The sequence below is a fragment of the Nodularia harveyana UHCC-0300 genome, assembly GCF_034931085.1.
GTDB lineage: Bacteria > Cyanobacteriota > Cyanobacteriia > Cyanobacteriales > Nostocaceae > Nodularia > Nodularia harveyana.
This window is the reverse complement of sequence record NZ_JAYGHG010000018.1, coordinates 1-57,671: the sequence shown is the minus strand read 5'-3', so window position 1 is coordinate 57,671 and position 57,671 is coordinate 1. Positions and strand designations below refer to the sequence as shown.

The window sequence follows — 57,671 nt, the reverse complement described above, 5'->3', positions numbered from 1 at the left end:
TACTGCTAGCGAAGTGGGTAAAGCCTATGGTAAACGTACCTTTTTGATTACTACACTCCAACCTGTATCTCGTGGTACAGAGGGCGCGGTAAGTTTAGAGGGAACTTTAGCTGGTGTGGTGGCTTCGATGGCGATCGCCTGTTTAGGTTGGGCGGTAGGTCTGATAGACTTACTAGGGATAGTTTGGTGCATATTGGCTGCATTTATCGCTACTAATTTAGAAAGTGTAATTGGTGCAACTTTGCAATCTGAATATGATTGGCTCACCAATGAAGTAGTGAATATTTTCAATACATTAATCGGCGCGATCGCATCTATACTTCTCGCCTTGATCTGGACAATTTCTATTACTTCATTACCTGGCTAATTCTTGAAAAAACACAAGTATTTTACAGAACACTTTGCTGGTGTAATTTTCGTTTATCCATACAAAGATCAAGAGTATTGTCTGAAGTTGCAAATTATAGTTTGTAATATATCAATCCTTAACAGTTGTTTATTAATTTAATTCATGGAATCTTCATCATTTTTGACTATCAATGACCAACCAATTTTTATCAATCAAGCTGTAAAATATCTGCAAGCCTCTGGAAAATTATCAACTTTCATTGGCGATATTCTCCGACACTATGTTATTGAGCAAGAAATTCAAGGGCGAGATGATATCGATATTACTCCCGCTTTCACTGAACAAACAATCATCGATTTCCGCCTCAAAAATCAACTTAATGACCCGGAAACTTTTCAACAATGGTTACAGAATAATGCTACAGATTACGCTAGCTTTTCCGAAGCTATTACTTTTAACTTTAAGTTAGAAAAACTCAAGCTTTTAATTACAGAACCAAAACTCTCAGAATACTTTATTGAACGCAAAATTTTTCTAGACCGGGTGATAGTTTCCCGGATTATTGTTGATAACCGAGAAATAGCTGAAGAACTACAAACCCAAATTGAAGAAGGAGGTAGTTTTGAGCAACTGGCTAGAGAATATTCATTATCAGAAGACCGCATGGTTAATGGAATGATGGGGCCAGTTAGCCGAGGCACAATTCCAGATCAATTAAGAGCAGCTGTTGATATAGCCACTCCTGGAGAAATTATTGGCCCTATAGAAATCGAGGGACGTTATGGCTTATTTAGATTAGAACAATTTTTGCCAGCGTCTTTAGAAGATATGCAACTCCAACAAGCACTACAAAATGAATTATTTGAAAAATGGCTAGTCGAGAAAATTCAAAAGCTGACGGTCAAATTACAAATGAGCTAAAATCTCTGGATAATCAATCTCTACACATCAACGCCCTCGCTTCCATCCGTTGGAATCAACCGCCTTTATCTGGGTTGAGTTCTGAACAAAAATCCCATCTGCAAAACCAAGCAGAAATCCGTCAGTATCGTCTGGGAGAAAAAATTTGGTCAAGCGCCGCAGATAGCTATCAGTTTTTCATTGTTACTGGTAAAGTCCGCTTGCGGGAAGAAGGAGAAGGTCAACCATTAGCAGCTCTACAACCAGGAGATTGGTTTGGTAATTTAGATCATCTAACTGTAGATTGCAAAGCCATAGCTGCTAGCAAAGAAGTAGTTGTTGTGTGTTGGCGTACAGCTTTATGGCAAGAATTTTCCACTCCCGAAATTGCTGAGTTTTGGGGAACTGCGGAGGAAGAAAAGGCAGAGAAAATCCAGAAACTGATTCCACACTCCACTTTTGTCGCATCCGGTTATCCTTTCGTTTCTAGTGTGAATACGGCTGCGGCTTGTTTAACAATGGTGGCGCAACAATTAGAACATCCGGTGAAGTTGGAATGGGTGCAACGCCAACTCCGGGGACAAAGCCCGAAAAATCTCGTAGAAGCAGGGGAAAAGTTGGGTTTAGTGTTGCGGAAGTTGCAAGTTAACTGGAATGACTTGCGACAGTTATCATTTCCTGCAATTTTACAATGGCAGCCTGATTCATCTCCGCCGGCTTCTTGGGTGGTAGCCTATGGGATGAAAGGATCTAATTTGATGATTGGGAATCCTTTGAATGAGGATTATGCTTGTGAGAGTTTACCTCAGTCCGTGGTGGAGTCTGCGTGGGATGGTAGACTCTGGCAAGTGGAACTGGTATCAGAACAAGAAAATTTTAACTTGAGTTGGTTCACCCCAGCCGTTTGGAAGTACCGCAAACTTCTAGGGGAAGTATTACTTGCGTCTTTCACTTTGCAGATTTTGGGTTTGGGGACACCACTGATTACCCAAGTTGTGATTGATAAAGTGATGGTGCAGCAGAGTTTACCGACTCTGGATGTGATGGCGATCGCACTTTTATTAATTGCTTCATTTGAATCTATACTAGGTATTCTGCGGTTATTTATCTTCACTCATACCGCCAGACGTTTAGATCTAAGTTTATCAGCGCAACTATTCCGCCATCTCATGCGTTTGCCTTTAGCTTATTTCGAGTCGCGGCGCGTCGGCGACACCATAGCCAGAGTGCAAGAACTAGAACAAATCCGCCAGTTTCTCACCGGCACAGCATTAACTGTAATTTTAGACAGTATCTTTGCAGTGGTGTATTTGGTGTTGATGTTTTACTATAATGTCCAACTCACCTTTGTCGCCTTAGCGGTATTACCATTATTCGCCGCCTTGACAATTATTGCTACCCCAATTCTGCGTAAATGGCTGAATGAAACCTTTAATCGTAGTGCCGACAGTCAATCGTTTCTAGTGGAGACAGTGAGCGGGATTCACTCAGTTAAAGCTCATGCAGCCGAACCAGTAGCACGCGATCGCTGGGAAGGATTATTTGCTCGTTTTGTGCGTACAGGATTTAAAGCATCCACAACCTCTAATATTAGCAGTAATATTGGTAACTTTCTCACCAACTTTTCCTCCTTACTCATACTTTGGTTTGGAGCCAAATTAGTCATTGAGCAAAACTTAACCATTGGGCAACTTGTCGCCTTTCAAATGTTATCTGGAAGAGTTACCGGACCCCTATTGCGTCTAGTGCAACTATGGCAAAATCTGCAACAAGTCCTCCTTTCTGTAGACCGCATTGGTGATATCTTAAACATTGCCCCAGAAGCAGAATTAGGCACAGGTTTAGTTTTACCACCCCTCAAAGGTCAAGTCACCTTCGAGCAAATATTTTTCCGCTACCAACCACACATTGAACCAGTCCTCAAAGGCATCTCCTTCAAGGTAGAACCAGGGCAATTTGTGGGAATCGTCGGCCGCAGTGGTTCGGGGAAAAGTACCCTTTCCAAACTCCTACAACGCCTATATCAAATTGAATCAGGACGGATTTTGATAGATGGATTTGATATTAAGAGTGCTGATTTAGCCTCACTACGGCAACAAATTAGCGTAGTTCTCCAAGAAGACTTCTTATTTAACGGTACTGTCTTAGAGAATATCACCCTGGGAAATCCCGATATTAGTGCCGAGGAAGTAGTAGAAGCAGCCAGACTAGCTGTAGCCCATGACTTCATTAGTCAACTACCCTACGGTTATGAAAGTAATGTCGGAGAAAGAGGAACAGCGCTATCTGGGGGACAAAGACAACGCATCGCCTTAGCCAGACTCTTTCTTTCCCAAGCGCCGATTTTAGTCTTAGATGAAGCTACCAGCGCCTTAGATAGTGAAACCGAACAGCAAGTTTTGCAAAACTTACAAAAGGTTTCTGCTAACCGAACTGTGTTTCTGATAGCTCACCGCTTCGCGCCCCTTAAACGGGCTGACTTAATTCTAGTCTTAGAAAAAGGTGTGATTGCTGAACGCGGTACTCACCCAGATTTATTACAACAAAAAGGTTTGTACTGGTCTTTATATCAACGTCAGCAAGCAAATGTTTAACAGGATGTTTGCTAAATTAGTTACGATTAAGCGGTTAGCCCGCTTTTTTTATGGGTAAATTTTCCATCAGAGTAGACACAACAAAAAAGTTGTGTCATCATTAAACTATTATCATCTCATCTTCAAAAAAAGGACTGCCTATGTACACTGTAATTAAAAAAACAAGGATAACTAAAAATGATCCCAAAGTTCGGGCAAAATGGAAATTTACCTGCTGGTATTCATCTTTCCACCTGGGAGGAAATAAAAGATGTTCTAGCTTTTAATGAACGTCGTCAACAGCTTTTGGAAGGTATGACAAGAGTTAGTGAAATATTAAAACAAGCAGGATGTAGTCGAATTTATATTGGTGGTAGTTTTGTTAGTAGAAAAACCTATCCAAAAGACTTTGATATGTGTTGGGATGAAGAACAAGTAGATTTTGAGCTTCTAAGTAATTTAGATATAAACTTATTAGATGCTGGTAGGAAGAAAAGGTGGAAGCAAAAGGAAATTTATGGAGGTGAAATTTTTCCTGCATCAGCTTATGCTAACGATTATGATACTTTTTTAGAATCTTTTCAAAAAGATAAAAACCTAAATAATAGGGGAATAGTTGCCATAGATTTGTAGAACATTAAACAAAGAATATTACTCTAATTTGGGTAATATTCTTACTAGAATGAAGAGTAAATAAGGAGATTAACCATGATTTTAAATGAACGTCAATATATGATTACTAAAGCTCAGATTAAAAAATTTCAATCAGCAATAGAAAATCTGGAAAAAAAAGTACCCCCACAAGATAATAAAAATGAACAGTTACGGCATCAATCATATCTAGCTTCATTCAATGGTGAAATAGAAGAACTATTAGAACAAATAGAGGAATATGAAAACCTCAAAGCAAGGAAAATAGATAGGTTAGAATGTAAGTCTTTAGAAGAATTACCAGAAGCACTTATTAAAGCTCGAATTTATCGCGGTTTAACTCAGGGACAATTAGCAGAACTTTTAAATGTGAAGGAACAACAGGTGCAACGTGATGAGGCTAATGAATATGCCAATTCTAGTTTCACTAAAATTTTGAAAGTGCAACGTGCTTTAGATATTGAGATTAGAGAAGAAGTAATTTTTAAATAACTTTCTCAACGTCTGATTACAGTTTTGTATAAATAAATTTTGTAAATAAAAATTATTTATCTATAGTCTGATGTACTTGTAAAATACAGGACTTACGCAAAATATCTCTCAAACCCTGATTTCTCTGTGTACTCTGTGTCTCTGTGGTTCGTTATTCCGTCACTTGTGCGTAAGTCCTAACTAATTAAAAATTACCCATATTCTTTAGGAAGATTACACTTTTAACTAAATTTTTAGTCAAAAAAGTCTCATTTTCATATTTAATTTCATAGTATTTTTTGTCCAGGGGGTAAAGTCACCCTTTAAAACCTTACAGACAGGTTTTAACAGTTAATGTTGCCAAAAAATACTGGGTTTGAGGAGAAAATATAGATGAACAGTGACAATCTCAGTGAGAATTTGTTTCCTCATTACCGGCTAAATAAATATATCTCTTCAGTAGATACTTTTTCTACCCAGCATGACTATAGCTTTACTAGTCGCAGTAGCTGGAATTCAGCCAGTAATGTGAGTGCAACATCTGTCCGCACTGCTAATTTTAATTCTACCTCTGGCTATGGTTTAATTAATGCGGCTGCCGCCGTTGCTAGAGCTGCGGGTTTGAATAGTTTTGGTGATGTTCCTTCTCTTGGTGGTAATAACTGGGGAGCAGATTTAGTTAAAGCCCCAGCAGCTTGGGCGCAGGGATATACTGGCAAAGGTGTGGTAGTTGCTGTGTTAGATACTGGGGTTGACTACAACCACGCAGATTTAAAGAATAATATTTGGACTAATCCCGGAGAAATTGCGGGTAATGGCATAGATAATGATGGTAATGGTTACATTGATGATGCCCAAGGCTGGAATTTTGCTGACAATAGTAACAATGTCATTGATGTTAATGGTCACGGTAGTCACGTAGCTGGAACTATAGCTGGGACAAATAATGGCTTTGGGGTCACGGGTATCGCCTATGATGCCAAAATTATGCCAGTGAAAGTGCTGGGTGATGGGGGTTCAGGTAATAGTAATTCTCTCGCCGATGGTATTTACTATGCTGTGAATAATGGCGCTAATGTGATTAATCTCAGTTTGGGTGGTAATTTTCCCAACAGCACTATAGAAAATGCTATTGAGTATGCTAGCAGTAAAGGCGCTGTGGTGGTGATGGCGGCGGGTAATAATGGCTACCCATTTACTGGCTATCCTGCTAGCTATGCTGAGAACTGGGGATTGGCGGTGGGGGCTGTGGATAAGAAGAATAATATGGCTAGTTTCTCTAATAGGGCGGGGATGAATGCGTTTCCTTATGTTACCGCCCCTGGTGAGGGAGTTTATTCCACAGTTCCGGGTAATGATTATGCTACATATAGTGGCACTTCTATGGCGACTCCCCATGTGGCTGGTGTGGTGGCTTTGATGCTGAGTGCTAATCCTAATTTGACTGATGCGGCGGTGCGGCAAATTATTATCGAAACTGCGGGAAATAGTACGTCAGTAGCAGGTTCTTATGATTTCAATTTTAGCTCTGTAGTTGATCAGGCGATCGCACAGATAGGAAATAATACTATATCGGTGACGACGATTGACTGGGAACTCAATATCACGAATGTAACTGAGGGTGATACAACTACTTCTCCGGAAACTTCTACTTCTTTATTCAATCTGGGAAAATGGATTCGGTACGACGATCGCACGATGAAAAATATCGGCAGTTTCACTATGATGAATATCTTCAATAATGATGATGTTGAGGAAGGTAATGGGGATTTTACAGATATCGAAAAAATTATCAGTCAATTGCAGCAGCAGTTAGCAGAGTTTAGCAGATTTTTCCCTGGTTTCTAATCTCTCATATATTCTTGGATTTGAGGGCGGATAGGACCCACCCGATAATATTTATGGAGTAACGAACCACAAAGGACGCAAAGGACACGTTCGCGTAGCGTCTCCCCTTGGGAGAAAGGAGGAGGAAGAAGGAAGGGCGGTTTAAATATCTGGAAATTTATTCCCTATTCCCTGATAATTTATCTGACTGAAAAGGCTTCACTAAATCTGCGGGTGACAGGCTCGATGATGAAGGTTAATATCGATTTTTGACGGGTGACGATTTCACCGTTAGCAACCATTCCGGGAGTAAATGCTACTTCTTCTCCCCGGACGTTCATTGAGTGTTGAGTTAACTGGATTCTGGTGGGGAAAACTAAACCTAGTTCTTGATCGACGACGGCGTTAGGACTGACTTGGACTACTTTACCTTCGATTGTGCCAAATTCTTGAAAGGGAAAGGTGGCCATTTTGACTTTTGCTGTCATTCCGGAATGAATAAAACCAATGTCGCGGTTACGGACTTTGACTTCTAATAATATTTCTTCTCCCGCAGGTAAAATTGAGAGCAATTCTTCACCGGGTTGTACTGGTCCTTGGGTGGCTTCAATTTTGTAAATTGTCCCTGCTACTGGGGCTGTGATGGTTTCACCGGCTTGCTGTTTTCTGGCTTGTTCTAGTTGACCTTGAATGTTGGTCAGTTCTTCTTGGCGCTGTTTTATTTGGGTTAAGATCTCGCTTTGGCGCTCGGATGCTAAACGCTGGATCTGTTGCTGGATTCCTTCATAGGTTTGCTCTCCTTGAAGAATTTCTTGGTCTTGGGCGGCAATTTCTCTGGTTAAGGATGCTATTTTGTCTTTAATTTCGGTTAATCTATTCTGGGCGTTAATCACTTCATCTTTTGCCCTGGTCATGTCTGTGTTGGCGCGATTTACTCTTTCCTGGGCTTCTAGATAATCGAGTCTGGGTAATGCACCAGGAGCAATTAGAGTGCTGAGGTTCTTTTCTCTTTCTTGGGCGATCGCCACATTTTTTTCTACTTCAACTACGACTTTTTCAGCGTTGACTATATTAGCTTGGGCATTTTTCAAGCTGGTTTGAGCATTTACCAGGTTTTCTTGCAATCTTTTTTGGCGTTCTTTTACCTGTGAAATAATTGCTTGTTGGCGATTGGCTTCGGTTTCGGTTTCAGCTTGACGAGCTTGGTAATCTGCAAGACGTGATTCTAATAATTCATCTTGTAGTTTTGTTCCAGCTATTTTTGTCCCGATGCGTTCTGCTTCTAAACGTTGTAAGTCTTCGGCGATTAATTTGGCTGCTTGGGCGAGGCGGTTAACTTCTGTTTGTTTGAGGTTTGGATCACGTTGAATTAAGACTTGACCTTCAGTGACATGATCGCCTTCTTCGACTTTGACCTTTAAAATAGAACCACCATCTAAGGATGTCACAGGTCGCACGTTTGTAGAAGCGATTAATTCTCCTGGTGCGATCGCCACTTCATCAATTTGAGAAAAATTTGCCCACGCGATCGCCCCAAAAACTACTAAGCTCAGTGTTCCCGCTAAAACTCTGGTATATAACGGCGGTAATTCCTGTACAGCCTTACCGACTTCATAAGATAGTTGGTCTTCTGGTTTCGCAAATTGTTCTTTTGTTTGACGTGCTTGAGCTGCATTTGCAAGTAAGGAATTTTTCATAAAAATTGAGATTATTAGGTATTGGGTATTGGGGATTGGTGACTGGGGATTGGTGACTGGGGATTGGGAAGTTACCGTCTTCTCTCCCCTGCTCCCTGCTCCCTGCTCCCCTTCCTCTTCTCCCCACTCCCCATCATTCAAACAGCGAGATAGCGGCGCAGAAAACTTTCTAAGGTTTCCAAATTAAAATTGAAAATCCTCTCTAAATTCTCTATTTCCTCTTTTCTACAGAAAAACTCATTAACCAGTAATGTGCGATAGGTTCCCAAAGCTATTTGGGCTGGGGGGTTAAATAAACCCAATGCACTTCTTAACCCATCCACAACGAACAAAGGAGAATTAATAACTATTGGTTCTTTGTTGAAGATGCGGCTAAAAACTTGGGGGATATCCTCACGCAATAAAATCTCCGGTCCTCCCACTGTTAATATTTGGTTGCGTGCGCCTACAACGGTGACGGAATCTACTACTATTTTGGCTAAATCATCGGTGCTGACTACCGAAGTCCGGTTTTTAGGATCACCAATCAACAAATACAAACCTGTTTCCCGAAACCGTTCTGCTAATGGTAGTAGGTTTGATGCTAATCCGGATGGGCGTAAAATTGTGTAATTCAAGCCACTAGCTTCTAGATATTTTTCTACGGCTCGTTTAGCTTTAAACGTGGGAGCATCTTCATAACCCCTGTCGGCTCCCAGTACGGAAATAAACACAAAATGCTTGACTCGATTAGCTTTTGCTTGATCAATGAGTTCAATATTAGCGCGATAATCTAAAGATAAGGAGTCAGTATCAGAACCGTGGGCGCTGATTATATACTCGACACCCCGACAAGCTTTTTCAATATCTTTATCTCGTCGCAAATCACCGATAAAGATTTCAGATCCTCGGTGTTCTAACTCGTTATAACGCGAAGTGAGGCGGACAAATGACCTCACAGACTGTTCTTGTAGGCGTAGAAGTCGCACGACTCGGCGACCAATTGCTCCCGTTGCTCCAGTAACCAGAAACATAAGGATTTTTGGGTGATGAATTCCATCTACACACTAATCTAAAATTCCACGATTACTGGAGTATGGTCGCTGGGTTGGGGTAATTTTCTGGGGGTAATATCAATAATGCAGCTTTTAGCCCGTTCATACAGTGTGGGGGTGAGGTAATGATGGTCAATTCGCCAACCCCGATTGCGTCTAAAGCCGGCGGCGCGATAGTCCCACCAGCTGTAGTGTCCGCCTTCTGTGGTAAATTTGCGGAAGCTATCAGCGAACCCTAGTTCTAGGATATCTTTCAACGCTTGGCGCTCTGGTTCCGATGCCATTATATGATTTTCTATTTTGGCGTTTTCGTGGATGTCTGCGGCTGTTAGGGCGATGTTGAAGTCACCACACATACAAATTGCAGGTTGTGTAAGTAAAAGGGTTTGTAAATACTCTCGTAGCACTGTCAGCCAACCCAGCTTAAATTCATATTTCTCGCTACCCACGGCGGAACCATTGGGGACGTATAAATTTACTATGCGAATGCCGTTAATTACCCCGGTAATCACGCGCTTTTGTTCATCCCATGCGGGGTCGATTTTGGGTAAAATGGGCGTGAAGCCAGCGCTAACATCGGTGAGGGGTTGGCGACTAATCAGGGCTACGCCGTTATAAGCTTTTTGACCGGAAAAATAAACGTGATAGCCTTGTTCTTCTAGGGGCGATCGCGGAAAGTCTTTGTCTACAACTTTTGTTTCCTGCAAGCAGAGGACATCAATGGGATTTTCACTTAACCAAAAGATTACCTGTTCTAGGCGAGTGCGAATTGAGTTGACATTCCAAGTGGCAATTTTCATTTTTGAGTTTTTATTATTGAAAATAAATATTAATTTTTAATGCGTTATTTTTTTACAAAAATTTATCATTGACCTAATATAACGATTTTGGTTAACTTAACGCGAAGAAAAAGTGATTCTATCTCTTAATTTTAGTATTCTCAGCTACAAAATCATAAAATTTGTCAATTTAGCTACAAAACATCCTCATAATTGGATGATCCCCAAGGTAGATGAAACTACTGGAATCTAAGTTATATTTTAAGAGTATAAGTGCTGAGGAACATTTTAAACTTAAATTTAGATGCAAAGATAGATCAGGTTGGGGTATGCACTTCAAGTTTATCTAAGTAGGTTATAGCTCAATAATCAAGACTGTTAAAAATATATAGAAAACAAATTTAGTGTTAATCATCTGGTTAACTGATATGAAGATTTTAGTAACAAATCATCAAGGCGCACATTAATTTCAAGGCTTATTTAGATCACGCTCAAGTCGGGTTTTAATTAATAAATTGGTTTAAGGAGGCTATTGGTATGAATATGAGAGCCAACACCTGTCCGTGTTGTGGTGGTTCCCTCCTGCGTCATGTCCGTTATAGTGAACTGTATTGGTTTTGCCAGTCTTGTCGGCAAGAAGTACCTCTTTTAACTATGATTTCTGTGCGTAATTCCCGTGGGGAAACTCAGAATACAGGAGTCCCTCAGACAACATTCAGAGAGTAGGACAATTTCTATTTACGTAATCTGATAAAATCGAGGGTAGCTATTTAATTAGGTCAAAGTCTGTGTTAGCAGCGTTACTCTACGGTCAAGAAGATTTACGCTTAGAGCAAGTAGCTGAACCCACTCCGGAAGTTGGTGAAGTGGTGATCCAAGTGGGTGCAGCAACAACTTGTGGTACAGATTTGAAGGTGTGGCGGCGTGGTGGTCATGCCAAAATGCTCAAACTACCGACGCTGTTTGGTCATGAGGCGGCGGGAACAATTGTCGCTGTGGGTGATGGGGTGAAAAATTGGCAGGTGGGCGATCGCATTGTTGCTAATAATTCTGCACCCTGCATGAAATGCTTTTTTTGTCAACGCCAAGAATATTCTTTGTGTCCTCATATTACCTGGAATAACGGCACGTTTGCGGAATATCTGAAAATTCCGGCGGCAATAGTCCAGCATAATATGTTGAGAGTTCCCGATGATTTACCGTTGCAATTGGCAGCAATGACGGAACCTTTAGCCTGTGTTCTGCACGGTGTGGCTCGTTCTGACATTAAACCCCAAGATCGGGTGGTGGTGTTGGGAGATGGGGCGATTGGGTTGATGTTTGTCGCTGTTTTGAGTGAAACCACGGAAGTTTTGCTGTGGGGAGGTAATGACGACAGGTTAAAAATTGGTCAAAAACTCGGTGCGGCACAGATTTTTAATTATCATCAAATCCCAGATATTCCTGGTGTAGTGAAAGAATTAACTCAGGGTTGGGGTGCAGATGTGGTAATTGAGGCGACTGGTGTACCTAGTGTTTGGGAAACTGCGATCGCTTGCGCTCGTCCTGGTGCAACTGTTAATTTATTTGGTGGTTGTCCACGGGATACGACGATTACAGTTAATACAGAGCAGTTACATTACAGTGAACTGACATTAAAAGGAGTATTTCACAATACACCCGAATATGTGCGGGCGGCGCTGGCATTGATAGCTAGTGGTAAGATACCTTTTGAATTACTGATTAGTGAAGTGCGATCGCTCCAGGATTTAGAGCAGGTATTCTGTGATATGAAGGCGCGTCAGGTGATTAAGGTGGCGATGATTCCTCACGCAGAGGCGCAGAGGCGCGGAGAATAAGAGTTTTTGAGGTCAGAATATATATACATTAGTTTTAATATTTTTCACAGAGTTAAATATGTATGTCTCAAGCAAACACACCTCTTAATAGTCACATTGAAGATTACTTAAATTATTATTGTGACTTGTCTCAGTCTCCTAAATTTGCCATTTTACTCAAAGGAAAATGGGGTTCCGGCAAGACATGGTTTATTAATCAGTATCGTGAAAGGCTAAAACCTAAGAAATCTTTATATGTCAGCTTATACGGAATTTCCAACTATTCAGAAATAGAAGACTCTCTATTTCAGCAATTGCATCCTTTCCGCTCATCCAAAGGGATGGTATTAGCAGAGAAAGTATTTAAAGGGTTTTTAAAAAGTTCATTAAGAATTGATTTAGTTGATTTTAATAATGACGGTAAAAATGATGGGGCGTTGACTATTTCTATTCCAGATATAAATATTCCTGAAAACTTCAAGGATTCTAATTATAGTCTTTTAATATTTGATGACTTAGAACGTTGCAGCATGAATATTGAAAATATTCTGGGATATATTAATAATTTTGTAGAATCGCAATGTTTAAAGGTAGTCATAATTGCCAACGAAGATGAAATAGATACTAAAGAAGAAAAATACAAAAGGATAAAGGAAAAATTAATTGGTAAAACTTTTGAAATATATCCTGACTTTACAGGCGCATTAAATGATTTTTTAAACCAAGTAACTAATCAAGATGCCAAAACAATTTTATCAAATAGTATTAATTATACTCAGGAACTTTTCATAAAAGCAAAATGTAAAAATCTAAGAATACTGAACCAAATTATTTTAGATTTTGAAAGGATTTTTGAGAAATTACCAGACGAAGCATATAATAAGTCAGGCTTGGTAGAAGAAATTTTAAAGTTCTTGATAATTTTTTCAATTGAAATTTCCAGTGGAAGACTCAAACCGCAAGATATCAATCAAATAGAGAAAAAGTTACTTGCCGAATTCGTGTCTGTACGAAGAAAACAACGTCAGAATGATATTAATGAAAATAGTAGCGAAGATCAGATTTCATTCAAAGAAATGTTTGAGAAGTATGAAAATATTTATTCTATTAATTTTAATTACTTGAATTCCGATAAATTTCTACCTGGTTTATTATGGTGGGAACTTTTTTTTGATAAAGGCATTGTGGATAAAACTATTTTAGAAAAATCAATATCAAGCAGCAAATATTTCCAAGTTGAAAATACTCCTAATTGGTTGAAACTGCTGCACTATAATAGACATACGGATGAAGAATTTGAAAAACTTCTTCATGAAGTTGAGTTAGAATACACAAATAGAAAATTTGAAGATATTGGAATAATTAAACATATTACTGGACTATTTCTACTACTTTCGGATGCTGAGGTATACAGTAAAAGCAAGCCAGATATTATTACAGAAGCGAAAAAATATATTGATGAAGTAAAGAAAAATGGTGAACTAGATATAAAATATATTGATGAAACCTTCGGTGATTATATGGGGCTTTCTTTTTCAAACAAAGATTCTCCAGAATTTAAAGATTTTGAAAATTATATTAAGCAATGTCAAGAACAAGTAAGGCTTCAAAATATGCCTAATGAAGCAAATAAACTACTGGATATTATACAAAATAATATTACTAAATTTCCCTCTATACTCTGTATAACTGCCTCAAGCAATTTAGATATAGCAGAGGAAAAATACCATGATTATCCCATTTTAAAATACTTATCACCAAAAGAGTTTTTGAAGACAGTTTTAATGCTCTCAAATGAGAATAAATCTTATATTTTTTCTTGTATAAAACAAAGATATAGTGTTAAATATATTGCTGAAAAGTTAATAGATGAATTATATTTCCTTAAAGAAGTTCAAAAGTTATTGTTAGCAGAAATTATTCAAAGGAAAGGGAAAATCAGTAGATTAATGTTAAATCAACTACACGAATATTACTTAAAAGAAACTATTAATGATCTTGAGCAAATAAAAAATACTCTTCAGCAAAATAACACATAACTTAATTAAGTGCAGAAAGAACGGCTGATTTTCAGATGACTCGTGGAATTCGCAGCATCTTGGAAACTGAGCAATAAACCTGTGGTTTTTGATGATACTGTCTACTTTCTGAGTTTTGATAATCAGGAAACTGCACATAAGACTTTTGAACTTTTGACTTCTCAGTCAGCTATAAATTATTATTCATCTCTAATCTTTTGGGATGAAAAGCGCCCGATTAAACCTCACAGCCTTGATGGAGGGGGAGGTTTGCTTTGATGGTCACGGTTGATGCAAGATACCGAAAAATGGGAAAACTATGATTATCCCCTGTTGGGGGAATTTTCCCTGCAAGTCTTCAATAGAAAAATGCTGCAAAAATCTCTGCTGAACTTCTTGATTTTACCTTTTTCTCTAGTTCCCTGGCTGGGTATGGGAATGTTATTTGATTCCCCAGCTGACGCATTACCGGGGGAAACTACAGAAGAAGTAACTACCTGGATCAAAGCACATCCGACACTTCGCCCTAGACCGGGTGAGCGTTTATTTATCCAAAAGAGTGATACAGCAGCCCAGCGATTCACTTTTCAAGCATCGGTTTTACCTCCTGGTAGGGTGAAATTACCCCAGGATAGAGGCCGGATTCGTAGTGAACGCCTAACTATGTATGATGGTGTTAATGGAATGAGTTTTCAGCGTCTCCAGGAATCTCTGCGGGTAATTTATGGGTTAGATATCTATCAAGATTTTAACCGCGCTCAAGTAGTATATAAGTATCCTAATCAGAGTGCTATTAACTCGGCACGGATGGCTAAAACTCCCATCAGGGAAGCTTTACAGGGAGAATTACGTGTAGGCGATCGCTATGCCTATTGGCTAGAAATTGCTAAACCACCAGGAGGTAAAGCTTTCACAGGTCAAATGACGGTTTTTCTGAAAGCTGACCTCGATAAGTTGGAATCTGAATTGCGAAATCGCTAACAGTTGGCGTTTGCTGTGGGTTCGGTTGAACCCAACCTGCTGCAATTCGCCTTTATAACCCCCCTAATCCTACAGGAGATGGGGTTTGCCAAATACCAGAAAATATGCTTTCAGTGGCGAGGGAAATTCTCAGCAAATCTTCTTTCAGCAGAGGCGGCCAATCAACCCCAGCTTTACGTCCCGCTACAAATATTTGTTGCGCCTTTACACCCAGCTGATAAAGTGCAAAAGCTAATTCTCGGTCGAGGTTAGGTGCGTCTTTCATAGCTTCAAATATCACTTTCAACGCTAATAAAATCGACGTTATCTGACCGGGTACTGGTGGTTTTCCCTGTTTCATTCGCATTAATAATGCATCTGGGTATTCATCAGTTGTTACTGTCTGGGCTATGAGGAGTTTGCGAGCTGTTTCGTAATTCATTTGTCCAGCTTATCTTAGAGGATGGCACAGCAAGAGTACCTACATACAAATTACTATGAGGATATGATTTTACTAGATATCTTGCTATAGTAACCATTCTTGATTTTTAAGCACAGATGCATACAGATATTTTATGAGTCTTTATGTTTGGTGGCTTTTTTTGCCGATTTACGCCAGAGGGTTAGGATTTCGCCTCAATTTGTCTGACAACAGTTAGGGCTGAGTAACTTACGCCAGCTGTACCTTCTCCGGGATGAGTTGAGTCGCCGACTAACCATAAATGGTTGATGGGTGTGCGATTGGCAAATCCAAAGGGACCAAAGGTGGGTATTCTTTGACCAATACCGCCGACTATACCGCGATCGCGCCCTGTATAATGAGCAAAACTCCGGGGAGTGGCGGCTTCTTGATAAATGATGGTTTCGGGTTTGAGATAGAAGTATTCAGCAAGACGGGCGATCGCATCTTCTGTATACTTTTGTTTCAGTCCTTGATAATTATCAGTTTCCCACCACGGTGCAGGATCGACAAAAGATGAAGCGATAATTGTTACTTTCCCCTCTGGGGCGCGTCCATCTCCGGGATGACTGACGGAAACAAACAGAGAATTATTTTCCCCAATCGGTCCATCGACATCATAGAGAAATTGTAAGTGGGGCGGACAATCTGGGGGAATGGCGCTGACATCTACCCCTAAATACACCACAAACGCACCCGACGCTTGGGGTAAATTTTCTACCCGATTTTTATACCCAGAGGGTGTTTTTTCTCCCAATAGTTGCACTAAGTTCTGCACAGTGACGTTAGCAACTACATGGTCTACAACTTCTGTGCAGATTTCCCCTGTTTTCTGATTTCTGATGACCACAGCCGTAGCTTGGTTATTTTCCACCGTGATTTTTTCTACAGTGTGGCGCATTAATAACTTACCACCATCTTTTTCTAAGGATTCAACTAGGCGATCGCTTAGTACCTGCATACTACCTTGGAGGTGAAACAATCCTTGGGGTAATTGAGAGACACTCAACGCCGTAGCTGCATAAAGTAAAGCTGTTTCCTCTGTATCAACCTGAGAATATAGCTTTAATTGCAAATCCAAAAACGTTCTCAAACGATGGTCTTTAGCCAGTCCGTAAAAGCGTAAAGCATCCCCCACAGTAAATAAAGTATAGGGGACGGTAATTAATGTACTAGGGCGTACCGCTTGAGTTAATTGCCATAAATCCCACAAACTCCGGGGAGGTAATACCGGGTCGCGTCCTTGAAATTGCCAACTAGCCTCAAATAACACCGCCATCATCTGCCAAAACGGTTCACTCCCAGGAAATTGTTTTTGGCGTTCCTCTCGCCATTTTTTTTGGTCACGCCAAACATTAATCGGTGTACTTTCCCCAGGTAAATACACAGCACAAGCCGGGTCACAAGGTGTCGCTGCTGGTAAATCTATCCCTAATTCTGAGAAAATCCGGTGATGGATTCCCCCAGGTTCTAATCCAGCTACCTGAGTCGCCCCCACATCAAAGGTAAATCCGCGCCGTTGAAATGTGGAAGCACACCCCCCCGGAACCAGGGCTTGGTCTAAGACTAAAACGCTGTAACCCCGATGGGCTAATAAAGCCGCCGCCGTCAGTCCACCTATCCCCGCACCGATGACAGCAACGCGAGATTTAGTTTTTTGAGTAGAATTATGGGACATTAATAATAAACTTTAAAATTCTTAATATTACTAATCATAATTTTACCAAAAAAATGCTGAGTCAGATATGAGTAAACTTACCTCTACTCAGGACTCAGAACTACTGAACTTAGATTCTGGGACTGAGTTAAAAAGTCCCGCAAATCATAGCCGATTATCTTTAACGATAATCTAACCCTCGAAAGCGATTTAATTTACCCAGTTCAGACCGCCGGTACTAGGGTAGTAACCAGTGCCATTGAATTGTTCAATGGTAGAAGTTTCCTAAAACCTCATCAATCTCAATAACACCAGTATGATTCAGCAAGCTCTACGTAGCTTCTAAACTACTTAATACCAAGTTAATTAAAAACTTTCATTTGCAGAAGATAAACGAATTATACTACCGACTTCTCGCAGACATAACCTTGTATAATAAGTCAGCCAAATACTAATACCTGCTATTTTAAAGATATCTTCAAATTTACCAATAAAATAAGATCCAAAGAGTGCATCAGACATCAGTGATAAACCCAAAAAGACTAATGCAGCCAAGAAAACAACAAACTCAGTTTTTTTGATGAACTTACTGCTTTTTACCAGAAACAATAATGTTACTAATATATAAGATACATAAATCAACTTTTCTGAAATACCCAATAGAGGTAAACCAAAACCTTCTTCATGAAGCAGAAAAAAATCGTCGATCATCAGAAAAAATGTGAACAATCCTGAGAATAATAAAAATTTAGATGATTCCCTATAATGCTTATTGTCTCTGAGTATTGCACAGGTAAACAGACAAATTGCTACACAAGCACACCATAATAAGATACTAATATTTGAAAATAATCCTATGTAGAAAGGTGAATTAGTCAGGAATGCTGGATCTCTCGTTAAAAAACTTGGCTTAGTATTGTTTAATAGTTTAAAGCCTAAAAGAACTAAACTAGTTGGTATGACTGTTACTAAGAATGTTATAGCAACGATTTTAAACTGGTTGCTGAGTTTTGTTTTCTCACTGCTAATTATATTTTTATCAATTAAATTTTTGACCATTTTTATCTCGAATTTTATTATGCAATTAGTTTAAATTATTGATAGAAAAGTATTTATTTTAATTCACATAAGTTTAGGTTTTTTTTACATCAACTAAACATTAGCAAACAGGATGAATTAGTGCTGAAAAACCTAGATTCTTCAACAAATAATGAACAAATCAAAAATAACTTTTTGATTGTAAAAGACTATTTTTTACCAACTTAAATTTTGCTTTATTATCAAGTGTTATGCTAGACCATTACTGAGCAAAGGTTGAATACTAATGCAAAGTTAATAAGAAGTTAAGTGATGACTATATTTACACATATAGAAAAAATAATCAAGATTTTAGTATCTGGTTTTTAGGAATTTTTTCATGAATTCTGCCTTCTATATCAGAATTAGGTAAAAAAATAGCTCAATCGAATTTACTGAGGATATTTTATACAATTTATTTTTACTGCTAGTGAAAATCCTCAAAAAACTCTTAATTCTTGTAGTTCATCAGACCAATATACTGATTTGAATTGTTGACACTCTCCGCCCTATAAGTGCGAAGATTCTTGCTTCACGGGGATTCCAATGAATTTACCCTCTGCAAGCATCTTGACCGTATGCCCTACGGCTGCAAGTCCTCTAACTAGAACTACTTGAGCGGCCGCCACATCCCTATCAGTCGTATAGCCGCAATTTGAACAAACATGAGTACGTTGAGAAAGTTCTTTCTTTCCTGTCTCAATTCCACAGTTGGGACAGATTTGGCTTGTTTTCCGTGCATCTACTTTTTGAAAATAGGCATCACGTTTAAAACAAGTTTGTTCGAGAATGTTAAAGAATTGCCCGAAACCCGCATCTAGGCAATGTTTACCCAACATTCCACGGGACAAACCAACTAAATTTAAATCCTCAACAAACACCATCCCTGCATCATTACAGATTTGGTGAGACAACTTTCTATGCCAGTCTTTACGACAATTAGCAACGTACTCATGCAATGAAGCAACTTTCTTCTGTGCTTTTTTCCAATTATTCGAGCCTAAACGTTTTCTAGAGACGCGTTGTTGCAGCAATTTCAGCTTGCGTTCTGCATCCACAAAAAACCTCGGACGTTTGACTAAAAGCCCGTTAGAAGTTGCAATAAAACTGGTTAGCCCAACATCAATTCCTACTGCTTCCCCGTGTGGCATGGGTGATGGTAAAGTTACATCCCATTGAACGGTTAGCATGACATACCACCCAGAAACACGTTTAACTACACAGGCTTGCTTGATTACTCCCCCATCTGGAATTGAGCGTGATTGACGGACTTTGACCGCACCAATAACAGGCAATCTCACGCACCCATTATTTAATGGATTTGTCCCTAATTGCGGGAAAGAAAAAGACCGCATTCGCCCAGATTTTTTGAATCTTGGGAACCCGTGATTTCGCTCCCACATTGAAACAAAGGCTTTTTCTAGTCGCCTCAACGTTTGCTGCAAAGATTGAGCATTAACCCGTTTTAAGTAATCACTCTCTTTACGTGCAGAGGTCAAAGACTTGCACTGATTAGCAAAAGTTGGTCGTGGTGCATCAGCAGGAATGATGTACTCAGACTTGAGTGAGCAAGCGTTGACTTGACAACTACGAGATTTATACCAATCTTTGCGTTCTGCCAAAGCATAGTTATACACCCGTCTATGGGTTTCCAACCATTCTTCAAACATTGCGATTTGTTGCTGGGTTGGTTTTAATTTAAATTCGTAAGTCAGGTTAAACACTTAATCACCTCCTGTCTTATCTTACCATAACTAATAATTGTTGTGACGGTTTTTAGAACAAAGTTGCCCTAAAAGGGCAAGGCTCTAACCCCAGTTTTTTGGTAGATAAGATAAAAGAGTAACAAAGCTATCTACTCCAATACTACCCATGACTTTAACCCCAATAAAATTTCCTCGGATTAATGCCCCTACGCTGCATAAATTGCCCAATGGCTTGACTATAGTTGCAGAACAAATGCCAGTGGAAGCTGTAAATCTCAGCTTGTGGGTTAATATTGGCTCGGCTGTAGAATCTGATGCTATTAATGGCATGGCTCATTTTTTAGAACACATGATTTTTAAAGGAACCGAGCGTTTGGCTAGCGGCGAATTTGAACGTCAAATTGAAGAACGGGGTGCTGTGACTAATGCTGCTACGAGCCAAGACTATACCCAATACTATATAAATACTGCTCCCAAGGATTTTGCCGCCCTCGCCCCACTGCAAATAGATGTAGTATGTAACGCTCTCATCCCTGATGATGCCTTTGAACGGGAACGTTTGGTGGTTTTGGAAGAAATTCGGCGTTCTGAAGATAATCCCCGGCGCAGGACGTTTAGAAGGTCTATGGAGACGGCGTTTGAAAAGTTGCCTTATCGCCGTCCAGTGTTGGGACCAGAAGCGGTAATTTCTCAACTCCAAGCCCAGCAGATGCGCGATTTTCATCGTACTTGGTATCAACCCCAGTCAATTACGGCTGTGGCTGTGGGTAATTTACCTGTGGAAGAGTTAATTGCAACTGTGGCTGAGGGATTTGGTGACAGTGAACAGTTAACAGTTAACAGTCCACAGTTAGGGGTTAATCCTGAACCTGCGTTTACGGAAGTTGTGCGACGGGAGTTTATTGATGACAGTCTTCAGGAAGCGCGTTTAGTGATGGTTTGGCGGGTTCCAGGGTTGAAACAGTTAAATGATATTTATGGGTTGGATGTTTTGGCGGGAGTTTTGGGACATGGACTCACTTCCAGACTGGTGCGAGATTTGCGGGAAGAACGAGAACTGGTGACTTCTATTGGTGTGAGTAATATGACCAATCAGTTACAAGGGACGTTTTATATTTCTGCGAAATGTGCGGTGGAAAATTTACAGGCTGTGGAGGAGGCGATCGCCCAACATATCCGTATACTACATACAGAGTTGGTTTCAGAAACAGAAATTGCTCGTGTGCGGCGACGGGTAGCGAACAGATATATATTTGCTAATGAAACTCCCAGCGATCGCGCCGGCTTATACGGTTACTATCAATCTATGGTGGGAGATTTAGAACCTGCTTTTAACTACCCAGATCATATTCAAAGCCAAGAAGCAAGTGATTTAATGCAAGCCGCACAACAGTATCTTTCTCCAGATGCTTATGGTGTAGTTGTGTCGAAACCACATCAGTAAACAGTTATCAGTTATCAGTTATCAGTGCTTAAATAACGTTAAGGGACTTCCAAATAAAAAATACGAAATCTCTCATAACTCTGTGTCCTCTGTGTCTCTGTGGTTAGTTTATTGGTATAATTTATTTCGAGTACGTCCCTAACTGTTAACTGTTAACTGGTAACTGAAATCATGTGGACTGAAATTGATACTCATATCAGCCAAGTAACTGGCGAAAAATTTCAAACCCAGCACAAGAGCAGTGTGAGTGGTGGCTGTATTAATCAAGGTTATGCAGTTGCTGATGGTAATCTCACTTACTTTGTCAAGCTGAACCAAGCCTCTCAAGTGGCGATGTTTGAGGCTGAGGCGCTGGGTTTAACACAAATGCTGGCGACAAATACCATTCTTGTACCCAAACCGATTTGCTGGGGTACTGCTGGTAATTCTAGCTATATTGTCTTGGAATGGCTGGAAATGGGAGGTAACAGCAAATCTTCCCCAGAGATGGGACGTAAACTAGCCCAGATGCACAAAGCTACTAGCAGCGCAGGTTTTGGATGGAAAATTAACAATACTATTGGTTCCACACCCCAAATTAATACCTGGACAGCAGACTGGGCAGAATTTTATACACAACATCGGCTAGGTTATCAGTTTCAATTAGCCCGGCGACGGGGTGGGAGTTTTCCCAAACAAGATGAGTTACTAGCAGCTATTCCGGAGTTATTGGCAAATCATCAAGTGCAACCATCCCTAGTACATGGTGATTTATGGGGTGGGAATGCTGGGTTTACTGTGTCCGGTGAACCTGTAATATTTGACCCAGCCACTTATTTTGGTGATAGAGAAGTTGATATTGCGATGACGGAATTATTTGGTGGTTTCCCGGCTGGATTTTACCAAGGTTATAACGAGGTGTTTGCTTTAGATGCAGGTTATGAGCAGAGAAAAACCCTGTATAACCTGTATCACATTCTCAATCACTTTAATTTATTTGGTGGTGGTTATGCTTCCCAGGCGAATAGGATGATTGAGCAGATTTTGCGCTAAGATACTGAGCAAAAATTTAACTCCTATTGTTGTGAAACAGCACTTAGCTGATATTGTGGAATCGGCTGTTTTGTAATCAAGCCATAAAGAACATCTGGGTCTAAATCGGCTCCCGATTCCCATTGAATTGTCCCGGATTCGGGGTTAACTTGAACTGTGGCAAAGTATTCTTGATCTTGTAAAGGTGCAAATACGCCAGTAAATTCAACAATTTTACTAATATCAATTACTCCTGCTATACCATCTTCAAAGCTGATGTGAAGTTGATAGTTTTCTCTTGGTTCAACTGCAATGATATCTTTGAGCATGATTTATTCTAATGGGGAGATTTTCTGTAAAGTTTGATTTTCTCTCGCAAGTTCCCAGTCTTCCATCAGTTCGGCTTGATGCAAAGTTGCCCATTCTGTGACTAGTTTAAAGAGTCTTGTTGTCAGTTCTCCTTCTAAAATTTCTAGAGTTTGAATGCTGACTATGGCTTTTTGCTTATTGTACCGAACATGAAAGTGTGGTGGTGGGTGGTCGTTGTAGTACATGGTGATGATGATTCCAAAAAAACGGCTAATTTCTGGCATTAATTAACTCCTGGTTTCGATGTCGTATAAATCGCAGAGAGTGAGAAGTTTCTGTTTCAGGCGATCGCGCAGACTCTCAGGTGATACAATCACGCAATCTTCCCAATACCGTGATACTTCTCGAATCAGCCAAAACTCATTGACCACTCGCCGCACCACTTGGCGCACGTCTCCAATGATTTCATCCTTGATGTCATCCTCTTTAGGCTGATAGGCTTTAACTAAACCTCGATAAAAATGTAAGTACACTTCTAGATAGTCTAATTCTCCTCGCCAATTTCCACTGGCTGGTATAGTTGCCATTGATTCGATGCGGTCTAAGCCTAAGCAGCGATTATGCCACAGTTGGGGTAAATCTGGGATTTTCTGTTCTACGTCTTCGGTTTCTTCACACCAAATCATTAAGTAAAAGCGTTTTTCAAAGAAACGGACTTCAGCATAACGAACTGTATATGCTAGTTCATTACCTTGAGAATTTTGATAGACAAGGTAAAAAGGTTGTTCTCTTTTGATCAAGTCTTCAATCTGAACTCGCCACGCTGGAGCAGGTTGACTCAGCTGTTTCATTAGTGATTGACGCAAGGGAGCTTCCAGATTACCGCGCTCCAATAAAAGTGTAAGTACAGTTTGAGCTTCTCCTGTTTGACCTGCATCACTCAAGGCTTTAATTGCCTGTTGCAAGGCATTAACTAGCTTAGAGTCAAGGGTAAAAGGCTTTCCGACTTCTACAGACTTTTGAGCGATCGCCACTATTAAGCCCGAAATACTGGGTTCTTTGCCCCAAGTAATATTGAGACTGCGGGCGATCGCTTCTAGTTGTTCCTTGGTTCCTGGCGGAATTGACAGTGTAATCGTGTCTTTTTTTCTAGGCATTTAGTCAATGTACTTGCACTTTAGAATTATTTGTGTAATATTCATAAATGTAATTATAAATAGCTGTTGCCAAAAAAGTGCAGTGACATAACCTGAAAAACTCAGGTCATCTCAGTATAAACACACTTATCAAAGTTAGGATTACCAACCTAAACTCGATTTTGGATGAAAATACATATATGATTAAGCGCGGTCGCATTTTAAATCGTCCTCCTAAGTCTTTAGAGGAACATTATTTCAGTGAAGTTCGCCCCCAACTTTACGAAAATCATGGACATCATGATCAATACGGAGTGAGAACAGGTACAACTCTTGCAGAACATTTAGACTCTGCTTGTCAGTTCATTCTAACAGTCAGTCGCATAGCACAAGTAACAGAAGATAAACGACCTTTATTATTAGCTGCGACGGCTGTTCATGACCTGAATAAATTAGAAGGTTCTCAAGGACGTAACGTCAAAACCTTAGCTAGAGATAGAGACTTTTTAAAAGAACAACTGGAAAAGGCTTGTGTTCTTAACTTTGTATTCACAGATGAGGATTTAGAATTAGTTAGAAAGCTGATTGAACGCCATTCAGGTCACAGCGTCAGCGATGGCGCTAGATTTTTACCAGAAGACCCAAACATTGAACGTTGGGCAGCGATGCTGGTTGCTGCTGATTTGTTTGATTTAGGTATTCCAGATGCCCAAAGATTTCGGAAAATAGAAACAGAATTAACCGTTGCTTTTGGAAAGAAATGTCACCTTTTTAGAGTGCGTTTATCTGAAGACAAAGGTTATATTACAGCCTTATTACTGTGTGCTTGCGAAGAAGTTTTACAAAAGTATGGGTTACATCCTTTAGCAATTTTTCCTGATGGTGAACTTTTTGTAGGGGAAGCCTTACCAAGTGTAGATTTAGCACAAGAAATAGCTGTTATTTGGCAAGATAAAATTGATCAAGTTTTTGGTAATAATATTGAAAAACTAGTAGACCCTAGTACACATGGAATTGAGATTAGTCATCAAGCTATTGGAAAAAATACTGAAGAAGTATTAGTAACTGTTTTATATATTTTGGAAAAGAAAAAAGCCAGTTATAAATCAGATAAGATAGCTAATGATGTAGCCAAATGGGGAAATAAAGCAGGTGAAGTTGCGCTACAAAAAGCTACTGAACAGGGATTATTAGCTGTAAGTAATGCGGAAGAGTTTGCTATATCTGAAGGTTTAAAGGCAGCTTATAATAGTTATAAAAAAGCAAGATTAAGTCCTAAAGATGCTTGGGATAAAATCGCTTATCACACAGGTATTTCTGAACAACAACGTATTACGCTTGAAGCATTTGAAGGTCTATATGGAAGACCTTTATTTGCAGCTAAAGCGGCTGTTAAAGGAATTGAAGGTATTAAAGAAGCTCTCAAAGAATCTTTCCAACTCCGAAAAGAAAGCACAAAAGACTCTGAAGAGACAGAGGTATCTCAGGAAATGATTGCAGCCGTTAATAGAATGGTAAATTTACCTGTTGCTACTCAGCTAATAGGAATTAATGATTTAAGTTCTTATGTAGAAGCTAATCCTCGACAAAGATGTTCTTTAGGTTCTACATCTAGTGAAATAGATGAATTAATTTCAGCTAATATGCCTCCTGGTACAAAAGTACAAGCTTTTTCTAATCGTTTACCAGGTGGTATTAGTGCAGAACCAAAAAGACAAGCAGATATAATTGCTGCTTTAGCTTATCAATTGATAACAGTTGGGGCAAATTTCCCTAAAATTAGCAAGCAAGATCCATTATATTTGCACTTTGTATTACCTAAAGGTTCTTCTCCTGAATTATTAAGAACCTGGCGCGAACTTTTAAAGCAATTATCAGCAATAAATACTGAAGGAGGTACTGTTACTCTTGATCAAATCAAATTATATCGAGATTATCAGCTTGAGTTTAAAGCTAACAAAGTAGTCGGCGCTGCATTACCTAAACGTCCAGAATTTGTCCATACAAATGTGATTATTCTTTTGGTTTGGGGAGATGCTAATACTTCTTTAGCTTTATTAAAATCCCTGCGATTAGGGTTAGAAATATCTTTATCTTTAGATATTGGTTTTCCTTTAACTTTGAGTAGCAATATGGAGGTTGAGTTATTTGATGATGTTTATGGAAGAGTAGAAGGTATTCCGGCTGCACTACAACCTTTACTGGGAAATGGACAATATCAGCAGCGTCAAGATGCAGAAAAAATTCTGGAAAGACTGCGTTGCATTGGCAAACTAGCAATATCTGTTGCAAGTATTCAGAAAGCTGATGATTGTTTATATGATTTGGCTCGTGCTTGTGTCAGACCAATTGAACTTTATTATGTTTTGCTCCGTTGGACTTTACGAGAACAAGATGAACCAAACTTTCGACTAGTTTGGAATCGCATTTCTACACCATTAAATACTTTACTGAATGACCTTATGTCTAGTAATGAAAACACGCCATTAACTAAATATCTAAAAGAATCTGCTGCAATTGCATCTGAAGCAAAACTATGGGGAAGTTCTCGTGATAAACGTACATCATTAGTAGAACCTTTTGCTAAGTTTACAGCAGCTGTGCGCTCACATAAATCTTACATGGATTTAGATTTAATGTTTGCTGCCTTAGTACAGCAATACCATACTCGGTTAGACCGAATTCGTGAACATGGAGTTAAGAAAACTAAGTATGAACACATCAAACGCTACTATGCAGTTTTACGAAAGCTGTATGAAGAGGTTTACCAAGCTCGTCCAGAAAAACTTTTAGCTGATCAAAAAACTTTAGAAGCAGCTTATCTATTCTTCTTTGAAGAAGCAGATGCTCTACTAAAAAGCAAGTCTAATAACGAAACTGTAGAAGCTATCACATCTATATAATAAGGCAGGAGTTTATCATGTCAATTCAAAAACTTTCTTCAGTTCTAGCAACTACTTATGAGAATTTCCCCAAAGGACGTTTTATCACTTTAGTAGTTTTAAGAACAACTCATTCTGAAACCATCTTTCGCACAGAAGGTTCCGGTGAACCGATGTGTAGCGAATTTATTCAAGCTGGTGTTACCAATGACAATATTATTCAACGCTTGGTAATGACGAAGCGTAAACAAGTAGCACCAGAAAGACGCTATGGACGTGAACATTTAAGAGCGCATGAGCTTTTATATACTAATTCTAAAGATGGCTCTTTTTGTTCCTTAAATACTAATTCACCCTGTGAAATGTGCGTAGATTGTTTTCTCTACGGTTTCGCTGCTGGTGGTGGTGGCGCACAAAAAAGCCGCATTTGGACTGAAGACGCTTTTAGTATTTTACCTGCTAGTGATGTTGTAGGCGATCGCACCATAAACGCCATTTACGAAAATGGAACAATGCGTGATGAAAAAGGTAATGCTTCCACAGCTTTGAATACTAGCGAATACATCAAACCAGGGGTGCATTTTCTCGATGTAGTCACCCTCAAAGATGTCACAGCTGATGAACTGCGCTATATCATCGGTAACATTCTCTTCACCAGTCGTTATGGTGCAGTTTCCAGCCGAGTAGGACGTATGGAAAATCAAATATTAGGTATTTTTGGTAGTATTACCGAACTTCCTAGTTCCTTAGAACTTGTACAAGCTACTTATGATGTTTTAGCTAAACCTTTAGAACATCCTTTGAACATTAATCAATTAATTACAGCCAGTCAGCAAATAATAGCAAGTTGGCAAAATAAGAGAGGCGTATCTGTGCATTTATCTGAAGCAGAATTAGCTAATTTAATTACTGATGTCGAAACTCATTGGTCAGAAGCAGAACGTGATACTTTTCTCAAACGCTTAAGTCAATCTTATGAATCTTTCCGTCAAGTTGCACCTGAAAAAACGAAAGGTAAAGGTAAAACTAAAGGCAAAAGTACACCACTTGAAGTAGAGAGTTAGATGATGTCAACAATTCCTTTTCAACAGGCAAAACTTGTTGAGTTAAACTGTCTTGAACCAGTCTTTTTTGCCTCTAGGGAGTTGTCTGATACCTATTACACTGAAGGCGTATTAGGGAATTATGCTTTAACCTATGCTTTAGGTGAAGTAAATTCCCCCTATCGTCTCCAAGGTCAGGCTACAGGACGACCAACCTACAAAGAAGATTTACAACCAATAGCACAGGATTTTTATATCTTACCAGCTTCACCCATAGGCAGAGTTACATTCAGATTTGAACGTTTTAATGCTCTTTCTGATGCTTATTGGTATGCGATGACTAATAACCGGGTTGCGACAGCGCGAGAAGATTTACCATTACAACGCCAAGGTAAAAAACCCAATTCATTTAGACCAAGTAATTTCCCCCAAACAGGAAGATTACGCATGATTGAACGTGGTAATAAATTTCAAACTTTGATATTTGGCAATCATCAATTACCAAATTATATTCGGGTTGGTAAGTTCATGAGTAAAGTTAAAGTGAATATCTTGAAGGAATTACCAGTAACTTTATTACCAGAAGGTGAATATCAAAGTCAACATTATCTCAATGCTGCTGATTTACCACAGCAAATAGAGGCTTTAGCTTTTGATTTAATTTCTATCCCTCCAGCACCCATCATTAAAAATCTGCGTTTTCGAGGTTCGGCTTGGCAGGTTGGGGAAATGATTGTACCAGCAGGTTTACAGTTTTGTGGTAGAGAAATTAGCAATGAATAAACAAAAATTAGTTATCAGGTTAGAACCAAGTAGTATTTCAGCTTGTGCATCTCCAGATAAAATATCTTTCATTAATAATGCACTTCAACATCAATGTGATGTATTTGAAAAATCAAAAGATGCCGATATTATCCTTGATTTAGCACCAACTGGGACAGGTAAAACCAAAGCAGGATTAGCCGTTTTATTACATCAGCCAAATAAAAGTGCTGTTTATATTGCTCCTACTAATGCTTTAATTGAACAACAGACAGAAGCAGCAAAACAGTTTATTCGTGATGCTAACTTACCGCATATTGTTAAATCAGCTTCGGCTAAAGATATTAAAAGCTGGTCTAACGAAAAAGTCGGCCGTCGTTCAGGAGAAAAACTATATAATGTTTTGCGGAATCCCGCTACTGTTTTTGATGATGTTGGGGCGAATACACCTATTTTACTGGTAACAAATCCTGATATTTTCTATTATGCAACTTTCTTTGCATATAACAAACTGGATAAAGGTAATATTGCAACTGGTTTTTACACCAAATTTTCTACGGTCATCTTTGATGAATTTCACCTCTATGATGCTAAACAGCTAGTAGGAATGTTATTTTATCTCGCCTATTCCCATGCTTTTCGTTTCTTTGAATATGGAAGAAAGGTAGTATTGCTGACAGCAACGCCTGAACAAGCTTGTGAATTAGCATTAAAAAATTTGAACCAGGCTGGTGTAAAGATAGCGAGAATTGATGGAGACGCAGATAATACAAATCTTTTACCATCACAAACAGCAGTTAATCTGGAATTACGACCAAAACCAGAAAGTAAGGAAGAATGGTTAATAGAATTAGCAGCAGAAGTTGTCCAACGTTTTCGAGAAAGACCAAATGATAATGGTGCTGTAATTCTTGACTCCCTGGATAATATTAATCGTCTATCAGATTTATTGCGACAGCAAGGAATTGGTAATTATATCGGACGTATTACAGGACCTGCGCCCAAAGTAGATAGACAAAGGGCGATGCAGTGTCAGATAATTTTGGCTACTAGTACTGTAGATGTGGGATTTAACTTTGAAAGAAATCCCCAACCAACAAGACAAAATTTAGACTGGTTAATTTTTTCCGCACGCGATCGCGCCACATTTTGGCAGAGAATAGGTAGAGTGGGGCGTGTTTTAGGTAAACCTGAAACTAATATTGATTCAGAAGCCATTGCTTACTTACCTGCTGACTCTTGGGAAGAAGGTTTAACTTCTCTTGACACTTCTAACGGACGTACAGCGCTAAAAGAGATACTGAATACACTTCCCTCTCTGGATAAGCCTTTTTTAACAGCTTACTGGCGTTCAGAAGCCTTTCTCGAAATTGCGCGTCCCTTGTTGGAATTAGAAGAAGTTTTGGAAAATTTAGCAGGTGCTGAATTAATTCCTCAACTGTTTGAAACTTTAAAATCAGTTTTGGGAGGTAAACGCACTTGGGAAGACTGTCGCTACAGAATCAAAGTTTTGCGAGGGGCTGAAAATATTGCTAAAGAGTCTCTAACAAAATTAAAAAAACAGTGGAAATATATTAAAGGTGGTCAAGCTTTTATCAGAACTTTTATTAAGGTGAAATCTCCTGAAGAGTGGGATGATTTACAAGCTGGGCGCACAAGTCTAGATGAATACGAAGATATGTTTCAAGAAGATGATGATTTACTCGCTGAACTAAAAGAATTTGCTGAGGTGTTTAGTACAAGTTATGCACCATTATTTAATTTTCGTTCTAGTTTGTTTGAAAGTCTTCCTATTCGAGATCCTCATGGTTTTCTTTTAGATGAATCAGAAGAAACACGACTAGATCCTTTTCATCTATTACGCTATTACGAATTTATCCAAAATGGTGATTATATTGAAGTAACTAGCCGTGCTAGTGAAACTTATCAATTGAGTTTTAGACTACGTTACCATGATAATTGGCAAGATTTTATCAGCACACAACTGAATAAGTTAACAGCTTTCAAGAATTGTCAAATTATCCGTAGCGCTGGAGGAGCAATACGCCCAACTCCCCTAATACAAGCTTTGAATAAATATCTTTTACCAGGGGTAATTATATGCCCAAGAACAAACGCTTCTGTGATTTTCCAGTTAAATAAGCAAGGGATTACTTCTTACCCAATAATCATTGTTTGTGATGATGCTGAGAAAGAATATAGATTCTTTGCGGGTTTGTCAGGAATATTAATAATGGCAATGAAGTTTAAACAGCTACGTCTTCCTGATGATGAAGTTTTTATTGTTTGATCAACAGAGTATAGCAACCCAAAAAAAACTGCAATGAATAGGTGTAGAAATTTAAGTTAATAACATTATTGGCTAAAATGTGCATCTGATGATATTAATTATCTCATGCAAAACTTGGTAAATTCTTATACTGATTGTGAAACACTTTCAACAACAACCCAACGCTTTCCCTAGCGAATATCTGAATAACTTATGGGGAGAAATTCAAGCTTGTCGCTATTTTGCTATTAATAATCTCAACCGCGATTTTGTCGGGACGAAGGGATTTTCTGTAGTGTTTAGGCGATCGCACATTCCCATAGTAGAACAAAAGTTTCCCTACTTCAAACCATATCTAGATTTGGCTCTCCAACAGGGTTGTAATGCTTTTTACCTCAATCCGTTACAACTGAAAGAAGGTTCCCGTGTAGACCCTCACATCGACCGCTCGTTACGTTCTTACTGCAAAACCGTGGAACCGCCAGCAGTTGTTAGCGTTCTCTATGTCCGCTTACCTGGAGACATGGAAGGGGGAGAATTGGTACTCAAGTCACAGAAACGCCAACTGGGACAAATTAAACCCCAAGCAAATACTTTAGTTTACTTTCAAGGTGATTTAACTCACTCCGTTAACGCCGTAAAAACACCAGGAAATCGCTTGAGTTTAGTTTGTGAACAGTATAGTTTGAGTGAAGCCGAACTCGCAGAGATACCAGAGTTTACTGTGGAGTCTAGAAGTTCTCAGCCTACAACAAAAAAACGCAAGTAAATTTTTGACCTTTAAATCCAAACACAATTACGAATTACAAATTACGAATTACGAATTATTAAAAATATGCCTCATAGCTTAGTTCTCAACCTACTTCCGCAATCGTCGATTCCTGCTAAGTTTCTCACAGGGAGACATCTGCACGCACTATTTTTGACACTTGTTAGTTCCGTAGATCGCACATTAGGCGATCGCCTACACGATTCTACCGCAGATAAAGCCTTCACCCTCTCACCCCTACAAACTAATTTCCCGTCTCAGGGAACCAGGAAAATATCTAAACTCCAACACTCACATCAACAACCCATTCCCGCCGGAACCCCTTGTTGGTGGCGCGTTTCTCTCTTAGATGACACCCTATTTAGTCAACTTACGCAACTGTGGCTGAATCTTAACCCCAATCATCCTTGGCATCTTGGCCCGGCTGACTTATATATTACCAGTATTCAAGGCACACCCCAATCTACCCAACCCTGGGCAAATGCCAGCACCTACACTCAATTATACGAGCAAGCCAGCGAAAGCGATCGCATTCTTGACTTTACTTTCTCCACACCCACCGCCTTCCGCCAAGGAAAATTTGACACCACCCTCCCCACCAGAGAATGTGTTTTTAATTCCCTACTTTCCCGGTGGAATAAATATAGTGAAATCAAATTATCTCAAATTGCCATTGAGTCAATATTTCCCTCCTTTGTCAACATTCGTACAGAAATATTAGCAGACTCCCGCAGCAAATTTATTGGCATTGTTGGAGAAGTTAATTATCGCATATTAGGGGAAATTGAACCCATACAAATCAAACAAATCAACGCCTTAGCCGACTTTGCTTTATATGCGGGAGTAGGTAGAAAAACCACAATGGGTATGGGAATGAGCCGACGTTTATATCATTGAAAATTACGAATTAATCATCATGAATTACGAATATATCCAAATAGCAGCCTTGAATCAATACGCCTATTGTCCTCATCGGTGCTGGCGGATGTTTTGTGCTGGCGAATTTACCGATAATCAATACACAATTGAAGGTACAGCTTTACATGACAGAGTTCATACCGTAGGGGATATTGAACGAGAAGATACTTGGGAAATTCGGGCTATTAATCTCAAGTCAGAAAAATATCAACTCATTGGCAAATCTGATTTAATTGAAGTCGTATCAGATAAATATTATCCCATCGAATATAAACGCGGACGTAAAGGCGAATGGGATAACGATGAATTACAAGTTTGCGCCCAAGCATTGTGTTTAGAAGAAATGACTGGACAAACTATCAACATCGGATATATCTATTATGCTCATTCCCATCAAAGACAATTAGTCGAGATTAATCAAGAACTCAGACAAAGTGCGATCGCCACCATTGCAGCCGTAAAAAAATTATTCGAAACTGGCACAATGCCACAACCATCTTACAGCAAACGGTGCAAAGGTTGTAGTCTTTATTCCCAATGTTTACCCAAAACATCTGACAAATTAAAAAACTATCAAGAAGCCAATTAACTTTTAATATTGTCACTTTTGCAGGATATATACTTTCCTGGCGAATCATTGCACGCAGGTTAATTTGGTTTATGTATTTCCACAATTTAACTATTTCAAAGCCTCTCTCACTGTGGGGTAGAGGTTTGGAGAGGGGTTATTTGACAAACAACATCACAGTCAAACTGATTAAATATTGGAGAAAATCATGGGAACACTTTACGTAACACAAGAAGATGCTTATATTGGCAAAGTAGATGAACTGCTGAGTATCAAAGCTGATAAAAAAACAGTTTTCGATGTACCCTTAATTAAACTTGATGGCTTAGTCATCATGGGTAGAGCTAATATTTCCCCTGCGGCTATTTCTGAACTAATGATCAGAAAAATTCCCGTCACTTATCTCAATTTTAATGGTAAATATATCGCCAGTTTAGAACCTGACATGGGCAAAAATATCTTTGTTCGTAACGCTCAATGGAAAGCCGCCGGCGAATCACCACAAGCTATCCATGTTACTCGTGGTTTTGTCAGAGGAAAACTCAAAAATTACCGCCAATCTTTATTACTCGCACAACGGCGATATGACCTAGATTTAAACTCAGGAATTAGTCAATTATCTCATGCGATCGCATCCCTAGATCAATCCACATCAATTAACTCTATCCGAGGTTATGAAGGTGCTGGAAGTGCAGCATACTTTAGCTGTTTTAATCAACTAATTCGCGTCGATAACTTTAGCTTTTCTACTCGCAACCGTCGCCCTGCTACAGACTCGGTTAACTCACTTTTGAATTTAGGTTATTCGCTACTGCGTCACGACATCCAAGGCGCTTTAAATATGGTTGGTTTTGACCCTTATTTAGGATACCTGCACACAGAAAGATATGGTAGACCTTCCTTAGCACTAGATTTAATGGAAGAATTTCGCCCTTTAATCGTAGATGCTGTCGTTTTAGCAACAATTAATCGCCGGATATTAGCACCAAAAGACTTTATCACAGAACCCGTGAGTGGTGCTGTTTCACTAACTAAAGAAGGCTTACATTTGTTTCTGCGCCTATATCAAGAAAAGAAGCTGAGTAAATTTAAACATCCAGTCATGCAGAAACAACATACCTATCAAGAATCCTTTGAGATTCAAGGGCGTTTTCTTGCTAAATATCTCCTGGGAGAAATTGACAAATATCCCCCATTAGTCATGAGGTAATTAGTTAACTAATATGTTTGTTGTAATTTCCTACGATGTCTCCGAAGACAAGCGCCGCACCAAAATTCACAAGATTCTCAAATCTTATGGACAGTGGATGCAATATTCTGTGTTTGAGTGCGACTTGACCCAGACTCAGTATGCTAAACTGCGATCGCGCTTGTCTAAAATCATCAAACCCAACGAAGACAACATCCGCTTTTATTTCCTCTGTGCTTGCTGTCAGGGCAAAGTTGAGCGCATCGGCGGCGATATGCCAAGGGACACCACAGTATTTTTTGCTTAACTTTTGCGTCAACCAGTAGGTGCTTTTGTGAACATTGAAAATTTTACGCCTGAAATCCTTACCTCGTCCGGCTTTGAAACCACCCATACTTAAATTGAGGTTGACGCAAACCCCGAAAGTCTTACTATCACAGCCTTTGAGCTATTTTAAAAATTTCACTCTTGACAACCCAATCGCTGAAAAGCTATATTCCCTTTAGGTTGACGAAACAGCACCTTGAAAACCAAATATATCAACGCTTTCAACTCCGGGCGGTTCCAATTACCAATAATCCCTATCAGGGATTGAAACTCCTGCTGTTTACTTACAGAAAAGCCAAGTAACGTTCCAATTACCAATAATCCCTATCAGGGATTGAAACAAGTTAAACCAGAGGTACTTAGAAACACTTACTATGTTCCAATTACCAATAATCCCTATCAGGGATTGAAACGCTGAAAAAATCGTCGCCGTATAACATTCTCGTTCCAATTACCAATAATCCCTATCAGGGATTGAAACAAGAGGTTACTGCCAGTTTGATTTCTGAAGGTCATACAATGTTCCAATTACCAATAATCCCTATCAGGGATTGAAACTAAGTGCCTCCCATCCTTATTTGCAGCAATTTCTGTTCCAATTACCAATAATCCCTATCAGGGATTGAAACACAGCGATTAACGCGGTTGGAAGCGTGAACATTTTGGTTCCAATTACCAATAATCCCTATCAGGGATTGAAACTAAAAGTGTCGTGAGAGGTTTTGCGGCTTAATCAGTTCCAATTACCAATAATCCCTATCAGGGATTGAAACTTTAAGAGTCAAGCGAAATGTGTAGATGCCTAGTGGGTTCCAATTACCAATAATCCCTATCAGGGATTGAAACACGAACACGATAAAGAGGGTAAAGATTACAGAGATGTTCCAATTACCAATAATCCCTATCAGGGATTGAAACTAGCTTGTAGACATTTTCATGCCCGTCAACGTCAGAGTTCCAATTACCAATAATCCCTATCAGGGATTGAAACAAGATTAATCCCTACGCTTATTTTGCTTTCAAGCGTTCAAATTACTAATAATCCCTATCAGGGATTGAAACTACGATTTGCGCCACGCCTGGGCTGTTCGTTCTCTCGTTCCAATTACCAATAATCCCTATCAGGGATTGAAACAATGAAGTTGCCGGCCTTATGCTTGCTTTCTTCGGTTCCAACTACAAATAATCCCTAATAGGGATTGAAATATTACAGTGTATGTGATAAATTCGACATCGAAGATTTATAGTCAGTAAAATTTACTCTTAAAAATTGAACCATTTATGAGAATTATTCTCAATAAATACCATAATAGTTCAATAATTCATCAAAGCTATCAGGGATTTAAACCATTCAGGATATGAGAAACAACGATTACAAGGTAGGACAATTTATTTCTGCTCGTACTAATGACGATGCTTTAGAAAGGTTCCAAATCATTTCAGTTGGGGAAAAGTATCTTTATTTAACCTCTGCTGAATATGAAAATGACGGAACGTGGATTGCGAATAAATCAGATAATCCTCTGGTTGCTTCTCGCTTAAAAAAATAAAACGACGAAATAAACTTACCGAAATCACTCCGCTACCAGGGGTGATTTTTTCATAGTCAACAACAGCTAGCAAAAGCTGGGTATGCACCCATAAAAAATTTGCTTGTCAAACCCAAACCTAAACAAATTTACCAAAAAATTGGGTTGAAAGCCCCGTCGTTCTACGACGGCTTTTAATTGGTTAATGCGCTAAGATGCTGCTATAGTAGTTGTAGTGGAAAGGTAATCAACCACTTAAAAAACCTAGCTGTCGAAAGACACAATACTGAACCTTGATAATTGAATCTATGCTGTTCTACTGCATTATTCTAGTTTCCTCCTAGCAGTGGGTAAAAGATTCATAGGGGCTAGACTTGTGTTGAGCGAAGTCGAAACACGAATCAGAATTTTAAAACAAATTGTTTCAAACCAAACAGGACTTGCTAATGCAAATAGGGTAGGGCATACCCGAATTAACGCTTGGGGAGAATCCCACCTCTGGTTTAGATGACGCAAGGACTCTAGATTAAGTGGTTTCGTTGAACCAAGAATCCCCGGCGATTTATCGCGGGGAGTGTCAACCTATATATTCTTTATATCCTCACAAATTGGGGTGATAGATAGCAGTAACACTAACTAATCAACCTTCCACAACAGATTATTTGCCAAAGGTTGATTAAGATTTATTAAAAATTACTACTCCAAAATCAGGGGTACAGGCGGCTCATTACTGGGGAGGATCGGTTGCTCATTACGTGGGATAACAATCGGTTGCTCATTATTTGGAATAATCGGCTGAATTTCTGGTGGTGGCTCAGGATTGAGAAAAGACTGCCAATTTTCAATTTGCTGTTGCGCCCGACTGTAAACAGAACTACTCCGTGGAATCAACTTAGCAGTCTCAATTGCTCGGAGAATATTCACATCACCCTGAGAACGAGCAATATCAAATAACTGCTGACTCCATTGATTAATCCCAATATTCACATCCATCCGTAAGGTGCTATTTCTGGGAACCCGTTCCGCTATTCCTATGGCTTGAGACAAAGCTTCTGGTGTAGCACGAACAGCCACAGCCTTAGCTCGATTCCAATTTTCTTTCGCCTGGATTTGTCCTCGCCAATCTTCTATGGCCTTTTTAGCTGTACGAGAAAGCGATCGCCCAGAAGATGCAATTGGTTGAGCCGTATTAATAGCAGCCGTCAAGTCACCACTCCGCGCCAGGGTTCTCGCCTGATCTAAATATGGCTGATCTTGTATGCGCTGCACAGTGGCCGTCCAGCCACTAATTTTCCTCTGTGCCTCCGAATACAACGCCCGACCGCGACGAATTTGCCCAGCTTCGGATATAGCAGCTTGCAAAGAATTAATATCATTTAGCCATGCCAATTGTTGGGCGCGTTCCAAAATAGGTCTATCTTCAATAGTCTCCACTTGGTTCTGCCAACGGTTAATTTCTTTCCTGGCTTCAGAAGCACGGGGGTTATTACCAGAAATCAACCGAACTTCACTAATGGCTGCTGTTAAATACTCAAGAGTACCTTGGCTTGCAAGTGTCCGGGCTTTTTCTAAACGTGCCACATCTTCAATTTCCAGTTGCCAACGAGCAATTAACTCCTGTGCCTCACCATAAATTGTTCTGGAAGCATCAACCTGTTGCGCCTGAAAAATAGCCGTTTCTAAACCAGATACTGTACCAATCCAGGCACTGCGTCGGGCATCAGTTAAAGTCATAAAGTCTTCCACTTCCGACTCTAGTCGCGCCTTCTCTGGGATTTGTCTGGCAATATCTAAAGCCGTATTTGCATCCCGCCTATCCAGACTAGCCTTCGCCAATTCCAGCATTTTGCCGCCAATTTGGGGAATTAACTCCTGAGCTTTTTCATAAAGGTAGCTTTCCGGTCTAATAGACTCAGAAAGTTTAATGGCTTTTAGTAAATTATCGACTACTTTCGTGTTTGCTAAACTTTCGGCATTGGCTAACTTATCGCCATCTTCCCGTGCGGAAGTAATCAAGTTATTTAATTGATCGTATTTAACACTTGACCAGTAATCATTATTTACACGCAGTAACTTAGCAGATAGCATAAACGATGTTTGCCAGCGTCTTTCTTTAACTTCTGCTTCGGTACTTTTATATATATCTTCCGCCTCAGACCAAATTGATTGCCATTTAGTAATTTGTTCATTTACTAATTTATAAGGTGGCAAATCTTCAGGTATTTTACGTGCTGTGGCGATCGCCTCTTCTAAATTTCCTGATTGAAAACTCTCATCTGCTAGCCGCAAAACATCCTGAGACCATTCTGTTAAAAAACGGTCAATTTCTCCTCGCAATGGGTGATCATCTGGTATTTTCCTCACTAAGGCGATCGCTTCCAGTAAATCATTAACATTCTGCTTAGAAGCTGATACCTGAGCGCAATGTAACTTCACCGCCGCACTCACAAAAGGTCTGGCAATTTCTGGACAACTAGGTGCAGTTGGTAGCTTCAATAGCGTCGCCATCGCCAGAAATCCCACACCACCAGGAATAAATGTTAGTATTATTCCCCACAACAACCAGTTTTTCGTCCAACCAGGGAATTTCCCCGACCCGTGACTGTCTAAACTAGATTCTGCCGACTGATTATTTAAAGGTAATTCCGAACTATCTTGTTTTTTTCCCTTCACTGACTGAGACATAGAACCCATCGCCCGGACACCAAATGCTTGAGTTTCGCCGAATTGTGGTGTTCGGGATAGTCTATTTATATCATCTGGCTCTCCTGATCTGGATGGCGGCCAACTTTCTGGAATATCCCTTTGTGTCATCTCTCACACCAAAATAGTTGAATAGTGATCTGTTGTAGGCTGATAATTCCAATGCTGCCGTAGTAAATTTTCGATAACTCAAAAGCTACCTCATTTTATATTCTCCGACCACAGATAGCATGAACATTATCATAACTTAGTCGTATTTTATACTTTAACTCGAAACTGAAGATTCTGTTTGCAAATCAACAATTAGTTGACTCAAATCATTACTGCTGGCTTGGTACACCTCCCCACAAAACTCACAAATTGCCTCAGCCCCATCATCCTTAATAATCATGTCTTGCAACTCATCTTGTCCCAGAATCTTTAATGCTCCTAGCACCCGTTCAAAAGAACAACCACACTGAAAACGCAACATTTGACGTTCAGGAAATATTGACAGACCCATGTCTCCCAGTAAATCACTAAGAATTTCTGGTAAAGTCTTACCAGCTTGCAATAAAGGTGTAAATCCAGACAAACCAGCAACCCGTGATTCTAGTGTTTCCACTAAGGCTTCATCTCTGGCTGCTTTTGGTAGAATCTGTACCAATAGACCTCCAGCAGCCGTTACACCACCTGCACCCACAAATACTCCTAAGACCAAAGCTGAAGGTGTTTGTTCAGAATTAACTAAGTAATGAGCTACATCATCACCGATTTCCCCCGATACTAGTTCTACTGTACTAGAGTAAGGGTAGCCATAACCAATATCTCTCACTACATAGAGAAAGCCATTACCCACAGCCCCACCAACATCCAGTTTACCTTTAGGATTCGGCGGCAATTCTACAGATGGGTTAGCCACATAGCCCCTGACAGTACCATCCATGCCAGCATCTACCAACAGACCACCCAAAGGGCCATCGCCCTTAACCCGAATATTTACCCTAGAACCAGGTCGCTTCATACTCGAAGCCATCAATAAACCCGCAGCCATACTCCGCCCCAGTGCGGCTGTAGCGACATAAGACAGTTTATGACGTTGGCGGGCTTCTTCTGTTAAACGATTAGTAATTACACCCACCGCCCGAATCCCGCCGTCGGCTGCTGTGGCACGAATTAATTGGTCTGCCATGAAAAACCTTACATTTCTTAACAAGTCTACATTCTCTATTCTAAATTCTCATCTAGTAGAAAAACGACTCTGTGATTAGTGATTGTATTTGTAATACTAGAACTACAATGCACTAAAAGTCATACCTGACCTTTAAACAATTCTTAAAAAATGCTGGGTAATTTTCAACAAAGTCAAATACGCATCGAAATCACCGCCTCTGCCACTGCGATTCGTGACAGTTTGCAACATCCCGAAACTCTCGCTAAATGGCTGGTAGGGCAAAGTTTACCATCAGGAATGCCAGAAGAACTGCACACTGGCTTTCAGTTTACAACCAAGACTGGGCCAATTTCAATTCATCATCAAGTACAGCTGGCAAAACCTAATTGTTTACGTTTACTACTTAGTGGCGGTATTGATGGCTTTCATGAATGGTATTGGGGCGAAGGTTGGGTACAGTCACGCTTGGAGGGAATTTCAATTCTGCCCTTGAATTTAGGTCAAACCCTGAATTTATTAAGCTTACGTCAGTTTTTGGTAAATAAATCATAGTAGAGACGCGATTAATCGTTTCAGTGCGGGTGAAAGTGGTTAATCGCCTCTAGATGCAAAAGTGCTGACTCGATAATTTCCTGTTTTCTTCTGCTTGGCCTAAATTTGTCGATGTGGCTAATAGTTTAGGAAAAAATCAAGATTCCCAATCACTCTTCGTCCTGAATTCTACGTCGAACTGAATCTTTATGAGATGGTAAGCCTTCGGCTGTTGCTAGTGCGTCAATCGCCCCAGCTACTTTTTGCAGTGCAGTGGGTGAGTATTGGATAATATTGGCGTGTTTGAGGAATGTTTCCACTCCTAAAGGTGAAGCATAGCGAGCCGTCCCAGAAGTGGGTAAGGTATGGTTGGGGCCTGCTACATAGTCTCCCACTGCTTCGGGTGTAGAGTAACCCAAGAATATTGCCCCGGCGTGACGAATATCAGATAATAATGCCCAAGGATCTTTAACTTCTAATTCTAAATGTTCGGGAGCAAAGGCATTAGAAAATTGGGCTGCTGCTGATAAAGATTCCACAACAACTATTAAGCCATAGTGAGCGATCGCCTTTTCAGTATCTATCCTGCGGGGATGATCCACTAACTGTCTTTCCACAGCTACTTGCACATTTTTGGCTAAAGCAGTATCTGTAGTTAACAAAATTGCCGCCGCCATGGGGTCATGTTCAGCTTGTGCCAATAAATCTGCCGCCACATTCACCGGATTTGCGGTTTCATCAGCAATAATTAATACTTCACTCGGTCCTGCTAAGGAATCAATGCCCACAGTACCGTAAACCAGTTTTTTCGCTAAAGTCACATAAATATTACCGGGGCCAGTAATTACATCTACTTTCGGAATCGTATTTGTACCATAAGCTAAAGCGGCGATCGCTTGCGCCCCCCCAACACGATAAATTTCTTGTATCCCTGCTTCTTGTGCCGCTACCAAAACAGCTGGGTGAATACCTTTTTGGGAACCAGGCGGTGTTACCATGACCACACGAGGCACACCAGCCACCTTCGCCGGAATAGCATTCATAAGTACAGTACTGGGATAAGCAGCCCGACCCCCAGGTATATATAAACCTGCACGGTCTACAGGAGTATAGCGTTTCCCCAACACCACATCATCATCACCAAAATGTACCCAACTTTTCGGCACACGCTGGCGGTGAAATGCTTCTATCTGACTATTAGCCAACTGAATCGCCTGAAGCAACTCTTTGGATACCTGTTGGTAAGCTGCATCCATTTCCGAGCCAGTAACACGCAATTCCTCTGGTTTCAGATTTTGGTGATCGAATTCAGCTGTATAATGCAAAACAGCTTTGTCGCCTTGGCGCTGCACTGCTTGCAATACTTCGCGCACAGTTGCTTCTTTGTGAAGCACGTGTTCATCGTGAGTACGATGGCAGATACGTTGTAATTCTGATACAACATCTGCCTGCTGAGTAATGATTCGCAGCATGGAGTAAGGAAAATGCCAAAATTTAGATTATTCCCGCCTGAAAATCAGTCTGAAGTCTTGACCTATGAGGTGGTCGAGCCAACTCTAATTCTCTTCTCTAGCTTAACCTGGATTTTTTTGATACTTCTAAGGCTAAGGCTGCCAATATATAAGTTTTTGGCAAAAGTGACTATCATTGCTCAGTCCGGTTTATCTAGTTCGCTCACATTAGTGGTTAGCTCTTTGATATACGGCAGGGAGCCGGAGTGCCAATACCTACTACTCTGATCACCTACCTTGATTCTCTGAGAGTTCCCTGGTGACATATTTGCACATCCAATTAACTGTTAACAACGAGATAGAGTAGTTTCTGAGTATAGCTTTTAGATATTTTTTAGTTTCGTTGACTGATCTGCAATCTAAGTAACTCATTTTAACCCATTTTTGCAGTCAGTTGCACATTGACCATAAAGTTGTCAAGGATACTTTGGTCATTGGTCATTGGAAACTCAAAATCTTTCCCCCTCCCACAGTCCCCAAACAGAAATTTTTTTTATAAATTCCGATATTGGCAGTATGAATGCTATATTAGTAAGTCTGGTAGTGTGTGTACATATTAATAGTATTTTTGGAATTGACTGTGGCGAATACAAAATCTGCTCTTAAACGCGCCCAAATCGGAGAGCGCAATCGTCTGCGTAATAAAGCTTACAAGTCAGCAGTAAGAACGCTGATGAAGAAATACTTTAGTGCAGTAGATGTCTATGCAGCTAATCCTAACTCAGAATTAGAAAAAGAAGTACAGGTACGGCTGTCTGAGGCTGTTAGCAAAATCGATAAAGCTGTGAAACGTGGCGTTCTCCACCCAAATAATGGTGCTAGGAAAAAATCAAGATTGGCTCGCAAACTCAAGCCACTAGCTCAAGCATCTGCTGGGTAGTTGCCAATGTCCAGTAATCAGTCATAGTGACTATTTTCTGATTACTGCTCATCCATCGGCTTCGCTCAGTCTAGCAACTGAATCTATGACCGATAACTATACTCATGCAGCTGATTGATACTCACGTCCATCTCAACTTTGATACATTTCATCCGGATTTAGCAGCAGTGCGATCGCGGTGGCAAGAAGCAGGAGTGGTACGCCTAGTCCATTCTTGTGTCGAACCCTCAGAATTTTCCAGTATCAAGACCCTAGCGCACCAGTTTCCGGAAATCAGCTTTGCCGTTGGTTTGCATCCTCTGGATGTGGATAAATGGCGTAGCGATACAGCAGCCGAAATCAAAACTTTGGCTAGTTCAGAACCGAAAGTGGTAGCCATTGGGGAAATGGGTATGGATCTTTACAAAGCAGATAACTATGCAGAACAGCGCATAGCCTTTGAAGCCCAACTAGCGATCGCCTGTGAATTAAATCTCCCAGTAATTATCCATTGTCGTGATGCCGCCCACCAAATGCGGGAAATATTGCAAAAATGGCAAGAAAATACAGGAGAAATCCCCAGAGGTGTCATGCATTGTTGGGGTGGAACACCAGAAGAAACCCAATGGTTTCTCGACTTAGGCTTTTATATTAGCTTTAGCGGCACTGTCACATTCAAAAACGCTAAAGCTATTCAAGCTTCAGCCGCGATGGTAAACAGCGATCGCCTACTAGTGGAAACAGACTGTCCATTCCTCTCTCCAGTACCTAAACGGGGAGAAAAACGGAACGAACCAGCCTATGTACGCTATGTAGCCGAACAAGTAGCCCATCTGCGTGGAGAAACCCTAGAAGCGATCGCCGCTCAAACCACTAAAAATGCTTGTGCATTATTTGGATTAGAAATATAAACTCTATTCATTGAGACCGCAGGTTGGCATGGAAACTCACCAGAGTGTAATACTAAACAAATAAAACTCCTGGAGGAAAAAATATGCTAAAATTAATCCCTCCAAAAGAAATTAAATCCGCAATCATCAAAAAGGAAGGAATTAAAAACAATTAAACTTGATTTCGTAGTGTTAGGCACTTGATCATCCTCCTCATCTCCACACGCGGATGTTCGTAAACTCTGACTGATGTAAACATTTGATAGTCAACAAGACTTTGGCAAAAGAGCGCTTGTCCCGTAGACTCCGCTCAGAAAAAAACTGTATTTAACCTATAGAAAATTGTTAAACGTAAATTATCTTGTGAGCAAAACCCACCAAAATCAAGCCCGCAGCGACAAATTAGAGCCGAACCAGTACGAGGCTCTTTCCCTGTGTCTGAAGAGATTACCGTAAGTATAGACGGTAAATTTATGACACAAATAGTCTAGAGATAGCTAGGCAAACTCATCAAGCTAGTGGGAGGGGAAGTGAGTAAAGCACCAGAAATTCATCAGTGTTTAAGCGATCTATTCTTGAGGAATCAACATAACATTCCGATTTTAGCGCACCTTGTGAGAAAACAAGGGCGTTTACCCCCTTGCCAAAATCTCTCTTTCTAGCTTCAATAGCGGCGTTTGCCTACACCTAGAAATAGCACCAGGCATGAACAAACACAACTTCCCCAATAATTATGGACACAAATTAGCGGTGGAAACGCGCCAAAACAAGAAACTTCAGCACTGAGTGCAGTCGAAGTGTCCTCCATAAAAAGTTTAACCAGGTTGACTAAGGTAAAGGCATGACTACAGAAACACAAATGGAATCCGCCTTTTTGTTGCCCGATTTGATTGAAATTCAGCGTTCAAGTTTTCGCTGGTTCTTAGAAGAAGGGCTGATAGAAGAACTCAACTCCTTTAGTCCAATTACAGACTATACAGGCAAACTAGAACTGCACTTTTTAGGTAACAACTACAAACTCAAAGAGCCAAAATACAGCGTTGAGGAATCTAAACGGCGAGATAGTACTTATGCCGTACAAATGTATGTTCCCACCCGCCTGTTGAACAAAGAGACAGGGGATATTAAAGAACAAGAAGTATTTATTGGGGATTTGCCCTTAATGACAGACCGAGGCACGTTTATTATTAACGGAGCCGAACGGGTAATTGTCAACCAAATAGTGCGATCGCCTGGAGTCTACTACAAATCAGAAATCGACAAAAACGGGCGGCGTACCTATTCAGCCAGCTTAATACCTAACCGGGGAGCTTGGCTGAAATTTGAAACAGACCGTAATGATCTAGTGTGGGTACGCATCGACAAAACCCGTAAACTCTCCGCACAGGTACTATTAAAAGCCCTGGGCTTATCAGATAACGAAATATTTGATGCTCTGCGCCACCCCGAATATTTCCAAAAAACCATCGAAAAAGAAGGGCAATTTTCCGAAGAAGAAGCCCTAATGGAGTTATATCGCAAGTTGCGTCCTGGTGAACCACCCACAGTATTAGGTGGACAGCAACTATTAGACTCCCGCTTCTTCGACCCCAAACGTTATGACCTCGGTCGCGTTGGTCGATATAAACTCAACAAAAAACTCCGGCTTTCCGTTCCCGACACAATGCGGGTCTTGACTTCTGGGGATATATTAGCGGCTGTTGATTACCTGATTAATTTGGAATATGACATCGGGAACATTGACGATATTGACCACTTAGGCAATCGTCGCGTCAGAAGCGTGGGAGAACTGCTACAAAACCAAGTCAGAGTGGGTTTAAACCGCTTAGAGCGGATCATTCGGGAACGGATGACTGTATCAGATGCGGAAGTATTAACACCCGCTTCTTTAGTTAACCCCAAACCACTAGTGGCTGCTATCAAAGAATTCTTTGGTTCCAGCCAATTAAGTCAGTTCATGGATCAAACAAATCCCCTAGCAGAACTGACCCACAAACGTCGTCTCAGCGCCCTTGGTCCTGGTGGTTTAACTCGTGAACGGGCTGGGTTCGCCGTGCGAGATATTCACCCCTCACACTACGGCAGAATTTGTCCCATTGAAACACCAGAAGGACCCAATGCCGGTTTGATTGGTTCTTTGGCAACTCATGCGCGAGTCAATCAGTACGGATTTTTAGAAACACCTTTTAGACCAGTAGAAAATGGTCGGGTGCGGTTTGACTTGGCTCCAGTCTATATGACTGCGGATGAAGAAGACGACTTACGGACAGCGACAGGTGACATTCCCTTAGATGAAGAGGGCTACATTAAAGGACCACTAGTGCCGGTGCGCTATCGCCAAGACTGGGCGACGACAACTCCGGAGCAGGTAGATTATGTGGCAGTATCCCCTGTACAAATTGTGTCAGTAGCTACTAGCATGATTCCCTTCTTGGAACATGATGACGCTAACCGAGCGCTCATGGGTTCCAATATGCAACGGCAAGCTGTACCCTTACTGAAACCAGAGCGGCCTTTAGTGGGTACTGGTTTGGAAGCCCAAGGTGCGAGAGATTCCGGGATGGTGATTGTTTCCCGGACCGACGGGGATGTTACCTATGTAGATGCCACAGAAATTCGGGTCCGTCCCAAAGACAATAACTCTGGGGACTCTGAACGCAGCCGAAATGAAATTAGATATCGGCTTTCTAAATATCAAAGATCCAACCAAGATACTTGTTTAAATCAAAAACCCCTGGTTCGCATTGGTGAGCGTGTGGTTGCAGGTCAGGTGCTAGCCGATGGTTCATCTACCGAAGGTGGTGAATTGGCTTTGGGACAAAATATCGTCATCGCCTATATGCCGTGGGAAGGCTATAACTACGAGGACGCGATTTTAATTTCCGAAAGACTAGTACAGGATGATGTCTACACATCAATTCACATTGAAAAATATGAAATTGAAGCCAGACAAACCAAACTCGGCCCAGAGGAAATCACCAGAGAAATTCCTAACGTCGGCGAAGATGCCCTGCGTCAGTTGGATGAACAAGGAATCATCCGTATTGGTGCTTGGGTAGAGGCGGGAGATATTCTGGTAGGAAAGGTAACACCCAAGGGTGAATCTGACCAACCACCAGAAGAAAAACTCCTACGGGCGATCTTTGGTGAAAAGGCGCGGGATGTGCGTGACAATTCCCTACGAGTTCCCAATGGTGAGAAGGGACGGGTAGTTGATGTCCGTTTGTTTACTCGTGAACAGGGGGATGAGTTGCCGCCGGGGGCGAATATGGTAGTTCGGGTATATGTTGCCCAGAAGCGCAAAATTCAAGTGGGTGACAAAATGGCAGGTCGCCACGGTAATAAGGGGATTATTTCTCGAATATTACCTGCGGAAGATATGCCTTATCTGGCGGATGGTTCGACAGTGGATATTGTCTTGAACCCCTTGGGTGTACCGAGTCGGATGAATGTAGGGCAAGTGTTTGAGTGTATGTTGGGTTGGGCGGCTCATACATTAGGGGTGCGGTTAAAAATTACACCTTTTGACGAAATGTATGGAGAAGAAACATCCCGCAGCATCGTACACAGCAAGTTGCAGGAGGCACGAGATGAAACAGGTAAGGACTGGGTATACAATCCAGATAATCCCGGCAAAATCATGGTGTTTGATGGTCGGACTGGGGAACCTTTTGACCGACCGATAACTGTCGGTGTGGCTTATATTCTGAAGCTGGTGCATTTAGTGGATGACAAGATTCACGCTCGTTCCACAGGGCCATACTCGCTGGTAACTCAGCAACCCTTGGGTGGTAAAGCACAACAAGGTGGTCAGCGCTTTGGGGAAATGGAAGTGTGGGCTTTGGAAGCCTTTGGTGCAGCTTACACCTTGCAGGAGTTGTTGACTGTGAAGTCAGATGATATGCAAGGAAGAAATGAGGCTTTAAATGCGATCGTTAAGGGTAAATCAATTCCCCGACCAGGAACGCCGGAATCCTTTAAGGTGTTAATGCGAGAACTGCAATCATTAGGTTTAGATATTGCAGTACACAAGGTAGAAACCCAGGCAGATGGTACTTCCTCGGATGTGGAGGTCGATTTAATGGCAGATCAATCAGCCCGACGGACACCTCCTCGTCCAACCTACGAATCTCTCTCACGCGAATCGCTAGAAGAGGAAGAGTAGGGAAGGAGAAGCAGGGGAGCAGGGGGAAAGAGGCAGGGGAGCAGGGAGCAGGGAGCAGGGGGAAAATTTCCTAATCCCCAATCCCCAAATTACGAATTACGAATTACGAATTACGAATTAATTATGAGACCCGCCCAAACTAATCAGTTTGACTACGTTAAAATCGGCTTGGCATCACCGGAACGCATCAGGCAGTGGGGTGAGCGCACTTTACCTAATGGTCAATTAGTTGGCGAAGTTACCAAGCCAGAGACAATTAATTACCGGACGCTAAAGCCAGAGATGGATGGCTTATTTTGTGAGCGCATCTTTGGCCCTGCGAAGGATTGGGAATGCCATTGTGGTAAGTATAAGAGAGTACGTCACCGTGGTATTGTCTGTGAGCGTTGTGGCGTAGAGGTTACGGAGTCGCGGGTACGTCGTCACCGCATGGGATATATTAAACTGGCGGCTCCTGTTGCCCATGTGTGGTATCTCAAGGGTATTCCCAGCTACATTTCTATTCTGCTAGATATGCCTCTGCGGGATGTGGAGCAGATAGTATATTTCAATTCTTATGTTGTGCTGAGTCCTGGCAATGCAGAAACGCTGAGTTACAAGCAGTTGCTGAGTGAAGACCAATGGCTGGAAATTGAGGATGAAATATATAGTGAAGACTCTCTGTTACAGGGGGTTGAAGTAGGCATTGGTGCAGAAGCCTTACTGCGACTCCTGGCTGATATTAACTTGGAGCAAGAAGCCGAAAACCTGCGAGAGGAAATTGGCAATGCTAAAGGGCAGAAACGCGCCAAACTAATTAAACGGCTGCGGGTGATTGACAACTTCATTGCCACTGGCTCTAAACCAGAGTGGATGGTAATGGCAGTGATTCCGGTGATTCCGCCAGATTTGCGCCCAATGGTGCAGCTGGATGGTGGACGCTTTGCCACCAGTGATTTAAATGATTTATATCGGCGGGTAATTAACCGGAATAATCGTTTAGCGCGGTTGCAAGAGATTCTCGCACCGGAGATTATTGTGCGGAACGAAAAGCGGATGCTGCAAGAAGCGGTGGATGCTTTAATTGATAATGGTCGCCGGGGACGAACAGTGGTGGGGGCAAATAACCGACCCCTGAAGTCCCTGTCTGACATCATTGAAGGGAAACAAGGACGTTTCCGGCAGAACTTGTTGGGTAAACGGGTTGACTATTCGGGACGTTCAGTAATTGTAGTGGGTCCGAAGCTGAAGATTCACCAGTGCGGTTTGCCCAGGGAAATGGCCATTGAGTTATTTCAGCCCTTTGTGATTAATCGCCTGATTCGCAGTGGCATGGTGAATAACATCAAGGCCGCTAAGAAGCTGATTTCTCGCAATGACCCCAGCGTGTGGGATGTGCTGGAGGAGGTAATTGAGGGACACCCAGTCATGCTGAACCGTGCGCCAACGCTGCACCGCTTAGGGATTCAAGCCTTTGAACCTGTATTGGTGGAAGGGAGAGCAATTCAACTACATCCCTTAGTTTGTCCGGCTTTTAACGCTGACTTTGACGGTGACCAAATGGCGGTACACGTGCCTCTGTCTCTAGAGAGTCAGGCAGAAGCGCGGTTGTTGATGCTGGCTTCTAATAATATTTTGTCACCGGCGACAGGCAGACCAATTATTACACCTAGCCAAGATATGGTGTTGGGAGCATATTATTTAACGGCGGAAAACCCTGGTGCTACTAAGGGGACTGGGAAATATTATGCCTCGATGGAGGACGTAATTATGGCTTTCCAGCAAGACCAGGTGGATTTACACGCTTATGTTTATGTCCGGTTTGATGGTGAGATGGAATCTGACCAGCCAGATACTACCCCTCTGGAGGTAACGGAAAACGATGATGGGACTCGGACTTTGATGTATAAGTTCCGCCGCGTCAGGGAAGATGCCCAAGGGAATTTAATTTCTCAGTATATCCACACCACTCCTGGTCGTGTTATTTACAACAACGCTATTCAGGAAGCTTTGGCAGTTTAGGTAACAGTTGTCAGTTAACAGTTATCAGTCAAGACGCATCGTTGGGTTTAAGTCCTCCAGCAAAAGCTTTGATAATTGTTAACTTTTCACTGTTCACTGTTCACTGTTCACTGATAACTGATTAAGGATTAATGAAATGACTAATGAAATGATTAATGAAAAGCCTGTTTTTCGCAATCGTGTGGTTGATAAAGGTCAACTGAGGAAGTTGATTTCTTGGGCGTTTACCCATTATGGGACGGCGCGGACGGCGGTGATGGCAGATAAGTTGAAGGAGTTGGGTTTTCGCTATGCGACGAAGGCCGGGGTTTCTATCAGTGTGGATGATTTGATGATTCCCCCCACAAAGCGATCGCTCCTGGATGCCGCAGAGGAAGAAATTCGGGCGACGGAAACTCGTTACCAACGGGGGGAAATTACGGAAGTAGAACGTTTCCAGAAAGTAATTGATACCTGGAATGGAACCAGTGAAGCACTGAAAGATGAAGTGGTGGTTCACTTTAAAAAAACCGACCCCCTGAACTCGGTATACATGATGGCCTTCTCTGGGGCGCGGGGGAACATCTCCCAGGTGCGGCAGTTGGTGGGAATGCGGGGACTGATGGCAGATCCCCAAGGGGAAATCATTGACTTGCCCATTAAAACCAACTTCCGTGAAGGTCTGACCGTCACCGAATATATTATTTCCTCCTATGGGGCGAGAAAAGGGTTGGTAGATACGGCATTACGTACTGCTGACTCTGGTTATCTTACCCGTCGTCTGGTGGATGTCTCCCAAGATGTAATTATTCGGGAATTTGACTGCGGTACTACCAGGGGGATTCCAGTCCAGGCCATGACAGAAGGGGGCAAAATCTTGATTCCCCTGGCGCAACGTTTGCTAGGCAGGGTAATTGCTGAGGATGTGGTACACCCCACCACGGGAGAAATGATTGCTCCCCGCAATACTCCTGTATCCGATGATTTAGCCACGGAGATTCATAAAGCCGGTGTTACCCAAGTCATGGCGCGATCGCCCCTTACCTGTGAAGCGGCGCGTTCGGTGTGTCAACATTGCTACGGCTGGAGTTTAGCCCATGCCAAAATGGTAGACCTGGGGGAAGCAGTGGGGATTATCGCCGCCCAGAGTATCGGTGAACCCGGTACACAGTTGACCATGCGGACATTCCACACTGGGGGCGTATTTACAGGGGAAGTAGCGCAGCAAGTGCGTTCTAAAACCGAAGGAACAATCCGTTTACCCCGGAAATTACGCACCAGAACCTATCGCACCCGCCACGGGGAAGATGCGCTGTATGTAGAAGCTAACGGCATCATTAATTTAGAACCCAAAAAAGACGGGGCGGGGACAAAAGAGCCACAGGAAATTAATGTTACCCAAGGTTCCACCCTCTATGTCCACGAAGGACAGCAGGTAAAAATTGGGCAGTTGTTGGCAGAAGTTGCCCTGGGTGGGCGCACAACTCGGACAAATACCGAAAAAGCCGTGAAAGATGTGGCTTCGGATTTGGCAGGGGAAGTGAAATTTGCCGAAGTGGTTCCCGAACAAAAAACCGACCGTCAGGGAAACACCACCACCACAGCCGCCAGAGGGGGATTAATTTGGGTGTTATCGGGAGAGGTTTATAACCTGCCTCCTGGTGCAGAATTGGTAGTCAAAAATGGCGATCGCATTGCCGAACAGGGAGTATTGGCAGAAACCAAATTAACCAGTGTCCACGGTGGTGTGGTGCGGTTGCCCGAAGCTACCCCTGGTAAGAGTACCAGAGAAATTGAAATTATTACCGCTTCGGTGGTGTTAGACCAAGCCACAGTCACAGTGGAAAGTTCCCAAGGGCGCAACCACTATTTAATTACCACTGGCAATAACCAGGTATTTAACCTGCGAGCGACCCCAGGAACCAAGGTGCAGAATGGTCAGGTGGTGGCGGAGTTGATTGACGAGCGCTATCGCACCAACACTGGGGGATTCCTCAAGTTTGCTGGGGTGGAAGTGCAGAAGAAGGGCAAAGCCAAACTGGGTTACGAAGTGGTAGCCGGTGGGACTTTGTTGTGGATTCCCGAAGAAACCCACGAGGTGAATAAGGATATCTCCTTACTGTTAGTGGAAGATGGGCAGTTTGTAGAAGCCGGCACCGAGGTTGTGAAGGATATCTTCTGCCAAAACAGTGGGGTAATTGAAGTTACCCAGAAGAACGACATTCTGCGAGAGGTAGTAATTAAGCCCGGTGAACTGCTGATGGTGGATGAACCAGAGGCGGTGATGGGGAGGGATAACACCTTTGTGCAACCGGGTGAGGAATTTGAGGGGAATGTGGCCACGGAGTTACGCTACATCCAGTATGTAGAGTCTCCAGAGGGACCAGCGTTGTTGAGCCGTCCGGTGGTGGAGTTTGCCGTTCCCACTAACCCCGATGTTCCTTCTACTGCTTCCATTAGTCAACATACCGGACGTTCAATTCAAATGCGGGCTGTGCAGAGACTGCCCTACAAGGATTCTGAGCGGGTGAAGTCTGTGGATGGGGTGGAGCTATTGCGGACGCAGTTGGTATTGGAAATTGAACAGGATACAGACCAGGAACATTCTAGTTCTCCTTTGGCAGCCGATATTGAATTGACTGAGGATAGTTCAAATCCAGAGATTCAACGGTTGCAGCTGGTGATTTTGGAATCTCTGGTAATTCGCCGCGATATTACTGCTGATGCTACCCAAGGTAGTACCCAGACAAGTTTGGAAGTGGCAGATGGCGACAGCATTGCACCAGGGGCTGTGGTGGCTCGGACTAAAATTTTGGGCAAGGAAGGCGGTATTGTTCGGGGTGTGAAGCAGGACACAGAAGCGGTGCGTCGCTGTTTGGTATTGCGGGATACTGACAAAATGATTATGCACACCAGCGCCCAACCGACTGTGAAACGGGGTGATTTGTTGGTGGAAGGTGCGGAAATTGCGCCGGGAATTTTCGCTGAGGATTCGGGGCAGGTGTTGGAAGTAAAAGAAGCAGGGGAGCAGGGAGCAGGGAGCAAGGGGGAGAACCTTTCCTCTTCTTCCGACTCCCCACTCTCGGCTACTTCGGCTGCGCTCGGCACAAGTCAACAATATGCCATCCATATCCGTGTGGGTCGTCCTTACCGAGTCAGCCCTGGGGCGGTGTTGCAGATAGAAGATGGGGATTTGGTACAACGGGGCGATAACTTGGTGTTGTTGGTGTTTGAACGGGCGAAAACTGGGGATATTATCCAAGGTCTGCCCCGGATTGAGGAGTTGTTGGAAGCCCGGAAGCCGAAGGAAGCCTGTATTTTGGTGCGGCGTTCTGGGGAGTTGCAGGTGGTCTATGCGGATGGTGGTGATGAGGCGATCGCCGCGAAGATCATTGAACCCAATGGGGTGGTGACGGATTATCCTCTGGGACCTGGGCAGAATTTGATGATGCCGGATGGTTCGATGGTTTCGGCTGGTGAACCGTTGAGTGATGGCCCCTCCAATCCCCATGAAATTTTAGAGGTGTTCTTTAGTCTGGGTTCGGAAGATGGGGTTTATGCCTGTGCTAGTCATGCCTTGCAAAAGGTGCAGACCTTTTTGGTGAATGAGGTGCAGATGGTGTATCAGTCCCAGGGCATTGATATTGCGGATAAGCACATTGAGGTGATTGTGCGCCAGATGACCAATAAAGTCCGCATTGATGATGGTGGAGACACGACCATGCTGCCTGGGGAGTTGGTGGAACTGCGCCAAGTGGAGCAGGTGAACGAGGCCATGGCCATTACTGGCGGGGCGCGGGCGCAATATACCCCAGTGTTGTTGGGGATTACTAAGGCTTCGTTGAATACCGACAGCTTTATTTCGGCGGCTTCCTTCCAGGAGACCACCAGGGTATTAACTGAGGCGGCCATTGAGGGTAAATCTGATTGGCTGCGGGGCTTGAAGGAGAATGTGATTATTGGGCGGTTGATTCCGGCTGGTACTGGCTACAATACCTACGAGGAACCGGGGGCGATTGATGAATATGCGATCGCTGAAACCAGTGGGGTGTTGGATGAGCCTGATGACCCAATGGATATGGTATTGGATGACCGCACAGCCCGCACCTACAATTTAGATTCCCCTGGGTTGACTGAAACTAGCTTTGGCGCTGCTGGTTCTCGCCGCACTGACAAACCCGCGTTGGATGAAGACGACGATTTGATTGCTGATGAAATTAGCGACCTCGTAGACGATGAAGATGAAGAAGATGATTACGAGGAAATAGATGAGGATGATGATGATTACTAAAATCAAAGTCAGCCCTGAGCAGATTCCAAGGGCTAATACCTAAAACTTCATAGATTAAAGGCAAAGGAAAAACTTCTTTTGCCTTTTTATTTTTTAATTACTTGTGATAACTGTCATTACGGTAGGGATAAATCTGCTGGACTTAACTATTCTTAATCCTGTCAAACTTCTCCTAGCTGTCAGCAGTCCCAGAATCCAACTATGGTAATATATAGCTAAAATTTCTGCTCACCCTCTTGACTAAGGAGAGGCTTGGGGTAAATTTTGATCAGGATTTATTTATTCGTTATTGACATACCTCCTCGTCCTAAAGAAGCGAGGATTCCTTGACACTTCGCTGGAACACGCCACAAGTGGTCTTATCGTCCCTCCATGTCCGTTTAAAGTCTCCCAATGCCCTATGGCGACTATGCCCAAATTTTAACATAAAGCCGTCCTAGAACGCGATGCACTGAGCAGTTCGACCCTTCGACAGGCTCAGGGCATCGCAGGCTCACTGTAACACCTGTCGAAGTGACCGGGCTTGTATCCCATTATTTTCGGTCAATAAACTACCCATAGACATCATGCCTTTTAAAATCATCCACAATTTTGATAGTAGTTTCACTTTAGAAACACAAGCAGAAACAACTCTCTTCAATTTATTAAAAACTGAATCATTCTTACAACAAGTTTGTCAACAGTCAAAATCTGGAGCAGTGGAATTCACAGAATTACTTTTTCAGCCAGTTCCCTACAGCTTCTCTACCCCTAAAGGAATGCCAGCAACATTCGAAAAATATCATGATTCTGATGAATATGTCATTATCAATGTACCTCCAAATTTCATGTTTACTGCCAAAATTTTTCAACCTAGTCGTCTTTGTGCAATTTATAAAAAACTTGGTGAATGACAAAACGTGTTGTTGCTCGTTATCAGGATAAATAGTAATTTTTAGATTTTATATATGACTACTGAAATCAACATTTCTACCTTGGCAGATATCGAATTTTCTCCTTATATTGATGACCAGGGTTGTATACCAGAAACTCATCAAGGAAAAATTGGAGTATATGCCATCTTTGATGAGGGAAAAGTGCTGCAATTTGTGGGATATTCCCGTGATGTTTACCTGAGTCTTAAGCAGCATTTAATCCGTCAGCCTAAACAGTGTTATTGGGTGAAAGTTCAAACTATTTCACGTCCTAGTCGGGCGGTTTTAGAAAATATTGAAAATGCTTGGATTGCTGAAAATGGTACTGTTCCTTTAGGTAATGCCAATTATAAGGATGAATGGACACAGCCTATAAATGTTAAACCATTAATGACATCTGAAGAAGCTGAAAAATATCATCATCCTGCTAATGATGAGTTGGCGCAAATGAAAATACTTAAAAATATTGCCCGGCGAGTGGAAGCGGAAATTTTATTGGTGTTGAAGGAACGGGGTTTGCAAGAACAATTTCGTTTTAGTCCTAAGTTGAAGGAGGAGGGATTGTTGGATTTAAAGTAATTTGAGGAGGGGGAGTTTAAACGCAAAGGGGCGCAAAGTTAAACGCAGAGGTACGCGGAGTTTCAGGGTAAGATAGATAACATGATTTTTGCACTAAAGGTCGATAATTTATGCATGATCTGCTGAATAACCGTTATCAGGTGATTCGGACTTTAGGAAGTGGTGGGTTTGGAGAAACTTTTTTGGCGGAAGATACTCAAATGCCTTCCCAACGTCGCTGTGTAATTAAACAGTTAAGACCAATTCAAAATAATCAGCAGATTTACCAATTGGTGCAAGAACGCTTTCAACGGGAAGCAGCAATTTTAGAAGATTTGGGTGGATGTACTGACCAAATACCGACGCTGTATGCTTACTTTCGGTTAGAGGGACAATTCTATTTGGTTCAAGAATGGATTGAAGGTGATACCCTCACAGCAAAACTGCAAAAGCAGGGGTTGTTTAGTGAAAATGCAGTGCGGCAAGTTTTGGCGGATTTATTACCAGTGTTAGAGTACGTCCACTCGCAACGCATTGTTCACCGCGATATTAAACCGGATAATATTATTATCCGTGATCATGATCATAAATCGGTGTTAATTGATTTTGGTGCGGTGCGGGAATCTATGGGAACGGTGGTTAATTCCCAAGGTAATCCTACCAGTTCGATTGTGATTGGGACACCTGGATATATGCCCAGTGAACAAGCCGCAGGGAGACCAGTTTATTCTAGTGATTTATATAGTTTGGGACTGACAGCAATTTATTTGTTAACTGGAAAACAGCCCCAGGAATTAGAGTCAGATTCTCAGACAGGTGAGATTGTTTGGCGACAGTATGCTAGTCAGATTAATCCTACATTAGCAGCAGTTATAGACCGGGCGATCGCCTATCACCCACGCGATCGCTTTCCCACTGCTAAAGAAATGTTAAATGCATTACAATTGGCATCATCCAGCATACCTCCCACAGTACCTTATCAACACCCAATAGCCTCAACAATACCGCCTTCCGCTTCATCTCAATCTACAGTTGCTGTTAGCCCAGGCTCAACCTCTCAACCTCCTCAACCAGCTAATGGACAAAAGGGAATTTTTCTGGGCAGTTTAATTGTGGGTGGTTTAATAGGTGGTTCTATTATTATTGGTTTTGCCCTCAACAAACCACCACAACCAGTTACCCAGTCAACAGATTCATTTCAAGAATCTGCAATAAACCGGAATGAAGTGCCAAATGTTACGCCACCTGTAAATTCTCCAATTGCCAGAATTACAGAACCTTCTCCAAATCCCATTGAACAAGAGGAAGTTACACAACCTCTAAATCCCCCACCTTCCCTAACAGTTACGCCTTCTCCTTCTCCGGTAATCCAGCCAGTAATTGATAGACCATCCCCAGCCGCATCTGTGCAGAATTATTATGCAAATATTAATCAGGGTGAATATGAAACTGCGTGGAATCAACTAGCTCCCAACCTCCAAAGTAATCAACGTCTCCATCCAGATGGTTATCTTTCCTATATCGATTGGTGGGGGGAAAAAGTAGCGCGCGTCAATGTTGAACAAGTGAGTTTGTTACAAGCTAGTACAGACACCGCCACCGTCAATGCTAGGTTTCAATATTTGATGAAAAATGGGAAGCAAGTTCCTGGCTCTGTGACTTTTTACCTGTTATGGGATGGTGAAAATCGGAGATGGGTCGTGAGTCAGGTAAAATAGCTTTGCTCATGAATAATTGCAACGCTCAACTAGCAAAACCTCAATAACTCAAATATTTTTAATTAAATTAAATTTTGGGGATATAAACTCTCTGGAAATCGTCTGAGTATCTGATATACATTTGAAAAGGGTGTTCTTTTTTGACATACTCCCCGCCCCAGAAGGGACAGGGATTCTAGGATACTGGCGGAAAATGCGGACTCAAGCCCGTCTAACTTTTCCTCTCCTACTGGAAAATGCCCTCACCAGTTGGATTATTCCAAACT

44 protein-coding genes and 1 CRISPR repeat array (1 of these 45 running past the window's edge) are annotated in these 57,671 nt (G+C 41.6%); of the genes, 31 read left to right on the top strand and 13 right to left on the bottom strand.

Annotated elements, in window-relative coordinates; all coding sequences use genetic code 11:
• From VB620_RS12125 to VB620_RS12100, 6 genes are all read left to right on the top strand, one after another.
• Positions 1-367, top strand: partial view of a TIGR00297 family protein gene (locus tag VB620_RS12125; protein ID WP_323196438.1) — the end only. Its footprint begins 443 nt before the window's first position; only the last 367 of its 810 coding nucleotides appear in the window; its start codon lies off the left edge, out of view; it ends in the stop codon at positions 365-367.
• 144 nt (positions 368-511) lie between these two features.
• Positions 512-1,270, top strand: coding sequence for a peptidylprolyl isomerase (locus VB620_RS12120; protein ID WP_323196410.1), 759 nt, complete (start codon positions 512-514; stop codon positions 1,268-1,270).
• Positions 1,219-3,843: a type I secretion system permease/ATPase gene (locus tag VB620_RS12115; RefSeq protein WP_323196409.1), complete on the top strand. Its 2,625-nt coding sequence runs from the start codon at positions 1,219-1,221 to the stop codon at positions 3,841-3,843. Before VB620_RS12120 ends, VB620_RS12115 begins: the two co-directional genes overlap by 52 nt.
• Positions 3,844-4,020: 177 nt before the next feature.
• Positions 4,021-4,455 carry a DUF6932 family protein gene (locus tag VB620_RS12110; protein ID WP_323196408.1) on the top strand — a complete coding sequence of 145 codons (435 nt, stop codon included), beginning with the start codon at positions 4,021-4,023 and terminating at the stop codon, positions 4,453-4,455.
• Between the two features lie 75 nt (positions 4,456-4,530).
• Entirely contained in the window at positions 4,531-4,965 is a 435-nt protein-coding gene (locus VB620_RS12105) for a helix-turn-helix transcriptional regulator (RefSeq protein WP_323196407.1), read from the top strand.
• A 372-nt stretch (positions 4,966-5,337) separates the two neighbouring features.
• On the top strand, positions 5,338-6,792 hold the full coding sequence (locus VB620_RS12100; protein ID WP_323196406.1) for a S8 family peptidase: 1,455 nt from the start codon (positions 5,338-5,340) through the stop codon (positions 6,790-6,792).
• A gap of 179 nt (positions 6,793-6,971) precedes the next feature.
• On the opposite strand, the gene VB620_RS12095 is transcribed toward VB620_RS12100, so the two are convergent.
• The 3 genes from VB620_RS12095 to xth all read right to left on the bottom strand — a co-directional run bounded on the left by VB620_RS12095 (position 6,972) and on the right by xth (position 10,302).
• Positions 6,972-8,468, bottom strand: a complete 1,497-nt coding sequence (locus VB620_RS12095; protein ID WP_323196405.1) for an HlyD family efflux transporter periplasmic adaptor subunit — start codon at positions 8,466-8,468, stop codon at positions 6,972-6,974.
• Positions 8,469-8,605: 137 nt separating this feature from the next.
• Entirely contained in the window at positions 8,606-9,481 is an 876-nt protein-coding gene (locus VB620_RS12090; RefSeq protein ID WP_323196404.1) for an SDR family oxidoreductase, read from the bottom strand.
• Between the two features lie 38 nt (positions 9,482-9,519).
• A complete protein-coding gene (gene xth, locus VB620_RS12085; protein ID WP_323196403.1) occupies positions 9,520-10,302 on the bottom strand; it encodes an exodeoxyribonuclease III in 783 nt (260 codons plus the stop codon).
• Between the two features lie 516 nt (positions 10,303-10,818).
• Here xth and VB620_RS12080 point away from each other — a divergent pair.
• The 4 genes from VB620_RS12080 (at position 10,819) to VB620_RS12065 (ending at position 15,097) form a co-directional block, all read left to right on the top strand.
• Positions 10,819-11,007, top strand: a complete 189-nt coding sequence (locus tag VB620_RS12080) for a hypothetical protein (protein WP_323196402.1) — start codon at positions 10,819-10,821, stop codon at positions 11,005-11,007.
• A gap of 62 nt (positions 11,008-11,069) precedes the next feature.
• Positions 11,070-12,119: a zinc-dependent alcohol dehydrogenase gene (locus tag VB620_RS12075; RefSeq protein WP_323196401.1), complete on the top strand. Its 1,050-nt coding sequence runs from the start codon at positions 11,070-11,072 to the stop codon at positions 12,117-12,119.
• A 62-nt stretch (positions 12,120-12,181) separates the two neighbouring features.
• Positions 12,182-14,137, top strand: coding sequence for a P-loop NTPase fold protein (locus VB620_RS12070; RefSeq protein WP_323196400.1), 1,956 nt, complete (start codon positions 12,182-12,184; stop codon positions 14,135-14,137).
• A gap of 348 nt (positions 14,138-14,485) precedes the next feature.
• Positions 14,486-15,097, top strand: coding sequence for a hypothetical protein (locus tag VB620_RS12065; protein WP_323196437.1), 612 nt, complete (start codon positions 14,486-14,488; stop codon positions 15,095-15,097).
• Between the two features lie 52 nt (positions 15,098-15,149).
• On the opposite strand, the gene VB620_RS12060 is transcribed toward VB620_RS12065, so the two are convergent.
• The 4 genes from VB620_RS12060 to VB620_RS12045 all read right to left on the bottom strand — a co-directional run bounded on the left by VB620_RS12060 (position 15,150) and on the right by VB620_RS12045 (position 19,994).
• Entirely contained in the window at positions 15,150-15,518 is a 369-nt protein-coding gene (locus VB620_RS12060) for a Dethiobiotin synthetase (RefSeq protein ID WP_323196399.1), read from the bottom strand.
• 181 nt (positions 15,519-15,699) lie between these two features.
• Positions 15,700-17,214 (bottom strand): C-3',4' desaturase CrtD, encoded by a 1,515-nt coding sequence (gene crtD, locus VB620_RS12055; RefSeq protein ID WP_323196398.1) that lies wholly within the window; start codon positions 17,212-17,214, stop codon positions 15,700-15,702.
• Between the two features lie 345 nt (positions 17,215-17,559).
• Entirely contained in the window at positions 17,560-18,252 is a 693-nt protein-coding gene (locus VB620_RS12050; RefSeq protein WP_323196397.1) for a hypothetical protein, read from the bottom strand.
• A gap of 527 nt (positions 18,253-18,779) precedes the next feature.
• A complete protein-coding gene (locus tag VB620_RS12045) occupies positions 18,780-19,994 on the bottom strand; it encodes an RNA-guided endonuclease InsQ/TnpB family protein (protein ID WP_323196396.1) in 1,215 nt (404 codons plus the stop codon).
• A gap of 148 nt (positions 19,995-20,142) precedes the next feature.
• Here VB620_RS12045 and VB620_RS12040 point away from each other — a divergent pair, with 148 nt between their 5' ends.
• Together VB620_RS12040 and VB620_RS12035 are read left to right on the top strand one after the other, a co-directional pair.
• Positions 20,143-21,420 (top strand): M16 family metallopeptidase, encoded by a 1,278-nt coding sequence (locus VB620_RS12040; RefSeq protein WP_323196395.1) that lies wholly within the window; start codon positions 20,143-20,145, stop codon positions 21,418-21,420.
• 171 nt (positions 21,421-21,591) lie between these two features.
• Positions 21,592-22,452 carry a fructosamine kinase family protein gene (locus VB620_RS12035; RefSeq protein WP_323196394.1) on the top strand — a complete coding sequence of 287 codons (861 nt, stop codon included), beginning with the start codon at positions 21,592-21,594 and terminating at the stop codon, positions 22,450-22,452.
• 23 nt (positions 22,453-22,475) lie between these two features.
• On the opposite strand, the gene VB620_RS12030 is transcribed toward VB620_RS12035, so the two are convergent.
• The 3 genes from VB620_RS12030 to VB620_RS12020 are packed head-to-tail and all read right to left on the bottom strand — an operon-like array spanning position 22,476 to position 23,897.
• Positions 22,476-22,760, bottom strand: a complete 285-nt coding sequence (locus tag VB620_RS12030; protein ID WP_323196393.1) for a DUF2442 domain-containing protein — start codon at positions 22,758-22,760, stop codon at positions 22,476-22,478.
• Between the two features lie 3 nt (positions 22,761-22,763).
• Positions 22,764-23,024, bottom strand: a complete 261-nt coding sequence (locus tag VB620_RS12025; RefSeq protein WP_323196392.1) for a DUF4160 domain-containing protein — start codon at positions 23,022-23,024, stop codon at positions 22,764-22,766.
• A 3-nt stretch (positions 23,025-23,027) separates the two neighbouring features.
• The gene (locus VB620_RS12020; protein ID WP_323196391.1) at positions 23,028-23,897 is read right to left on the bottom strand and encodes a WYL domain-containing protein; all 870 of its coding nucleotides are present in this window, start codon (positions 23,895-23,897) and stop codon (positions 23,028-23,030) included.
• Positions 23,898-24,076: 179 nt separating this feature from the next.
• On the opposite strand from VB620_RS12020, the gene VB620_RS12015 reads away from it, so the two are divergent.
• The 10 genes from VB620_RS12015 to VB620_RS11970 all read left to right on the top strand — a co-directional run bounded on the left by VB620_RS12015 (position 24,077) and on the right by VB620_RS11970 (position 36,153).
• Positions 24,077-26,779, top strand: a complete 2,703-nt coding sequence (locus VB620_RS12015; RefSeq protein WP_323196390.1) for a CRISPR-associated protein Csc3 — start codon at positions 24,077-24,079, stop codon at positions 26,777-26,779.
• Positions 26,780-26,796: 17 nt separating this feature from the next.
• Positions 26,797-27,822 carry a type I-D CRISPR-associated protein Cas7/Csc2 gene (cas7d, locus tag VB620_RS12010; RefSeq protein WP_323196389.1) on the top strand — a complete coding sequence of 342 codons (1,026 nt, stop codon included), beginning with the start codon at positions 26,797-26,799 and terminating at the stop codon, positions 27,820-27,822.
• Positions 27,823-28,584 (top strand): type I-D CRISPR-associated protein Cas5/Csc1, encoded by a 762-nt coding sequence (gene cas5d, locus VB620_RS12005; RefSeq protein ID WP_323196388.1) that lies wholly within the window; start codon positions 27,823-27,825, stop codon positions 28,582-28,584.
• Positions 28,577-30,853 carry a type I-D CRISPR-associated helicase Cas3' gene (cas3, locus tag VB620_RS12000; RefSeq protein ID WP_323196387.1) on the top strand — a complete coding sequence of 759 codons (2,277 nt, stop codon included), beginning with the start codon at positions 28,577-28,579 and terminating at the stop codon, positions 30,851-30,853. Before cas5d ends, cas3 begins: the two co-directional genes overlap by 8 nt.
• Before the next feature lie 136 nt (positions 30,854-30,989).
• Positions 30,990-31,601 (top strand): 2OG-Fe(II) oxygenase, encoded by a 612-nt coding sequence (locus VB620_RS11995; RefSeq protein ID WP_323196386.1) that lies wholly within the window; start codon positions 30,990-30,992, stop codon positions 31,599-31,601.
• Between the two features lie 66 nt (positions 31,602-31,667).
• Complete coding sequence (gene cas6 / locus VB620_RS11990; RefSeq protein ID WP_323196385.1) at positions 31,668-32,498, top strand: CRISPR-associated endoribonuclease Cas6; 831 nt, start codon at positions 31,668-31,670, stop codon at positions 32,496-32,498.
• A gap of 19 nt (positions 32,499-32,517) precedes the next feature.
• Positions 32,518-33,108, top strand: coding sequence for a CRISPR-associated protein Cas4 (gene cas4, locus VB620_RS11985; protein ID WP_323196384.1), 591 nt, complete (start codon positions 32,518-32,520; stop codon positions 33,106-33,108).
• A 187-nt stretch (positions 33,109-33,295) separates the two neighbouring features.
• The gene (cas1d, locus tag VB620_RS11980; RefSeq protein ID WP_323196383.1) at positions 33,296-34,297 is read left to right on the top strand and encodes a type I-D CRISPR-associated endonuclease Cas1d; all 1,002 of its coding nucleotides are present in this window, start codon (positions 33,296-33,298) and stop codon (positions 34,295-34,297) included.
• A gap of 13 nt (positions 34,298-34,310) precedes the next feature.
• Positions 34,311-34,583, top strand: a complete 273-nt coding sequence (gene cas2, locus VB620_RS11975) for a CRISPR-associated endonuclease Cas2 (RefSeq protein ID WP_323196382.1) — start codon at positions 34,311-34,313, stop codon at positions 34,581-34,583.
• A gap of 254 nt (positions 34,584-34,837) precedes the next feature.
• A CRISPR array of direct repeats spans positions 34,838-35,809; the repeat unit is 37 nt; unit sequence GTTCCAATTACCAATAATCCCTATCAGGGATTGAAAC.
• Between the two features lie 152 nt (positions 35,810-35,961).
• On the top strand, positions 35,962-36,153 hold the full coding sequence (locus tag VB620_RS11970) for a hypothetical protein (RefSeq protein ID WP_323196381.1): 192 nt from the start codon (positions 35,962-35,964) through the stop codon (positions 36,151-36,153).
• A 675-nt stretch (positions 36,154-36,828) separates the two neighbouring features.
• On the opposite strand, the gene VB620_RS11965 is transcribed toward VB620_RS11970, so the two are convergent.
• On the bottom strand, positions 36,829-38,946 hold the full coding sequence (locus VB620_RS11965) for a chromosome segregation ATPase (protein WP_323196380.1): 2,118 nt from the start codon (positions 38,944-38,946) through the stop codon (positions 36,829-36,831).
• Positions 38,947-39,100: 154 nt separating this feature from the next.
• Positions 39,101-40,006, bottom strand: coding sequence for an Hsp33 family molecular chaperone HslO (gene hslO, locus VB620_RS11960; RefSeq protein ID WP_323196379.1), 906 nt, complete (start codon positions 40,004-40,006; stop codon positions 39,101-39,103).
• A 150-nt stretch (positions 40,007-40,156) separates the two neighbouring features.
• Here hslO and VB620_RS11955 point away from each other — a divergent pair, with 150 nt between their 5' ends.
• On the top strand, positions 40,157-40,540 hold the full coding sequence (locus VB620_RS11955; protein WP_323196378.1) for a hypothetical protein: 384 nt from the start codon (positions 40,157-40,159) through the stop codon (positions 40,538-40,540).
• A 149-nt stretch (positions 40,541-40,689) separates the two neighbouring features.
• Here VB620_RS11955 and hisD read toward each other — a convergent pair whose 3' ends face one another.
• Positions 40,690-41,991 (bottom strand): histidinol dehydrogenase, encoded by a 1,302-nt coding sequence (gene hisD, locus VB620_RS11950; RefSeq protein WP_323196377.1) that lies wholly within the window; start codon positions 41,989-41,991, stop codon positions 40,690-40,692.
• 619 nt (positions 41,992-42,610) lie between these two features.
• Between hisD and rpsT the strand changes: the two genes are divergently transcribed.
• The 8 genes from rpsT (at position 42,611) to VB620_RS11910 (ending at position 57,405) form a co-directional block, all read left to right on the top strand.
• Positions 42,611-42,910 carry a 30S ribosomal protein S20 gene (rpsT, locus tag VB620_RS11945; protein ID WP_323196376.1) on the top strand — a complete coding sequence of 100 codons (300 nt, stop codon included), beginning with the start codon at positions 42,611-42,613 and terminating at the stop codon, positions 42,908-42,910.
• Between the two features lie 104 nt (positions 42,911-43,014).
• Positions 43,015-43,800, top strand: coding sequence for a TatD family hydrolase (locus tag VB620_RS11940; RefSeq protein WP_323196375.1), 786 nt, complete (start codon positions 43,015-43,017; stop codon positions 43,798-43,800).
• 820 nt (positions 43,801-44,620) lie between these two features.
• Positions 44,621-47,944, top strand: coding sequence for a DNA-directed RNA polymerase subunit beta (gene rpoB, locus VB620_RS11935; protein WP_323196374.1), 3,324 nt, complete (start codon positions 44,621-44,623; stop codon positions 47,942-47,944).
• A gap of 123 nt (positions 47,945-48,067) precedes the next feature.
• Positions 48,068-49,945, top strand: a complete 1,878-nt coding sequence (locus VB620_RS11930; RefSeq protein ID WP_323196373.1) for a DNA-directed RNA polymerase subunit gamma — start codon at positions 48,068-48,070, stop codon at positions 49,943-49,945.
• A 148-nt stretch (positions 49,946-50,093) separates the two neighbouring features.
• The gene (locus VB620_RS11925; protein ID WP_323196436.1) at positions 50,094-54,215 is read left to right on the top strand and encodes a DNA-directed RNA polymerase subunit beta''; all 4,122 of its coding nucleotides are present in this window, start codon (positions 50,094-50,096) and stop codon (positions 54,213-54,215) included.
• 566 nt (positions 54,216-54,781) lie between these two features.
• Positions 54,782-55,108 (top strand): hypothetical protein, encoded by a 327-nt coding sequence (locus tag VB620_RS11920; RefSeq protein ID WP_323196372.1) that lies wholly within the window; start codon positions 54,782-54,784, stop codon positions 55,106-55,108.
• Between the two features lie 54 nt (positions 55,109-55,162).
• Complete coding sequence (locus VB620_RS11915) at positions 55,163-55,708, top strand: GIY-YIG nuclease family protein (RefSeq protein ID WP_323196371.1); 546 nt, start codon at positions 55,163-55,165, stop codon at positions 55,706-55,708.
• Between the two features lie 110 nt (positions 55,709-55,818).
• Positions 55,819-57,405, top strand: a complete 1,587-nt coding sequence (locus VB620_RS11910) for a protein kinase domain-containing protein (protein ID WP_323196370.1) — start codon at positions 55,819-55,821, stop codon at positions 57,403-57,405.
• Positions 57,406-57,671: the final 266 nt, after the last annotated feature.

Coding starts and splice junctions, on each gene's coding strand:
- VB620_RS12115 (WP_323196409.1), top strand. CDS start 1,219: ATGGCTAGTCGAGAAAATTCAAAAGCTGACGGTCAAATTACAAATGAG.
- VB620_RS12090 (WP_323196404.1), bottom strand. CDS start 9,481: ATGTTTCTGGTTACTGGAGCAACGGGAGCAATTGGTCGCCGAGTCGTG.
- VB620_RS12060 (WP_323196399.1), bottom strand. CDS start 15,518: ATGAATTACGAAACAGCTCGCAAACTCCTCATAGCCCAGACAGTAACA.
- VB620_RS11940 (WP_323196375.1), top strand. CDS start 43,015: ATGCAGCTGATTGATACTCACGTCCATCTCAACTTTGATACATTTCAT.
- cas5d (WP_323196388.1), top strand. CDS start 27,823: ATGATGTCAACAATTCCTTTTCAACAGGCAAAACTTGTTGAGTTAAAC.
- cas1d (WP_323196383.1), top strand. CDS start 33,296: ATGGGAACACTTTACGTAACACAAGAAGATGCTTATATTGGCAAAGTA.
- VB620_RS12120 (WP_323196410.1), top strand. CDS start 512: ATGGAATCTTCATCATTTTTGACTATCAATGACCAACCAATTTTTATC.
- VB620_RS12065 (WP_323196437.1), top strand. CDS start 14,486: ATGCTGCAAAAATCTCTGCTGAACTTCTTGATTTTACCTTTTTCTCTA.
- cas3 (WP_323196387.1), top strand. CDS start 28,577: ATGAATAAACAAAAATTAGTTATCAGGTTAGAACCAAGTAGTATTTCA.
- VB620_RS11920 (WP_323196372.1), top strand. CDS start 54,782: ATGCCTTTTAAAATCATCCACAATTTTGATAGTAGTTTCACTTTAGAA.
- crtD (WP_323196398.1), bottom strand. CDS start 17,214: ATGTCCCATAATTCTACTCAAAAAACTAAATCTCGCGTTGCTGTCATC.
- VB620_RS11965 (WP_323196380.1), bottom strand. CDS start 38,946: ATGACACAAAGGGATATTCCAGAAAGTTGGCCGCCATCCAGATCAGGA.
- VB620_RS11925 (WP_323196436.1), top strand. CDS start 50,094: ATGATTAATGAAAAGCCTGTTTTTCGCAATCGTGTGGTTGATAAAGGT.
- rpoB (WP_323196374.1), top strand. CDS start 44,621: ATGACTACAGAAACACAAATGGAATCCGCCTTTTTGTTGCCCGATTTG.
- cas2 (WP_323196382.1), top strand. CDS start 34,311: ATGTTTGTTGTAATTTCCTACGATGTCTCCGAAGACAAGCGCCGCACC.
- cas6 (WP_323196385.1), top strand. CDS start 31,668: ATGCCTCATAGCTTAGTTCTCAACCTACTTCCGCAATCGTCGATTCCT.
- VB620_RS11915 (WP_323196371.1), top strand. CDS start 55,163: ATGACTACTGAAATCAACATTTCTACCTTGGCAGATATCGAATTTTCT.
- hisD (WP_323196377.1), bottom strand. CDS start 41,991: ATGCTGCGAATCATTACTCAGCAGGCAGATGTTGTATCAGAATTACAA.
- VB620_RS12080 (WP_323196402.1), top strand. CDS start 10,819: ATGAATATGAGAGCCAACACCTGTCCGTGTTGTGGTGGTTCCCTCCTG.
- VB620_RS11970 (WP_323196381.1), top strand. CDS start 35,962: ATGAGAAACAACGATTACAAGGTAGGACAATTTATTTCTGCTCGTACT.
- VB620_RS11930 (WP_323196373.1), top strand. CDS start 48,068: ATGAGACCCGCCCAAACTAATCAGTTTGACTACGTTAAAATCGGCTTG.
- VB620_RS12040 (WP_323196395.1), top strand. CDS start 20,143: ATGACTTTAACCCCAATAAAATTTCCTCGGATTAATGCCCCTACGCTG.
- VB620_RS12095 (WP_323196405.1), bottom strand. CDS start 8,468: ATGAAAAATTCCTTACTTGCAAATGCAGCTCAAGCACGTCAAACAAAA.
- VB620_RS12015 (WP_323196390.1), top strand. CDS start 24,077: ATGATTAAGCGCGGTCGCATTTTAAATCGTCCTCCTAAGTCTTTAGAG.
- xth (WP_323196403.1), bottom strand. CDS start 10,302: ATGAAAATTGCCACTTGGAATGTCAACTCAATTCGCACTCGCCTAGAA.
- VB620_RS12100 (WP_323196406.1), top strand. CDS start 5,338: ATGAACAGTGACAATCTCAGTGAGAATTTGTTTCCTCATTACCGGCTA.
- VB620_RS12050 (WP_323196397.1), bottom strand. CDS start 18,252: ATGGTCAAAAATTTAATTGATAAAAATATAATTAGCAGTGAGAAAACA.
- VB620_RS12030 (WP_323196393.1), bottom strand. CDS start 22,760: ATGCTCAAAGATATCATTGCAGTTGAACCAAGAGAAAACTATCAACTT.
- VB620_RS12070 (WP_323196400.1), top strand. CDS start 12,182: ATGTCTCAAGCAAACACACCTCTTAATAGTCACATTGAAGATTACTTA.
- VB620_RS12105 (WP_323196407.1), top strand. CDS start 4,531: ATGATTTTAAATGAACGTCAATATATGATTACTAAAGCTCAGATTAAA.
- cas7d (WP_323196389.1), top strand. CDS start 26,797: ATGTCAATTCAAAAACTTTCTTCAGTTCTAGCAACTACTTATGAGAAT.
- VB620_RS11910 (WP_323196370.1), top strand. CDS start 55,819: ATGCATGATCTGCTGAATAACCGTTATCAGGTGATTCGGACTTTAGGA.
- VB620_RS12025 (WP_323196392.1), bottom strand. CDS start 23,024: ATGCCAGAAATTAGCCGTTTTTTTGGAATCATCATCACCATGTACTAC.
- VB620_RS12020 (WP_323196391.1), bottom strand. CDS start 23,897: ATGCCTAGAAAAAAAGACACGATTACACTGTCAATTCCGCCAGGAACC.
- hslO (WP_323196379.1), bottom strand. CDS start 40,006: ATGGCAGACCAATTAATTCGTGCCACAGCAGCCGACGGCGGGATTCGG.
- VB620_RS12110 (WP_323196408.1), top strand. CDS start 4,021: ATGATCCCAAAGTTCGGGCAAAATGGAAATTTACCTGCTGGTATTCAT.
- VB620_RS12035 (WP_323196394.1), top strand. CDS start 21,592: ATGTGGACTGAAATTGATACTCATATCAGCCAAGTAACTGGCGAAAAA.
- cas4 (WP_323196384.1), top strand. CDS start 32,518: ATGAATTACGAATATATCCAAATAGCAGCCTTGAATCAATACGCCTAT.
- VB620_RS11955 (WP_323196378.1), top strand. CDS start 40,157: ATGCTGGGTAATTTTCAACAAAGTCAAATACGCATCGAAATCACCGCC.